The 57,671-nt window shown below is 45.8% G+C and carries 40 protein-coding genes and 1 pseudogene (2 of these 41 cut by a window edge); 11 read left to right on the top strand and 30 right to left on the bottom strand.

Annotated features, from left to right (window positions below):
* The 9 genes and pseudogenes from DXA87_RS07605 to DXA87_RS07565 form a co-directional block, all read right to left on the bottom strand.
* A protein-coding gene (locus DXA87_RS07605; protein ID WP_117503735.1) for a polysaccharide pyruvyl transferase family protein crosses the window boundary here: on the bottom strand, nucleotides 1-657 show its 5' portion. 489 nt of this gene lie to the left of the window's left edge; the window shows 657 of its 1,146 coding nt (coding positions 1-657); its start codon is at nucleotides 655-657; its stop codon lies beyond the left edge, outside the window.
* A 7-nt stretch (nucleotides 658-664) separates the two neighbouring features.
* Nucleotides 665-1,927, bottom strand: coding sequence for a hypothetical protein (locus tag DXA87_RS07600; RefSeq protein ID WP_015552299.1), 1,263 nt, complete (start codon nucleotides 1,925-1,927; stop codon nucleotides 665-667).
* A 15-nt stretch (nucleotides 1,928-1,942) separates the two neighbouring features.
* Nucleotides 1,943-2,689 (bottom strand): DUF4422 domain-containing protein, encoded by a 747-nt coding sequence (locus tag DXA87_RS07595; RefSeq protein ID WP_117503734.1) that lies wholly within the window; start codon nucleotides 2,687-2,689, stop codon nucleotides 1,943-1,945.
* The gene (locus DXA87_RS07590; protein ID WP_242998019.1) at nucleotides 2,686-3,825 is read right to left on the bottom strand and encodes a glycosyltransferase; all 1,140 of its coding nucleotides are present in this window, start codon (nucleotides 3,823-3,825) and stop codon (nucleotides 2,686-2,688) included. The genes DXA87_RS07595 and DXA87_RS07590 overlap by 4 nt, the downstream gene beginning before the upstream one ends.
* A gap of 16 nt (nucleotides 3,826-3,841) precedes the next feature.
* On the bottom strand, nucleotides 3,842-5,821 hold the full coding sequence (locus tag DXA87_RS07585; RefSeq protein WP_015552297.1) for a haloacid dehalogenase: 1,980 nt from the start codon (nucleotides 5,819-5,821) through the stop codon (nucleotides 3,842-3,844).
* A gap of 40 nt (nucleotides 5,822-5,861) precedes the next feature.
* Nucleotides 5,862-7,883: a pyruvate formate lyase family protein gene (locus tag DXA87_RS07580; RefSeq protein ID WP_158553047.1), complete on the bottom strand. Its 2,022-nt coding sequence runs from the start codon at nucleotides 7,881-7,883 to the stop codon at nucleotides 5,862-5,864.
* Between the two features lie 51 nt (nucleotides 7,884-7,934).
* A complete protein-coding gene (locus DXA87_RS07575) occupies nucleotides 7,935-8,762 on the bottom strand; it encodes a DUF4422 domain-containing protein (RefSeq protein WP_015552296.1) in 828 nt (275 codons plus the stop codon).
* Between the two features lie 31 nt (nucleotides 8,763-8,793).
* Complete coding sequence (gene glf / locus DXA87_RS07570) at nucleotides 8,794-9,906, bottom strand: UDP-galactopyranose mutase (RefSeq protein ID WP_015552295.1); 1,113 nt, start codon at nucleotides 9,904-9,906, stop codon at nucleotides 8,794-8,796.
* A gap of 702 nt (nucleotides 9,907-10,608) precedes the next feature.
* A pseudogene (locus tag DXA87_RS07565) lies at nucleotides 10,609-10,917 on the bottom strand (3-hydroxyacyl-CoA dehydrogenase NAD-binding domain-containing protein); the annotation flags it as partial.
* A gap of 718 nt (nucleotides 10,918-11,635) precedes the next feature.
* Here DXA87_RS07565 and DXA87_RS07560 point away from each other — a divergent pair.
* The 3 genes from DXA87_RS07560 to DXA87_RS07550 all read left to right on the top strand — a co-directional run bounded on the left by DXA87_RS07560 (nucleotide 11,636) and on the right by DXA87_RS07550 (nucleotide 13,802).
* Nucleotides 11,636-12,649 carry an acyltransferase family protein gene (locus tag DXA87_RS07560; protein WP_015552293.1) on the top strand — a complete coding sequence of 338 codons (1,014 nt, stop codon included), beginning with the start codon at nucleotides 11,636-11,638 and terminating at the stop codon, nucleotides 12,647-12,649.
* A gap of 136 nt (nucleotides 12,650-12,785) precedes the next feature.
* Nucleotides 12,786-13,328, top strand: a complete 543-nt coding sequence (locus tag DXA87_RS07555; protein ID WP_158553046.1) for an ATP-binding protein — start codon at nucleotides 12,786-12,788, stop codon at nucleotides 13,326-13,328.
* Between the two features lie 27 nt (nucleotides 13,329-13,355).
* Nucleotides 13,356-13,802, top strand: coding sequence for a type II toxin-antitoxin system antitoxin SocA domain-containing protein (locus DXA87_RS07550; protein WP_015552291.1), 447 nt, complete (start codon nucleotides 13,356-13,358; stop codon nucleotides 13,800-13,802).
* A 49-nt stretch (nucleotides 13,803-13,851) separates the two neighbouring features.
* Here DXA87_RS07550 and DXA87_RS07545 read toward each other — a convergent pair whose 3' ends face one another.
* Together DXA87_RS07545 and DXA87_RS07540 are read right to left on the bottom strand one after the other, a co-directional pair.
* Complete coding sequence (locus DXA87_RS07545) at nucleotides 13,852-15,054, bottom strand: hypothetical protein (RefSeq protein WP_015552290.1); 1,203 nt, start codon at nucleotides 15,052-15,054, stop codon at nucleotides 13,852-13,854.
* Between the two features lie 20 nt (nucleotides 15,055-15,074).
* Nucleotides 15,075-16,379, bottom strand: coding sequence for a hypothetical protein (locus tag DXA87_RS07540; protein ID WP_117503731.1), 1,305 nt, complete (start codon nucleotides 16,377-16,379; stop codon nucleotides 15,075-15,077).
* A 112-nt stretch (nucleotides 16,380-16,491) separates the two neighbouring features.
* On the opposite strand from DXA87_RS07540, the gene DXA87_RS07535 reads away from it, so the two are divergent.
* Nucleotides 16,492-17,913: a flippase gene (locus tag DXA87_RS07535; RefSeq protein ID WP_015552289.1), complete on the top strand. Its 1,422-nt coding sequence runs from the start codon at nucleotides 16,492-16,494 to the stop codon at nucleotides 17,911-17,913.
* 65 nt (nucleotides 17,914-17,978) lie between these two features.
* Here DXA87_RS07535 and DXA87_RS07530 read toward each other — a convergent pair whose 3' ends face one another.
* The 8 genes from DXA87_RS07530 to DXA87_RS07495 all read right to left on the bottom strand — a co-directional run bounded on the left by DXA87_RS07530 (nucleotide 17,979) and on the right by DXA87_RS07495 (nucleotide 27,751).
* On the bottom strand, nucleotides 17,979-19,367 hold the full coding sequence (locus DXA87_RS07530) for a sugar transferase (RefSeq protein ID WP_015552288.1): 1,389 nt from the start codon (nucleotides 19,365-19,367) through the stop codon (nucleotides 17,979-17,981).
* A 15-nt stretch (nucleotides 19,368-19,382) separates the two neighbouring features.
* Nucleotides 19,383-20,360 carry a glycosyltransferase family A protein gene (locus DXA87_RS07525; protein ID WP_015552287.1) on the bottom strand — a complete coding sequence of 326 codons (978 nt, stop codon included), beginning with the start codon at nucleotides 20,358-20,360 and terminating at the stop codon, nucleotides 19,383-19,385.
* Nucleotides 20,361-20,578: 218 nt separating this feature from the next.
* Nucleotides 20,579-21,286, bottom strand: a complete 708-nt coding sequence (locus DXA87_RS07520) for a glycosyltransferase (RefSeq protein WP_348982211.1) — start codon at nucleotides 21,284-21,286, stop codon at nucleotides 20,579-20,581.
* A gap of 209 nt (nucleotides 21,287-21,495) precedes the next feature.
* A complete protein-coding gene (locus DXA87_RS07515) occupies nucleotides 21,496-22,086 on the bottom strand; it encodes a hypothetical protein (RefSeq protein ID WP_015552285.1) in 591 nt (196 codons plus the stop codon).
* On the bottom strand, nucleotides 22,079-23,347 hold the full coding sequence (locus DXA87_RS07510) for an AAA family ATPase (RefSeq protein WP_015552284.1): 1,269 nt from the start codon (nucleotides 23,345-23,347) through the stop codon (nucleotides 22,079-22,081). Before DXA87_RS07510 ends, DXA87_RS07515 begins: the two co-directional genes overlap by 8 nt.
* A 192-nt stretch (nucleotides 23,348-23,539) precedes the next feature.
* Nucleotides 23,540-24,535, bottom strand: a complete 996-nt coding sequence (locus tag DXA87_RS07505; protein WP_015552282.1) for a kinase — start codon at nucleotides 24,533-24,535, stop codon at nucleotides 23,540-23,542.
* A 224-nt stretch (nucleotides 24,536-24,759) separates the two neighbouring features.
* Nucleotides 24,760-26,067: an HAD-IIIA family hydrolase gene (locus tag DXA87_RS07500; protein WP_015552281.1), complete on the bottom strand. Its 1,308-nt coding sequence runs from the start codon at nucleotides 26,065-26,067 to the stop codon at nucleotides 24,760-24,762.
* 67 nt (nucleotides 26,068-26,134) lie between these two features.
* Nucleotides 26,135-27,751, bottom strand: coding sequence for an O-antigen ligase family protein (locus DXA87_RS07495; protein ID WP_015552280.1), 1,617 nt, complete (start codon nucleotides 27,749-27,751; stop codon nucleotides 26,135-26,137).
* Nucleotides 27,752-28,025: 274 nt separating this feature from the next.
* On the opposite strand from DXA87_RS07495, the gene DXA87_RS07490 reads away from it, so the two are divergent.
* Nucleotides 28,026-29,642, top strand: coding sequence for a hypothetical protein (locus DXA87_RS07490; protein ID WP_158553045.1), 1,617 nt, complete (start codon nucleotides 28,026-28,028; stop codon nucleotides 29,640-29,642).
* Between the two features lie 226 nt (nucleotides 29,643-29,868).
* Here the strand turns inward: DXA87_RS07490 and DXA87_RS07485 are convergent, their stop codons facing one another.
* Complete coding sequence (locus DXA87_RS07485; RefSeq protein WP_158553044.1) at nucleotides 29,869-31,452, bottom strand: hypothetical protein; 1,584 nt, start codon at nucleotides 31,450-31,452, stop codon at nucleotides 29,869-29,871.
* A gap of 556 nt (nucleotides 31,453-32,008) precedes the next feature.
* Here DXA87_RS07485 and DXA87_RS07480 point away from each other — a divergent pair.
* Both DXA87_RS07480 and DXA87_RS07475 read left to right on the top strand, forming a co-directional pair.
* Entirely contained in the window at nucleotides 32,009-33,862 is a 1,854-nt protein-coding gene (locus tag DXA87_RS07480) for a sugar phosphate nucleotidyltransferase (protein ID WP_015552279.1), read from the top strand.
* A gap of 333 nt (nucleotides 33,863-34,195) precedes the next feature.
* Nucleotides 34,196-36,427, top strand: a complete 2,232-nt coding sequence (locus DXA87_RS07475; protein WP_117503726.1) for a GH25 family lysozyme — start codon at nucleotides 34,196-34,198, stop codon at nucleotides 36,425-36,427.
* Between the two features lie 109 nt (nucleotides 36,428-36,536).
* Here DXA87_RS07475 and DXA87_RS07470 read toward each other — a convergent pair whose 3' ends face one another.
* The 9 genes from DXA87_RS07470 to DXA87_RS07430 form a co-directional block, all read right to left on the bottom strand.
* Nucleotides 36,537-38,654 carry a glutamine synthetase III gene (locus DXA87_RS07470; RefSeq protein WP_117503725.1) on the bottom strand — a complete coding sequence of 706 codons (2,118 nt, stop codon included), beginning with the start codon at nucleotides 38,652-38,654 and terminating at the stop codon, nucleotides 36,537-36,539.
* Between the two features lie 212 nt (nucleotides 38,655-38,866).
* Nucleotides 38,867-39,733, bottom strand: a complete 867-nt coding sequence (gene fba / locus DXA87_RS07465) for a class II fructose-1,6-bisphosphate aldolase (protein WP_015552276.1) — start codon at nucleotides 39,731-39,733, stop codon at nucleotides 38,867-38,869.
* 143 nt (nucleotides 39,734-39,876) lie between these two features.
* Nucleotides 39,877-41,364 (bottom strand): threonine synthase, encoded by a 1,488-nt coding sequence (thrC, locus tag DXA87_RS07460; protein ID WP_117503724.1) that lies wholly within the window; start codon nucleotides 41,362-41,364, stop codon nucleotides 39,877-39,879.
* 505 nt (nucleotides 41,365-41,869) lie between these two features.
* Nucleotides 41,870-43,843: a TRAP transporter permease gene (locus DXA87_RS07455; RefSeq protein ID WP_117503723.1), complete on the bottom strand. Its 1,974-nt coding sequence runs from the start codon at nucleotides 43,841-43,843 to the stop codon at nucleotides 41,870-41,872.
* A 92-nt stretch (nucleotides 43,844-43,935) separates the two neighbouring features.
* The gene (locus tag DXA87_RS07450; protein WP_158553043.1) at nucleotides 43,936-44,397 is read right to left on the bottom strand and encodes a DUF1850 domain-containing protein; all 462 of its coding nucleotides are present in this window, start codon (nucleotides 44,395-44,397) and stop codon (nucleotides 43,936-43,938) included.
* Between the two features lie 35 nt (nucleotides 44,398-44,432).
* Nucleotides 44,433-45,482, bottom strand: coding sequence for a TAXI family TRAP transporter solute-binding subunit (locus tag DXA87_RS07445; RefSeq protein WP_117503722.1), 1,050 nt, complete (start codon nucleotides 45,480-45,482; stop codon nucleotides 44,433-44,435).
* A 219-nt stretch (nucleotides 45,483-45,701) separates the two neighbouring features.
* On the bottom strand, nucleotides 45,702-46,799 hold the full coding sequence (locus tag DXA87_RS07440; protein ID WP_117470540.1) for an NAD(P)H-dependent oxidoreductase: 1,098 nt from the start codon (nucleotides 46,797-46,799) through the stop codon (nucleotides 45,702-45,704).
* Between the two features lie 193 nt (nucleotides 46,800-46,992).
* Nucleotides 46,993-48,255 carry a lactate dehydrogenase gene (locus DXA87_RS07435; protein ID WP_117503721.1) on the bottom strand — a complete coding sequence of 421 codons (1,263 nt, stop codon included), beginning with the start codon at nucleotides 48,253-48,255 and terminating at the stop codon, nucleotides 46,993-46,995.
* 152 nt (nucleotides 48,256-48,407) lie between these two features.
* Nucleotides 48,408-53,261, bottom strand: a complete 4,854-nt coding sequence (locus DXA87_RS07430) for a cytidyltransferase-related domain protein (protein ID WP_117503720.1) — start codon at nucleotides 53,259-53,261, stop codon at nucleotides 48,408-48,410.
* Nucleotides 53,262-53,645: 384 nt separating this feature from the next.
* Between DXA87_RS07430 and DXA87_RS07425 the strand changes: the two genes are divergently transcribed.
* Entirely contained in the window at nucleotides 53,646-54,038 is a 393-nt protein-coding gene (locus tag DXA87_RS07425) for a transcriptional repressor (protein WP_117470537.1), read from the top strand.
* A gap of 111 nt (nucleotides 54,039-54,149) precedes the next feature.
* A complete protein-coding gene (locus DXA87_RS07420; RefSeq protein ID WP_117470536.1) occupies nucleotides 54,150-54,692 on the top strand; it encodes an NADH peroxidase in 543 nt (180 codons plus the stop codon).
* Between the two features lie 369 nt (nucleotides 54,693-55,061).
* Here the strand turns inward: DXA87_RS07420 and DXA87_RS07415 are convergent, their stop codons facing one another.
* A complete protein-coding gene (locus tag DXA87_RS07415) occupies nucleotides 55,062-55,949 on the bottom strand; it encodes a LysR family transcriptional regulator (protein ID WP_158553042.1) in 888 nt (295 codons plus the stop codon).
* A 149-nt stretch (nucleotides 55,950-56,098) separates the two neighbouring features.
* Between DXA87_RS07415 and DXA87_RS07410 the strand changes: the two genes are divergently transcribed.
* Both DXA87_RS07410 and DXA87_RS07405 read left to right on the top strand, forming a co-directional pair.
* A complete protein-coding gene (locus tag DXA87_RS07410) occupies nucleotides 56,099-56,827 on the top strand; it encodes a creatininase family protein (RefSeq protein WP_015552267.1) in 729 nt (242 codons plus the stop codon).
* A gap of 45 nt (nucleotides 56,828-56,872) precedes the next feature.
* A protein-coding gene (locus tag DXA87_RS07405) for a sodium/glutamate symporter (RefSeq protein WP_117483812.1) crosses the window boundary here: on the top strand, nucleotides 56,873-57,671 show its 5' portion. The gene runs 548 nt beyond the window's last position; only the first 799 of its 1,347 coding nucleotides appear in the window; the start codon lies at nucleotides 56,873-56,875; its stop codon lies beyond the right edge, outside the window.

The following is a 57,671-nucleotide window of genomic DNA, read 5'->3' as shown; positions in this document are numbered from 1 at the left end:
GTCCAACAAATCAATCCAATCTTTTCTGGATAGAAGAAACGTAGGATCCGGAACATTGATCGATCCCAATTTGTATTTTTCATTTATTCTTTTATTGCTACTTGCCTCTCTGAACGAAAGATGGTCAAACTGAGAAATGTAGCCGATAATTGAATCAAGCTCCACATCAGACATGTTACTTATCGAAGATGCATAAGAAACCTTCTTGCCGTTAAAGTCAGACAATAAATACGGCTTCATATAATCGATTGCTTGCCCTTCCAGTTCATTTGAATGAAAATTCCAAATCTGATCGCTTCCGCTAACAATACAGGGGTATTCAGCAAATACCTGCATCGCTGCTTCCGGAACTTCAAACTCCTTTGTAAGGCTCAATCTTGACTCGATAAATTGTTCATATGCCTTTGCTCTCTGAAGCCTTTTTCCCCTTACCGGCATCATAATGAGATCCTTAATAAATGTCTTGGAACCAAACGCCGTCCTGTAAAGTTTTTGGTAGTACTGCTTCTGCCTTTTCATTCTATAATTAATAATATCAGCTTCATACCCCAAACGCTTGATTGCTTCTTGCGTAGCTAAAGCCTGTAAAACAGAGCCAAAGTTATAGGCAGAATGATATGTTATAACTCCAACTTTAGTTCTATATCCATTTTCCATAATAGCCTCACATCATTTTAACTCTGATTTTCTTTCCCACAGCCTTACGTTCTTTAACTTCTACAAGCTGTTCCTTCGCAATACTCGAATCCATTGTAATTATCCACGACATCGTCATACATACAGTACATAATATTCTTGACTGAACTACTGTTACAACAAGAAGTGCCATGTAAAGAAATAGGAATCCCAAAACATTCCGATACTTAGGTTGTGAGATATATTTCTTAACTGCAATCACAACCGGGACGATATACCATAGCCCCCACAATAGTCCACCATATGCTAATATTCCACCAAGACCTGTACTCAATCCAGCATCAGTTCTCTTGTAAAGCCTAAAAGGATTAATGCCTTTTAAATTATTATAACCTATCCCGTTAATCGGATCGCTAGTAAAGCATTTTAATGATGCTAAAATATCATCTGTACGAACGGAAGCAGAGTAAACATTGCTAACAAATTTATCTTGGATCACATACGCCCCAAAATAAACTAAAACAGCAATAATCGCAGGTAGGCAAAAGAACTTCAAAAATTTGTTATTCTTTATTCTTTCGTAAAACCTCAAATACATCATTACTGCAATTAGCAAAAGACCAGTCGTTGAAAGAGATGAAGCAATCGAGATAATAATAGACGCAGCCACAATTTTCCGAATACCTTTGACTCTAAGAAATAGCTCATAGTAAAGAGCCAAACATCCAACAAATGTAAGCATTGGGCCTTCTACAAACAACGCTGTATTCCTTACACCGGAATAGCCAAGCGCATACACTTCCTGTCCTTCACAATACAAATGATAATAGTCTTTATACGTATTAGTTCCCCATCCTACCTCATCCGCAGAATAAATAGCCGTTGGACTAATTAGATGGAGATTAGATGCAAACACAAAAAACATCAAACTGAGTAGACATATGACTGCTATGATATTTGTATACTTCTCCCAAAAATCAAGTACAACATCTGTTTTGTCAAAATACACGACTGTGAACACAAAAGGAAGCACGCAAGAGAACATAAACTCATAGCTAAAAAAGCCTCGTACAATAAGCAGCAGCATGCATAATAAATATGCCGCACATAAAACAGAGGCATTTTTTTTGAGTTTTATTTTTCTACGCAACAAAAGCAACAGTACAAAATTTACATTCGTCAAAATATAAAAAATCCGGTTCGGATACACCATGCACATAAGGGAATAGCAATTAAAAATAATCAATAGCGCAAGTGTATATGTAAGCAAAGATATAAGAATCTTTTTCATCGCGTCTCATCCTAACTATGAAAAATATCTGTGTTTCATCCGACGAAGCAGTAACACAATTTTTTCCTTTGTCGGCATTTCAACATTAACGATAGCCACATGCCTTATTTTTTTGTTATTCTTTATCAACCAAACATTCAGAAGCCGTTCACTTAAAAAGCCGTATAGTCTCTTCTGATATGAGTTTAGCTTGCTTAAGTCCACTGTCTTCTCCAATTCAAATAAAACGGAAAAAAGCCACTCACAGTACGCATCAAAAATCTCCGCCCTGCAAAACATCATATTGAACAGTACCGATTTGTTCTGTGCAAAATACTGATCGAACGCCGTTATATATTCCGGATGCATATTTGCTACAATTCTTCTAAGCTCGTCAAAAATTTCCGGGGTACAGCACTCCACAAGAAGTTCTTCTTTTGCGTTTTGCTTAAAGTATTCGATATAAGGAAGAACTATATCAGCCCCCTTTAAGAAACCAAGCATTTCATCATATGTGTAAACATTCGTCATTTTGCTGCTCAGATTACTTTTTCCAAAATAACGTCTGTAATGAACAAGTCCCTTATACTCGTCAGTTGTATTCTTCCAAATCCAATATAAACCTGTAAGCTCACAGAAATTTTGGTTTTTTATTGATATATTATCTCCGGTATTATCTTGCAGATAACCAAGGCGTTCCTTCCCCTCTGCTCCTACTTGTAATGGCACATAGTTTTCCAGTCGAGGAACATCAAATTCTTTATGTGCTGCAATATAAATCATTTTTTCACTCCCAAATACAAACTCATGAAACTCTGCACAGTATCCTCAATAGAATATTTCTCTTCTCGAAGTCTTTTATACGCTTCTGTTCTGTCCCTACGCATACTTCCATAATGGTTTACGTCATCAACCCAACTACTAATATCGGCATCCTCGATTCCTAGGAAGGTTACATCATCTAGCAGCTTTGCCTGTGAGGTAATTTTATCAGAGAATATAACCGGAAGTCCTGATGCTTGCGCCTCTACACCTACGATTGGCAGCCCTTCAAAATGCGAGGGAAGAACAAATACATCCATCGCCATGAATAGCTTTTCAACTTCATTTGAAGTACCGTAGAAAACGAGAATATCATTCAAATTCATTTCTTCCGCTACGGCCTTAATTCTATCTTTCTCCGGTCCTTCTCCAACCAATAGAATCTTAGAATGCATTTGCTTTTCTTTTAGAGCCTTCGCTATCTTGAGAATGTACTCATGATTTTTTTGATAGGCAAATCTACCCACATGACCTATCAATACCTCATCTGTTATCCCCAGCTGTTCCCTGACGTTCTGACGGATATTATCCTTGAAACGGAATTTTTCTAGATCAATTCCGTTTTGGATAATCATAACTTTTTCTTTGGGAATTCCAGGATACATCCATACTGCTGCCACATCAGAACAGGCTACAAAGTCCGTAGCCACATTCTTTAAAAGCATTCTGCATAATCGATGTACCACTACCTTAAAAGTTCTGTGATTTCCATCAACCCCAGCTGCATGTGAGTGAACAACAACACGTTTCACGCCGACTCTTTTTGCAGCCAACGCAGAAACAAGCAATTTATTTGCCACATCAGCATGAATATGGACAAAATCATATTTATTTTCTTCCAGGAGCTTTTTTAGATTTTTATAACAGACAATCTGTTTTTTCCACTTGCTTCCCTCATAGCCTAAATAATAGATTTTACTTCCAAGTGCTTCAAAATGCTCCACATTCTTTTGATTTACGAATTTCTCAATTGCACCTATATCAATCTGTATTTCTTTGCTCGAATGTTCGATTACGTTCTTCACGAGCGAATAAACACCGCCTGTGTGAAGATCATCAACATTTACTTCTAATACTTTTATATGCTTTCCTACCACTTTTCCTACCCCCCCCTTACTCCTTATGTCTGTAAATCCAACAAAATATTTTATAATACGGTAGCTTTAGCTTTATCAGCCTCTTCAAAAACGCCACCTTCCATGTAGAGTTTGAAAAGTCATATAGAAAAAATTTAGGATTCATTATGTATTTCCACAATGGCTTAGGGTCAGCCGCATTTACTACACCAACGCCCAAATGAAACGGATAATTTCCTATTTTTTTGAGCTCGCGTCTATTGGCTTTTTCACAAAGCACCTCTACCCCAAGCAACATGTTTGAACATGTTGCATTCACAAACTCTGAAACGGCAGCTTTGCCAAAATCAGTAGTAAAACGCAACGCTCCGTTTTGAATATCATTAAAAAACTTTCTGTGTTCCTCATCATCCTGACATTCATATGGAGCGAACAAAACCTCGCCGTTGCCACTATAACCCGTAACAGACCCGTGTGGTGCAGAGAAAAAAATCTCAATCAATGCTGTCATTGATGCCAGAAAGCATCTTTTCTCGATATCGTTCTCGCCATTGAGATAAAAGCCCTCGGCCTGACTTCCCGCATCAACAACCGCATCCTCACGGACACCTAAGTAATATCCCTTCCAGTTATATTCCGGGAAGACTTCTTGTAAACAGAACTGCATGGTACAACGCCAGCCAATATCTACGACAACGACATCTTTAGTACAGTTCAATTCATTGATATAATTCTTAATGCCTTCGTAATTCTGATTCGCCTTGTCAATCACATCTGGAAGAATACGATTATAAAACTCTACAAAATATTGGTTTTCTGTCAGTCGATCTCTATAAATAACCGTACTAAGCTTTAAACCAGATGCCACTGCTTCGCTTTCATAGTCTTCAGGATTTAGGTTCAGTTTTGTCAGGAATCCATGCACAGTCATTTGAGCCTGCTCGGACTTTAACATTCTGGCTACTGTTTCTAGTGAGGCATCCTTATGCAATGCTGCTAAAATCAAACTTTTTCTTGATCCAAGAAAATATTTATATCTATCCTCTGCTCCATAAAGTGCTTCATACGCTTTCTTCACAACATAACAGTCCCTTGCAAAGAAAAGAACCGTTACGTTCTGTGGAATCCCGGCATGTAACCATTTCACGAAGAAATAAAGCAGCGGGCCATAAATCTCATAGCCCAGTTTTACATCGTTATATTCTACCTTTTCACCATTTCCAGTAACATCTATAACACTGATACGATTATTTATGAAAGAACTGATCACATTTTTGTCTAAATCGGTTCTTTCACTCTTATGGAGATACTCTGTATTTCTATAATGGGTTGCAATATTTACAGTCGCAATGCCAGCACTTTTTGCGGAAAGGTAATCACCTTTTTTATTGTCTCCTATATGCACCCATCTTTTTATGCCGATATTTTCTTTTTCAGCAACAACCTTAAATAATGCTCCCTTCTGTCTTTTCTGAACTCCATATTCAGCTGAAACGCAAATCGCATCATACCCGACTATTCCGTTATTTCTCAGCAGCTCTTCCACAAACGAAGCAGGCCAGTACATATCAGAGATTATCAATATTCTCTTCCCAGTTTCTTTGCAATAATCGAATACAGCCATCATCAGCTGATTAGCTGTGCATACTGCTGTTTCGACTTCTTTTTCTATTGAGCACAGGTCTGCTGCAATCAGTTCGTTTACTACAGCCTCGCCAACAGTTTTATTGTTTAAACACGCATATATATCGTCAATAGTGACTTCCTTTGAAACATTCTTCTCTCTGGCTTCAGATTCAGCTTTCTTGCGAAACTCTTTAAAACCATCTATCTTTTTGTCATGAGTCGAATTGTACTTTCTTTCCACAAGATCAAATACATCACTCTCTGATTCAACATCTCGTTTAAGCAAGGTGTCAAATACGTCAAATGATACCACATCGTATGGCTGAATCATTTTTATAATATTGTCAGCTGATCTCTGCGGATAGCCGTTCAAAATTTTCTTCAAATCCATCTAATGTGCTCCTATCGGTTCCTTTATATAATGGTTTCTGTTACGCCACTTTTTCCGCAGCTAAAGCTCTCTCAATCAACAAATCTTTATAGCTCTCTGGTAATTCGTTAAAGTACGCAGAAAATCCCCATACTCTAACAATTAGCCCTTTATACTTCTCCGGATGAGCCTTGGCATCAATAAGCGTTTTGCTGTCAATCAAGTTCATCTGCATCTGGAAGAAGCCGGATGCTATTGCTCCCTTCATGAACAGGACAAATTTACCAGTGTTTTCATCAATCAGCGATTCTGTCATAAAGAAGTCGATGACATTGCCGTTAAAACGCTGATCACCGTATTCAAGTTTCCCAGCAAATCCTACGATTTCCGTGTATCCAGCGTCAGTGCAGGAAATATGCGTATTGTATGGTTTCCCACTCTTTCTGCCTGAAAAGTCAGCCGACATCCTCTTGCTCAAGATGTTATAGCCAGGAGAACTCAACCCAAACTTCACTGTACCGCCCAGAGCGTTATGATAGCTCTTTGCTATAGAAGCAATAGAGGATGTGATACGGTTGACCAGCACTTCCACTTCAGCATTATCATGCCCGTAGGACTTTTTAAGAGATGTCACCTCTATAAACATTTCCGGGGCACTATCAAAATTCTCCACTCTCGCCTTATTCATCTCGGCAAGTGAGTATTTCTTATCCTTGAATACCAGTTTTTTGATATTGAACAGACTATCCACCACATTGGAAAGCGCAACTGTCGTAATGCCATAGTTGTTGTATTTGGCAGCGCCTTCGGATACATCTTTTCTCTTTTCAGCGCAGCCATCCATAAAAATGGAAACAAGCGGGTCTTTCGCCCACTTCATTTCATCTACGCTCTGTAGGAACTCTTTAAAACACTTCCCGTTTTCTTTGATATAAGATTCTACCAGCTCTTCAATACTTCTATACTCTACTCCATTGTTAAGAACTGCATCTAGCGCCTTAAAATAGTCGAATACCATAATGTTATTCTGGTCAAGCGACTTACCTACGATATATGGTTCCCAACAAGCTGAAACGCAATACGAGTAGGCGTCCTCATTCGGCATTCCAAATCCTTTAAGAGCAGGAATAACAACCTCATCATTTGAAAACAGTGGGCTTCCAGTCTTTGCTGTAAGACATGACACGGCGAGTTTCAGGAGGCTGTCCGGCATATTCTTTCCAACACGCAGGAATGTCTTCGGATCCGGCTTCTTTAGATTCGCCTGCTCTTTCAGGAATATCTCCGTAAGACCATTGCAAAAATATTTACCGTTGGGCTGATTGCCACCAAGAATAATAATCTGCCCAATATCCCCTTCAAGGGCATCGCTCTTATATTCAGGATACTTGCTCAGATTGCTAAGGAAGTCCGCAATATAAGCAGATGCAGATTCATATGTTAGCAAACCGTCTTTCACATCAGCATCGTATAAATCAGCGAGGATATAGTCCAAACGTCCAAGTCCATTCAAGCGATGCCTCGTCTGCCACATAATCTGATTAAAAAAGAGAATCCGCTGCAATGCCTCATCAAAATGCAGTGCTGGTCTTGAGAGCGTATTCTTAAAATACTCAATCTGTCTTTCCTTATATGTGTTGTCTGATGCCTTTAATGTAGTAAGGATACGAACACGAAGAGTCTCAATACCATCAGCTACAGCTTTCGCTTCCTGCCCATATTCATCTTTTCCAATGTTTCTACTTGCCAGATCATTAAAAGCTCCATGAACAACTTTGTCATAATCCAACGTGAAGTTGCTCAGGATGTTTCCCGGAACGGCGATGGTTTTGCTTTCATCAAGGAAATATACAAAATGGCTGTCTTTATCTAAAGTGACATTCGCATTCTCAAGTAATGCCCTTGTGTCATTCCCTACAGTTCGCTTACCACTCGCCTTGACAGCCTTAATGCTCGAATATGCCTTAGCCACATGCCGCAGCATATCAGCTTTGCCTTTTTCATCAAATTGATGCTTCTTTATGAAAGGAACTACATAGTTCACTTGCCACATATCATTTTTTATTTTAGTCTTTAAGCTCACTGTGTTTCGCCCCTCCATATAACTCTTTTACCGGCAATGGCTTTCCTTCTATCAAAACCCATGCTCATATCTTTTGCCCAAGAACTTAGCTTTCAGGAATGCAGTCCCTTTGTTCCACCAATTAATCGGCTCCATGTGTATATGCTGGATTTCCTTTATCTTCAGCCCTTGCTCTCCAACTTCTTTGTCAAGCCAGACATTAAGCAGGATTTCTCCAACTCTACCCGGATACCGAGCTTGGAATGCGGAGTAGTTGCTCGTATCTACTCTTTTATCCAGTTCAAACAGCACATCGAAAAGGAATGAGCAATACTTATCAACGAGATCCGCTCTCATCAGAAACATATTGAACATGTAACCGCTTTTCCTTTTAAGGATCTTGTCATAACTATCAAAATACTGCGGATATCGTTCGCCGATAATCTCCCGTGTCTTTTCCAAGTGTTCTATGTAATGAGTATGAGCATAATGCGATTCAAGTGTTTCAATCACATAATGGCGTTTCTCTGGCACGATAACATCGTACTGTTTGCACAGAATCTGTGCTTCTTTGCTGTTCAATACCGATTTCCACTTGCTCTCTTCGTCGTTTTCAGCTTTTTTCTTTCTGAAACAAAAATGCCGACGATAATGTGCCAAACCGAGATAATCAGCCTGCAGATTCTTCCACATCCAGTACATTCCGGTAAGCTCACAGAAGTATGGATTGAGATTAGAGATATTATCTCCTGTGCTATCCCCCTGATAGCCTATCGAATCCTTGCCCTCAGCTCCAACATGAAGCGGAACGTATATATCATCCTGTGGCATACGATATTTCTTGTGTGCAGCAATGATGATTTTGATGTCTAACGGTTTGCTTTGTTTATTTTGGCTCATATCGCCTACCCCTTTTAATCCGTATTAGGCTTTAAGCCAATTCCTTCTCACACATTGCCAGCGCCGATGCCACCACAGCATCCATGTCATAATATTTGTACTCGCCCAGTCGGCCACCGAAGATCACATCAGTCTCCTGGTCAGCCAGCTTCTTATACTGGGTATAGAGCGCCCCGTTCTTTGCATCATTGACCGGATAATACGGCTCGTCACCCGGCTTCCACTCGGAACTGTACTCACGAGATATGATAGTCTTCGGCAGGTCATTTCCATTCTCATCCTTGCCGAATTCAAACCACTTGTGCTCAATGATTCGTGTCCACGGCGTCTCACGATCTGTGTAGTTCACAGCTGCGTTACCCTGGAAGTTCGGCTTATCAAGGATTTCGTTTTCAAAACGAACGGAGCGATACTCCAGATAACCGAGAGAATAATTGAAATAAGCGTCAATCGGTCCGGTATAGATGACCTTCGCAGCCAGTGCGTCCAACTCATCTTTGTGTTCCAGATAGTCCACACCAAGCCGCACTTCGATACCGTCCAGCATGTGTTCTACCATCTTAGTGTAGCCACCAATCGGAATGCCCTGGTACAAAGCATTGAAGTAGTTGTTATCGAAGGTCAACCTTACCGGAAGTCTCTTAATGATAAAGGCAGGCAGATCCTTGCAGTCACGTCCCCACTGCTTTTCTGTGTAGCCCTTGACGAGCTTTTCATAGATGTCACGACCAACAAGACTGATAGCCTGTTCCTCAAGGTTCTGTGGCTCTCCCGTTATTTCTTTGCGCTGCTCGTCAATCTTGGCCTGAGCCTCTTCTGGTGTCACAACGCCCCACATTTTATTGAACGTATACATATTAAAAGGCATGGAGTATAGTTCGCCCTTATGGTTTGCTACTGGAGAGTTTGTGAAACGGTTGAAAACAGTGAACTGCTGCAGGTAATCCCAGACTTCCATATTATTGGTGTGAAAAATATGCGCGCCATACTTATGGAAATTGATGCCTTCAACCTTTTCTGTATAGATATTGCCAGCAATGTTCGGCCTCTTGTCGATAACAAGGACTGATTTACCGTGTGCTTTAGCCTGCTGCGCAAACGTGGCTCCGTATAATCCAGAACCAACCACCAAATAATCGTACATAATCTTTACACCTCAATATTTCTATTGTTTTTTACTGCCTCAGCGTTTATCGCTTTGTTCTTCTATAAATCCTCTCTGTGGATATCTTCCACAGCTTCTCTTTTCCAATTCATTGCCGATGACAGGTCTGTGCTAAACAATCCGTGCCTATTTCCAAACGGTTATGCAGCCGTTTCTCCAAAGCATCCACCGACCGGAAAACGTATAATTTCGCATAGACTTGTCTATCCGCTGCTATCATCAATGATGCTTCAATAACCATCGCGACAGTCACAACGGTGTACTACAACCATCCATAGTCTGTGTAAAACCGTTCAATAACCGTTCAGTGCCTCATTTTTATCATCGTGACAGCTTCATAGGTCTATGTGATATTATCAGTGCTTAAAATCAACAAAACTCCGTATTTAAGCCATTTTCTGATAGTATCATCTGCCCCGATATGATAACCATACTCGTCTGGCGTGCTCAGTATGATAAGAACAGCATAAAGGGTTTATGATAAACTTTCAGTGTCTAACGGTTTTCTGATAAGAACACAAAGACGGGTCTACGGGAAATTATACGTTCCAATAGCTCTGCATGATAGCAATACGACAAGGTGTCTATGCGAACTTTCACGTTAATGGACGAGTGTCTATTTTCCTATACCCCCTACGGGGTATGTCCTTTCGCCATGATAGAAACCGTAATCATGCCCTACGAATCAGGCACTGAAAATTTTGCGTAGACATTTGTAGGTGCAGCAATCACCACAAAATCCGCAGTTGAATATGCGGTCTTTGCGTCCAGCGTAGCGGTTAAATCCAGCTTGCGGATACCCGAAACATCATCAGCTAAATACTTCTCGATATATTCATCCTGAATAGGCGGCTTGTGGTTATTGAGCATCTCCACCTTGGATTCAATAATATCGACCGCGGTGACTTTATGATGCTGTGCGAGCAGAGTTGCAATCGACAAGCCCACATAGCCCGTTCCTGCAACAGCAATGTTGTACTTCTTTTCCATGCCATATCATCCGATACCTTTTATCAATTACTTTTATTTCACTGACTGTCTATTTCTCCTTTGTACCTCCTTATTCAATTTCTGCTCTACCAGCTTTCGCTGATTTGGGTTAAGTGTAGAGCGCAACCAGAAGCCATTTCCCACGCTTCATTGTCTTGTTACGCTCGCCTACCCTCACAGAACTGAAGTTGAGAGAAGAAGGTCAAGCCTCGCAAACCCGCATGAAATCAGGGGATTTTCTGGTTGACCATATTATTTCACAGTCCCCGCCATAGGCACCAAGACTTTTTGCACCTACCAGATAAACATGCTGTACGTTTTTCTTTGAATTCATTTTCTAGTTATCCTCGATAAATCCTAATAATAAAAAAACCCGCATTCAGATTTCCCTCTCTCAATGCAGGCCACTCATCCCATCTTTATCATCGTTTTCGGATATCTCAACCTCAAATAATTGTTATTATTTGGACTAAAAAAAGTAACATCCTACTGCTTCGTATATAATACCATTTTCCCAGCCAAACTTCAACCCCTAAAATGAAATTTACATATTTTCTCATTCTTCGCCTCCGTGCTCCTTGTACACCTCTCAAGCTAACAAAATATCCTCTATCCCCCGTCGTCATGCGTCATGCAGAACTTCTCCTTTTCTATAGTCTTTACTGCAAAAGTATAGTATAATCAACATTAATACTATTACATAGGAGCAATATCACCCATGAACAACTTGCATCCCACTTCCAATCGTGAACCCTGGATCGACTTTGCCAAGGGGATCACTCTTCTGCTCGTTATCATCGGGCACACAGTATCCGGTGTTTTGAGCGGGGCAATATATTCTTTCCACATGCCCCTGTTCTTTATCCTCAGTGGAATCACAGCAAAGCTATCTTCATCAGCACAGCAGTTTTCAGATAAGACACAGCGTAGTTTCAGGCACCTTATGTTTCCATTTTTTCTGATCTATACGATTCAGACGGTTGTTTATTTATTACGTCATTTTTCAAACATTCAGCAGGATGCCTCATTCCTTCCTGCTTACTTGAAAGAACGCATCTTGGCTGGAATATTTTCAAGTGGCGTTACTATTTCTGTATTTGGCACAGAGGTTTTATATGTCGGTGTTATCTGGTTCTTTCCTGCACTTTTTATTGGAAAGACGCTCTTTGACTATATGCATTTAAAGTTGACCGCAAAGCAGTTCCCTCTTATTTGCCTTTTATGTTCTATCGCAGGAGTGGTGATTGGGCAGTATCAGTGCCTTCCTCTTTCCTTTGATGTTGTGCTGGCGATCATGCCGTTATTTTATATTGGTCAGCATTTTAATGTTTTTAACGTCAAGAAATCTCCCAGCAAAAAATTTTTCTTATATGCTTTGATATGGGGTATCTTTTTAATCATAACCTATGTACTCGGTCACCATTGCCTTGAGCTCGCAAGCAGACGTTATCCGGCATATCCACTCTGCTTTATAACAGCCCTTTCCGGAACACTTATGCTATCTGAGTTCAGTGTTCTCTGCTGCCAATATAATTTTTTATCACGCCCGATTCAGTACATTGGGAAAAACTCCCTGTATCTGCTTTGTATACACACGCTTGAATGGGATTATTTAACAAAATTATGGAATATCAGTTCCAATATGTATATCTGCACCATTATCCGAATCCTGCTCGACTTGTCCCTATTTCTCTTATTTATGATTCTACGTTCAAAATGTTTTAAACGCTGACAGAAAATGACACTCCTTAGTAGTTTATCTACTCATGGAGTGTCATTTTTCCATTTTCTCACTCTATATGGAATTATCCAAAACAATATACGCAATAAGTTCGTATATGACACTACGCATGGACGCATATGATTTTATGTATAATGAGGCACTTCTCGCAACAACGGAAAAAAGTGGTCATAATATTTATCATATTTTTGATAAAGTCAAACATTGCTTGAAAGACAAAGCCGACGAGCGTTCCGTTACCATTCATATTAAGTCCAACGGAGAATGTGGTGAATTAAAAGCCTATGATTGTCTGGACTTATTGCCATTCATATTGCTCGATAATGCTATCAAATATTCCGACCGGAAAACGCATATACAAGTGGACATCAAAGATACTCCTGCATCCTGTATATTTTTAGTTTCATCAATTAGTCCGCGTCTGGCGGACGGTGAATGCGAAAGGATCTTTGATCGGGGATTTCGCGGTGAAAATGCCAGGAAGGTTACAGACGAAGGATTAGGCATTGGTTTATACACTGCCAAGAAGATATGTGACCTGCATAACAGCAGTATCGAGGCGTACGAAAAGCCGATTCCCAACTCTTATCCTGGAAATCGTAAGGATTTTGACAAGAATAAATGTCTTTTTGTCATGGACATTCAGTTAAATAAAGAGTATAATATATAAGTCAAATTATATCTAAGGAGAGAATTCATGTCATCTGTAAAGACCATCTCAGAATTGATGTTGAGTTTTGGTTCTATGTCAAATAAAAAAATACAGAAAATATGTTACTACGCCTACTCCTGGTATTTAACGCTGTACGGAGAGCAGCTGGCACCTTTCCAGTTTGAGGCCTGGGTTCACGGACCGGTGTCCAGAGAGCTATATCATTACTACAAGTCATACGGCTGGAGTGATATTCCTCAGTATCACGGTCTCGTGATGGTTGATAATGAGATGGCTGCCTTTGCCCGTAAAATTTGGACGCTTTACGGTTCCTACTCAGCGGATGAACTTGAGCAGATGAGCCACAAAGAATATCCCTGGCAGGCAGCCCGTGGTACATGTCGTTATTATGAATCATCTGATACGTTGTTAGATGATGATGATATTATAGCTTATTTTTCTAAAAATAAAGATTTTTTCATCTCCGCATAAAAGTAGGGGTACTCATTCCAGAAACTATTTCTCGATGAGTACCCTGTTTTTACTTTATTCTGTTTTTTCCTAAACCTGATGCCCGCATAATCACTCCTGCGGCAATTGCCAGTACAAATGGATTATACGCGACATCCATCAAGTGATGTGCAATCATGCTGTTTACTGCAATTGCTGCAATTGCATATTGAAAATACAGGTCTTTTCTGTTCTTCGTGCAACTGTAAATAAACAAAATCATCACACTCAAAAACAAGATCAATCCCCAGGTCAATAAAATATTTACATATGAACAATCCAAGAAGAAATAATCTTCAATCCACTCCACAGTACCGCCATTTCCATTCATCGGTATCTTTTGTCCAAACAGCTTGAGTCCATACTCCTCAAATGCTTGTTTTCCAAGTCTAAACCTTGCAAGCAATGTGCTGTCCATTTTCGCCCAAAGCGGATTTCCATCGCTATATAGATACGTAAATAGTATAGAGACAAATGCAAGCAATGGCATCACCATTCCTCCAAGTCGTTCCCACAGTCTCTCCCAGATCCGTTTTATTCTCCTGCTGCACTTCGAATCATAGGAAATAAAATTTCCCAATCCAAAAAGCGATGTTGTCATCAAAATACTTCCTGCGTCGATCCTCGCGTTGCAAAAGTGATATACCGCCCATGTAGTAATCAGCCCAAAAAGATAATGAACTCCTCGCAAGTTCTTTCCTTTCAGATAAAAAAACGTAAGCATCCAGAAAAATACATGCGCACCGCAGTCCGTCGGATAGATGATTCCAAAGGAATTTCGGATTCCTCTCGTCGAAGTCTCATACTGCAGATTCGGGATCACTCCCAGCATAGAGGCCGCGAATGCAAGAAACACAATAGCTCCAACGATCAGAAGATATACCTTCAGAATCTTTTCAAACGGTACCTGGTCGCTTCCTGCAATCAGCACAAACCAGATCAGCGGATACACATAGTGGTTCCTGTACAGCCCCACAACACAGTAAAGCCCTGTGACCACCAGGATCAGCACCTTTTTCATCGAATATTTCCCGTACAGAAATATTTTTATTGCGATACAGATCAGTGAGATCAGCATGCAGAGGGCCTGGACCATCTTTGTCATCGGAAACATCGTGGTGACCCATACCGTCGTCGCAAGGTACATCGCATACCCGATAAGGAACAGATCATCCCCACACTGCGGATCAGCAATTTTCTCCTGAACCCGCCGTTTCAACTGTTTTTCTTTCATTCCAGCTAACTCCATTCCCGCTATTCAACTACAACACAACCGAGAACCGCCGTCTTAAATCGCTCGCAAAGACGAGTCTGCTGCTCCAGTTGGCGGTAAGTTGTCTTTCCGACTTCCGCGATAAAGACGCAGTTACCGCAGGCGATCATCTTCTTTAACTCTTCTGCACTCTCAGAAATATTGCTTCCGGTTTCCACCGCAATTCCAGACGCTTTCAGGCTCTCCTCATAATCCTTTGCGACTTTCTTTGATATCTCGTCGTCTGACATTACATAGAAGAAGACCTTGTCCGCATTTTTCGCCTTTGCAAGAACCTCAACATCCATCTTGCTGCGCTCCAGATCCGGCTTATACTGGTTGGGAGCGCTGTATGTTCCCAGAAGGCTGAGATCCGATTCTTTAATATCGTTCGCTGTCCGAAGTGTATCTCCGAGAATGTATTTAAGCGCTACGATTACAAACGCGATTACTGCTCCGAACAGAATTCCAAGAAGAATATATGCCACCATGAGGACCTTTGTGTTCGTGTCCGCCGCCTTTAAGTTGTCCGGCTCGTTCTTCTCAATATAGGTCTTTTTACTATTCTGGAAACCTATCAGCTTGTTATTCAGGTCTGCACGGTTTGTCGTATAGTTTTTTAAATTGTTGCGGTTGTTATTCTGGTTATTTACGACTCCTGTATCTGTTTTTACATATTCCGAAATCTTCAGTTCCTCAAGCGAAAAGTCCCCCTGAAGGTTCTTTACCTTCGGCACATAATTCATGACACGCTCTTTGATGATCGACATGATCCGCTTTGCCTGGTCCATATCACTGTGGACTACTGTTACGATCAGGTTATTACTGCTCTGGTAACAACTTACGATATCACGCCAATACTTCACCTTAAGATCCTCATCCGTGTCAGAAAGCTCTTCCTTCAATCCACCATCATTAATATAGGTAATAAAAGAATTCAAAATATTTCCCACATTATTGCTGGTCTTAAGTCCATACTGCACCGATACCGTCTGGATATTATTCGGGTCGATCTGCATGTAAATCGAGTTATCGATATATTCCTGCAGGCTCTCGATCTGCTTATCCGCCTCCGCGATCGCATTCTGCGTATCTTCGATCGCCGAATCATACTCCGCGATCTTCGCGTTATATTCCTCGATCTCCTGCTTCTGCTCTTCCGTCTCCGTCACGGCCTTTCCGCCCTGGACGATTCCGAGCATTCCGAACAGGACTGCGCAGATCACGATAAAGCTTCCTACCGCCACTTTCTTTTTTATCAGGTCTTCTAATACGTTACGAACATACAGTGTCTTTAAATTTCGCACGCTGCTGCCTCCTTGTCTTTATTACTTTCCCGATTATAACACATCTTTAATTCCATGGACACCCCCATTCAACTATGTTATACTGGTTGATATCGAAAAGGAGGAACCTATTATGGCTGTGCAGGCATCGCTTGGAAAAAACTTTATTATGAATATCCTGCTGGCTGCATCCTCGCTGATCTTTCCTCTGATCACCTATCCGTATGTGTCCCGGATCCTGCTTCCGGATGGCACCGGACGCGTTGCCTTTGCCGTGTCTGTGGTGTCTTATTTTACGATGACGGCGTCTCTGGGAATTCCCACCTACGGGATCCGCGCCTGCGCCGGTGTCCGCGATGATAAAAAAGGACTTTCGCAGACAGTTCAGGAGATCTTCCTGATCAATGCGGCGATGACCCTGCTTGTCTGCCTGGTTTTCGCCTTATGTCTCGCCTTTGTTCCAAAATTTCAGGATGACCGGGTGCTTTTCCTTGTCTGCGGGATCTCACTCCTCTTTAACCTGGTCGGAATGGAATGGCTCTATAAGGCGTTGGAACAGTACCAGTATATTACGTTCCGCTCGATCGCCTTTAAGGCACTCTCCGTTGTCTTGATGTTCGCGATGATCCGTTCCCAGGAAGATTATCTCCAGTACGGATTTCTCACGATCTTCGCCAGTGTCGGATCGAATATTTTTAACTTCTTCCATGCAAGACGCTATATTACCTTTGTCCCCCAGCGCCCGTACCATTTAAAGCGGCATTTAAGACCGATCCTGATCCTGTTTGCGCTCACCGTTACAACGACGATCTACACAAACCTTGATACGGTGATGCTGGGATTTCTTAAAGATTCGGAGACTGTTGGCTACTATAATGCTGCTGTGAAGATAAAGGAACTGCTCGCTACGATCGTCGCCGGTCTCGGAAGTGTACTTCTTCCGCGGATCTCCTACTATATTAAAAACAGACAGTTTGAAAAGTTCCGGGAGCTGATCCGAAGGTCCTTTGCCTTTGTCACTGTATTCGCGATCCCGCTTTGCGTGTATTTTATTGTCATGTCCGACTACAGTATCGACCTGTTCTACGGCCCCGCCTATGAAAACTCGGTACTGCCAATGCGACTCATTCTCCCGACGCTGATCTGTATCGGTCTGACAAACACGATCGGAATCCAGATTCTCGTCCCGACAGACCGTGAAAAGCTCGTCGTATACTCGACCTGTGCCGGGGCTGTGACCGACCTGATCCTGAATGCTGTCCTGATTCCTGTGCTCGGAGCTTCCGGTGCCGCTCTTGGAACTCTGGCGGCGGAGATCGTTGTTCTGCTTGTCCAGCTGTGGTTTATCCGCGGTGAGATCCGTTCTTTCTGCACTTTAATGCAGTTAAAGAAGATCCTGCTTGCTCTGGTTCCAGCTACTGTGATCCTGCTGTTCCTGCACACCGCATTGCATCTTCATACATTTTTCATGCTCTGCGTCACAGCGGCTGTATTTTTCCCCGTTTATCTGGTTGTCCTGCTTCTTCTTCGGTACAAAATAAAACTTCGCGGGTAATACCATTCTGCCGCCCCCATTTAGGGACGTCGGAGACGATATCGCCCGCGAAGTCTTTATCTTCTCTATTTTTCTTTCAACGCCGGATCCTCAAATCCACCTTCCTCAAATCCTTCCGTTGATTCCTTCATAAAGAGAACCTTCGGTGTCATCAGGATCAGCTTCAGATCCATCCAGATCGAGTAGTTCCGGATATAGGTGAGATCCAGTTTCAGCTTATCATAGCTGGTCGTACAGTATTTTCCGTAGATCTGCGCGTATCCCGTGAGCCCTGCTTTTACCTTCAGGCGGTATTCAAACTCCGGAATGTTCTTCGTGATGATCGTGGCAAGCTCCGGGCGTTCCGGGCGCGGGCCTACGAGACTCATGTCACCTTTTAATATGTTTAAAAGCTGCGGAAGCTCATCAAGTCTTGTCGCGCGGAGGAAATGTCCCACCGGGAGAATTCTCGGGTCTTTATCCCCGGCCTTTACCGGGCCGCTCTTCTTCTCCGCATCGACTACCATCGTGCGGAACTTATAGATTGGGAATTCCTTGCCGTTTAGCGTGAGACGCGTCTGTGTATAAAATACCGGACCGCGGTCCGTACACTTAATCAATAACGCAATGATCAGGAAAAATGGGCTTGTGATAAGCAGCATAAGACCTGAAACCAGAACATCCTCAATCCGTTTTAATACCTGCTGATCCCACGGAAGACCTTCGATATTCCGGGATAAATACAGCGGGGAGTCGAAAATATTGAGTTCCACTGACGTACGAAGCAAAATATCGCTAATTTTCGGAACTGTGTAGCTCCGGATATTTCCGGCATAGCAGCGTTTCATCAGCTCATTTCTCTTCTCCGATGGGATATCCCCGATGATCACTCCATCATACTCCCCAGCCTGTCCGATGATTGTTCCGATTCCCTCATCAATGGAGATCGTCTTCGCGATCTCATACTTGTCCTCTCGGGAGTCGATTCGTCCCATCAGGTGGAACATGGACTTGTCCCCATATACTAGGAGCAGCTGTTTTCTCGGGAACAGGAACGCGTACACCTTCTTATACGCCAGCGCCCACACCATAACCACGAGAAAATCAACTACTGTCAGGATCATCAGCGCCGTCGGGTTATGCATCTTTTTATCAAACAGAACGACCTGCACATAGGAGAACGCATTGACGCCTATGATCGAGATCATATGGGAATAAACCAGGTTCCAGTATTTATAGATACCGATCTTCAATCCGCCATACGTCCTGTGGAGTAACAGCAGCAATGCCAGATACTCGCCGATGATCAGCCAGTTACCTCTCCGCCAGAATGCGATGGTCATGTTTCTATTGTAGTAATTCATCCAGACATAATAGTACAGGATCACTTCCAGCAGTACAATCACTACCGAGCCAAGGAATTTTACGACCCGTTTATATTGTTCGAATTGTCTGCCATTTTTCTTGCTTTGCATGTAACTTTATCCTTCCTATTTCCGCGCGTATCTCACGGCCATGGAGACAAGTCCATATGTGAGATATCCTGTACTACGCAGTACCTGTACCGCTGGATTTTTCATTTGAGAATATACCTCTGGGAATTTTTCCCTGATCTCTTTTTCCATCGCCACCATCCTGGTTTTATGGCTCTGTGGAAAACTGAGATAGATCTTATACTGGCTGACCGCCAGTCTCGCCGCCATATCGCGGATCATTTCCGCAGCGGCGCATGTCTTATGTTTGTCGTAAAAATCCATAATCCGCTTCAGTACCCGCTCATGCTGGCTGCAGCGCTTCATCATATTTTCGATGCTCATGCTCTGTGTGCTCATACCGATCCGGTACTGATACACAAAATCCGGGATTGCAGAGACCGTCTGGATATATGGGAGCGGGAAGATCACATATTCCGCATCCACATAAAAGCACTTTTCATCCAGCCTCTCCGGCTGATTTCTCAATACAGATGTCTTATATGTGATCGCATGCATTTTAGCAAAGATGTGGTCTTTTACTTCACTAAACGGGATATCTTTTCCATACTCGATTCCCGGGCAGATCTCACTGACTTCTTCTTTTCTGTTTTTCGTTTTATCGTCGACCCAGTGATAATTAGAGAGGACCATATCTGCATCCGTTTTCTGCAGATGCGCGAGGAAATTCTCAAATGCTTTCTGATCGACCCAGTCATCCCCATCAACCACTTTGAAGTACTTTCCTGACGCTTCCTCGATTCCGCGGTTCACCGTGGATCCATGTCCACCGTTTTTCTTATCGATGATCCGGTAGATTTCCGGATATTTTTCGACGAATTTTTCCGCGATCTCTCTGGAATTATCCGGGGTCTCATCATTGACGACCAGCACCTCCAGAGCTTCTTCTGCGCCCGGAACAAGAAAAGATTTCAGGCATTCCTCTATATAATTTGCCACATTATACATGGGTACTGTTATCGTTAAAAGTTTCATATCAAATCCTCTTATTGTAACCTCTCAATAATAGCTTTACAGGCCTACGCAGTTGATACACCAGCCACAGGAAATCAACTAACGGACAGTTAACAGGTCAAAAACTGTTCGGTTGATACGCCAGTCACAGGAAAGCAACACTAATATGTTCCTCCGGCAGTAATCAAACCAGTACGCTTCCTGCTGCTGTGCAATCTGAGTCTCAATTGGCTTGACTCTCACTTATGTTTCCTCAACTTCTTATCATACAGATATTTCCGCACTCCGTTGGGCATCAGGCTCACAAGCACACGAGCCACTGTCATCGGAAGAAATTCCCCAAATGTGATCACCTGATACCGATACATCTTCATCCGGAACTCAACAATATATTTTGCATACTGGATTCCTCCCCGGCGCTGATGCATTCCATTCACGCGCATGTATAACAACGTATCCGAAAGATTTGCAAGCACCGCCTGATCCCGATACATCCGCACCCACAGATCATAATCCTCAAAATACGGACACGGCTGATATCCGCCGGAGAGCTCCACACTTGATTTCTTGAACATCACGCATGGGTGATTGATCGGATTTCTCTGTTTGATATACCTGAAAATCTCCTCCGGCGTCTGCGGAACAGTTTTATAGGAGGTAACTACCTTTTCCGCCGCCTGTACATCCAATGCGTCTCCCTGAAACTCCGCAATCGTCCCACTCAGCACATCCACGTCCGGGTGCCTTTCCAGATATTTCAGCTGCTTTTCACACCGATCCGGCGCCGCAAGGTCGTCTGTATCCATCCGGGCGATCCACTCGCAGGTACAGTGGCGGAGACCTTCGTTAAGAGCCTTTCCGAGTCCCTGATTCTCCGTGAGACGGACGACCCGAAATACTGTTCCCGGCATGTCCCGCTTTCCATCCGGCATCACACGATCATTCATATCTGTTCGTGTGCTCCGTGGAGTATCTTTTGAACAACTGTCTTCATATTCCAATATCACCGCGTCTAACGCTGCCGTCAAGGGTCCATCGCATACCAATACAATTTCTGTCGGCAGAACTGTCTGATAAAAAATACTGCTTAACGCTGCCCGGAAGTATTCCGGATTTTCTTTCTGATATACAGACATCAAAACTGAATACTCTTTTTTCACGATACTGTTCCACCCGCAAATTTTTCTTCTATGTACTTATCAAATTCAGCTTTTGTGTAGGTATGCACTTCACGAAAATATAAATGCTCGTACCGTTCTAAATCAAATCGGATAAGTTCCTCATTTCCCTTACTCAAAAAATATTTGCCAATTGCAGTTCGTGACGGAGAATCCAGCACTGCCTGTTTCTTAAGCTGATTAGGCTGTGGATTCCTTTCTTCATTATATACCACGATAAAATCCAAGTGTTCTCTTGTATAAGATATTGTTCTCTTCATAAGATCACACAGCATCAGTAGACTATCACGAGCTTTATCTTTTACATTTCGCTTATCAACTTTTCCGTTTTTAAACTCAACAAACGCTAAGTCTTCGTCCATTTGAAGCAACGCATCTACTGATGCCGCACATATCTCCGAAAGTGCTAGGTCATTTGTATACTTCGTTTTGATTCCATCAAAATTTATCACTTCCAGCTGAGATTCTGTCATAAATTTGACATTTTTAGGATCACTATTATCTTTTGAACATTCTTTTAATGTAGATTTATAATCACTAAATACATCATATAGATTATGATCACTCATAGTGATACCTCTCATTTTCCAATTCCTGTAACGGTCTTGCAAGCTTACTGTAAATTTTTTCAACGCAGTCCGTTACATCTTTTATCTGAGACACCTTATCTACATTTTCAGTAAGATAATATTTACACTTTTCAGAAACCTGATATTTGGCAGAATATACTTCAATCGCATTAAGGAAATATGGACTGTGAGTGTTCAATAATATATGAAGCCCAAATTCCCTATGCAGGAGCACAATTAGTTCTGCAAATAGTAGTTGCCATTCCGGATGCAAATGAATTTCTGGTTCATCCAAAATGATTGTACCATTGGCTTCAATATAGTTGTTTGTCAACAGACTTTTTAAAATTGCAAATGTTTTTAAACCAGTCGACATATTTTTTACATCCAAGCGATACTCTCCCACCCGATACCCAACGGAGGTTCGCTTATCCCTTACAACATCGCCTTCACAAACTTTTGAAATTTTTTCGTAAATCTGATCAAATTTCTCGTTTGTTACAATCTCATCGACTACATTCAGATTTCTTGATGCGACTTTCAAGCAAGTCTTCAAATGTGTCCTATGGTCTGGATAACGCGGTACCCCAATCCACATGCGACCAGATCCCCCTGAAAGTTCATCTAGCACAAACGGATCATCAATATAGATTGCCTCGGTTCCTAGTCTGATGGGCTTTATTACATCCATCACTCTATCTTTCGATATAACCACCTCTGTGCTCTCATTGCGGATTCCGAGCTGAATAGAGCTTTCATCTTCACAAAAAACATTTCCTATTTGACCACAAAATTCTACGTCGAGATTCTTTTGCAGAATGCTTTTTAGTATCTCATCATCGGGTATTAGCAGAATCTTTATTATCCGATCTGCAGTGGCCTCAATTGCATCTTTTGAAATAGCTTCGGGAATTCTGTTATCATACGCTGCAATAGCATCAAAAATCTCTTTTTTTAACTCGTCTCCTGTTTCCTTTTTCTCATTAAAAGTAATTACTTCTTTCGCCAACTCACTCGGATTAATATAAAAATACTCATCGAGTAGTGATTCTCTGAGCATCGACTGAAGTTGATTATATATACTCCCCTCTCTCTCCGATGCAAGTTTTTTGTCTATATTGTAAAAACTGTTAAACACAGAAAACAGTGCTTTTCCAACCGTACTTTTTCCCGTATCATTCTCACCCGCAATGACCGTGATACCATTAATTTCTACCGTGGCATTCTGCACTTTTCCAATGTTTTTCAATACCAGCTTCATATATTCCTCCTGATTTGAAATCTGCTACATTTCCTACACTGTACGACCTGTAACCAATTTTGCCGGCACTGTGCGTTCCAGATAAGCAAATCCTGCTGCCTCCACAATATCACACAGAATTTTCATTTCAGAAAACTCCTACATATTTGCAGTAGCTGAAATCATGCCTCATACCAATTAATTATATGCCCCCTACCGCTTTTCATACGTTTCCGGCGTATAATGGATCACTCTCGTACCGCTGTTCTCAAACTCAAAGGGAACATATAAGAGTTCTTCCATCGCCTTGTGAACTGCTTCCTGCTTATCCGGCTCCACATAGAAGAGCAGGAATCCGCCGCCGCCAGCACCGAGAAGCTTTCCGCCAAGCGCGCCTGCTACCATTCCCTTTGCGTAGAGACCATCAATGGAATCTGTGGAAATTCTATTTGAAATTCCACGTTTCAGCTTCCATGTATAATCAAGAAGTCTTCCGAATTCATTGAGGTCTGTCTTGGATGTGAGAACCTTCTCCGCGTCATCCACCAGAGACAACATCTCAAGAAGCTGCTTCTGCTTATCTACCAGTGCTTTTTCCGTTGTCTGCTGGATATCGGAAGAAAATCTGGAAAATCCGGTAAAAAACAGCATCAGGTTCTGGTTTAACTGCTGCTTCCTCTCCGGGGAGATAATAACCGGATTTACCTCATATCCGTCGGCATTGAAGTTGATACGGTTCAATCCACCGAACGCCGCCGCGATCTGATCTTGAACGCCGCCGCTCTCGTTGCAGAGAACTCGCTCCAGATAGATCGCGTCATCTGCAAGCTTTCTCTTATCCGCGTATTTTCCCTTCAACGCATAGAACGCGTTTAACATTCCAACCGCGAAGGAACTGCTCGTTCCAAGTCCGGATCTTGCCGGAAGGTCTGCCTCGTAGGTAAGGCGGATCTCCTGCATATCCAGGTATTTCATCGCTTCGCGGATCGCCGGATGATTGATATCGTTGACATCCGTCACGCGCTCGATCTTTGAGTAGGAAAGCTCTGTGGAATAATCGAAAAAGCGCGGTAAATGGCGCACATTTACATAGCAGTATTTATCAAATGTTGTTGAGATTACGGCTCCGCCGTGTTCCTTATAAAAGTCCGGAAAGTCAGTTCCGCCTCCGAAGAAGGACATTCTAAAAGGGGTCTGTGTGATAATCATAATTAACTCCTAATTACTTGATAAGTTATGCATCTATGGAACCATCTGTCATTTCCTGGCACATAAATGTTTAACCATTTACGTTTAGATGATCCTGTATTAATGCTTTAATTCTTCGCAACAGTTCAATATCATGATACTTACTGGTTTATAAACCAGTCTTGTCTTTATCGTTTCAGTAAACCAGTCTGGTATTCTCAGTTCTCAAATGAGTTTTACCATCCTCAATCCATCTGCAAAATTTTCTCTACAGCATCCAGAAGGTCCCTGCAGACAAGATCCGGCTTCACATCATATTTCTTATCGTTTCCGGCCTCACCTGTCAGTACCAGCGCCGTACGCATTCCTGCGTTGATCCCGGTCTGGATATCCATCGTCGTATCGCCGATCATCCAGGATCCCGCGAGATCAATATTATACCGCTCCACCGCCTTCTGGATCATACCAGTCTTCGGCTTTCTGCACTCGCACGGGATCTTATAAGCCGGATTCTCCTCCGGATATCCCTTATCCGGGTGATGCGGGCAGTAGAATACATCATCCAGGAACACTCCCTCTTTTCCAAGAAGTGTTTCCATTTTTTTATGGATATTCTCTACATCTTCGATCTCACAGAGTCCCCGTGCAACCACCGGCTGGTTTGTGATAACGATTCCAAGTCTTCCGGACTGGTTGATCTTCCGGATCGCGTCGACTGCGCAGTCTTCCAGTGTAAAGTCTTCTTCTTTGTACACCAGACCTTTATACTGGTTGATCGTGCCGTCCCGGTCCATAAAGATACAACGCTGCTTATTTCTAAGGCATTTTCCCGCAATTACACCGCGCTCAATATCCGCCAGCGTCTGGTTTACGCGGTCCACAGTGCCGACATCCTTTACGTACTCTGGAGAACAATACCCGTAGATCGGCTCTCCGGCCTCTAACATGCCCTTAATCACATCATTCTCAAGGTTCCGTTTCACCGGCTCCGGCACATAGTCACAGATCTTCTTTTCAAATACAAAAATACCTGCGTTTACGCAGTTCTTATACCAATAATCCCGCACATTATGCTTGGAATCAAACGCCGTGATCTTGTCATCTTTGTCGAGCACAAGAAGATCCGAATCAAACGGATGCCCATTCGGATGTACAAACAGCGTCGCCACCGCACCTTTTTCTTCATGGAAGCGGATCATCCGCTGAAAATCGATATCAAAGAACAGATCTCCGGACATCATGACAAACCGATCCCCGTGGATCATATCCTTTAAATAATAGAAAGATCCCGCTGTTCCAAGCGGCTCTGTCTCCTCAAAATACCGGATCGAAACACCAAATTTTTCTCCATCACCAAAGTATTCCTTGATCTTATCGCCAAGATGTCCGATCACCATGATAATATCTGTAATTTCGTTCTCCTTCAGCCGCTCCACCTGCCATAAAAGCAGCGGCTTTCCGGCAACCGGAACCATCGGCTTCGGAATCTCGTCCTTTGTAAGTGCTGCCAGTCTCGTTCCCTTTCCACCGGCCATGATGACTGCCTGCATCATAATATTTCCTCCCATGGGGCAGAAATCTGCCTGCCCCATTATTGTCTCATATGTTTTATTTACTTACTCAGTCTTTCTTTTCTTCACTGACCGCCGTCTTCCTGCATCCAACACCCATAGCAAGCAGCTGCAGAATAATCGGCATAGCGATCGGCAGATTGATATTAACAGTCGCCTGGATCATGTATGCTAAAACAGCCAGCATAACCGCCGCAACGACCGGCTGCTCTTTCATTCGCTTTGCCATAGCCACAACAGAAGACATCATAAATACAATATAAGATGCCATACCGGCGAATCCAATGGTAACTAAATAATGCAAATACTCGTTATGAGCGCTGTCAAAGATAACCATCTTTCCATTCTGCATGTCCGCCGGGAAATAGTACTGCATGAGAAGCGCAAAAGTATCTGCGCCGTATCCGAATACCTTCTGAATCGGAGTCAGTTTCTTCGTAAAGATCTCGACTGCCCGCTTCCATACATAACCACGCTGTGTTCCCCAGTTATCATCAAAAACGACATAGGAACTGATCGCACCGTATTTGTCCGCATGTCCCGCTGCGTTTGCGTCATAGAGTACAAAAACAACCCCAAGGCACACAACAGCAATAACGCCAAGCCAGATATAAACCGCGATCTTATTCATCTCATCAGAGCTTGTGCGGTTCATCAGCGCCTGCGGCTTTCTGCTCCTAGCAACAAGTGCTGCACTCGCGATCCAGAGAAGTGCCGCAAGAACCGGAAGGAATTTCTGCTTTGCAATCAGACCAAACGCACTGTCGATTCCAAGTACAGAAGACGCATATGCCTGGTTGATCCCATTGATGCAAAGGATCACCGTAACAAATGTGGCTGCGGAGATCACATATCTGCGGAGTCCTGTCTTCGTCCTGAATAACCATAACGGAGCCAGGCCAAAGATCGCCGCTAAGGACAGGTACGCGTTATCACTGGTACCCATGATCAGTGCAAAGCTTGATAATACCATATTTCCGAAGTACCAGAGCATTCTCTTCTGGTTCTTCTCCTGTGTGAACAGAACCATCGAAACAGCTAAGAGTGCCGCCACATAAATCGTATAAGTATTGATGTTGCCAAATGTGGATGTGTAGATTGCTTTCTGTTCATCCATCATGTTTACCTTAAATCCCAGAATATCCATCTGGAAATAATCCGTGATTCCAAATACGCATACAAAGATACCGACTGCAAGGAATGCATCCAGATACCATTGTTTTAATTTAAAGAATCTGGTTACAAGAAAGTAGGAAGCCATGTAAACGGTCATAAGAAACACGCCATTATAACGTCCGGATGTCCCCCAGAACGCTTCCCATTTCCAATCTTTGCAGAATATCCAAGAGAGCACATTGCAGATCCAGAATACCAGCATTGCCCAGTCGCACACATTCATGCTCTTTCTCCATGTCTGGAAATTAAACTTTGAGAACCACTCGATCATCTTCCCGCTCGCCAGGCCATATCCGCCCATGATCACGAGTGCTGCGATTGCAGCTGCACTATAAAACTGATATTTTGTCTCCAGAATATCAAAATAGAAATCGTGGAACACCAGCGGAAGCACGCAGAGAACGATCAGCGTAAATGCCCCCATGATCAAAGCAACATTATCCTGATAGCTGCTTTTCGTCTCCTCTTTCTTCTTTATTCTGTTTGCCATGAATTTACTTCCTTTCGTCACCTCATAAAAAATCTATTATATTATAACATCCTTCGACTTTTATAGCAACTTGCCCCGGTGGGAATTTACTTCCTTTTTGTGAAATTATTCTTAATTTTATCTTCCCGTTCCTCTCTCCCATCTCCTCCCCCGTCTGATTTTCCCCACTCCCGCAACTTGTGATAATTTTACTTATCGGAAGTATAATGGCTTCGTAATGCAATTAGGAATTTCAAAAAGCGTTTCAAAAAAACAAAAGGAGAGTGCATTAATTATGAGAAAGCAGACTAAAATTGCTGCAGTAGTATCCGCAGCAGCTCTGTTAGCATTAGGCGCTTCCATGACATCTTTCGCAGCTTCCAAGGGAACCTGGATGATGGTTGATGGCGAGTGGCAGTGCTACGACAAAAACGGTGACGCATACGAGAACGTATTCTGCTCCAGCAATGGTAAAGAGTACTATGTAGGTGAGGATGGACAGCTCGTTCGTTCTGCATGGGTTGAGTACGACGGAAACTACTACTTCGTAAACAGCGCTGGTGCTAAGATCACAAACGACTGGAGATTAACAACTCCGTACGATGACGAGAGCGCTGATGAGGAGTGGTACTACTTCAAATCCAATGGTAAGAGAGCTGAAGGCGAAAAGGTTACTTACAAAGGAAAAACATACTACTTCGATACAGACGGAAAGATGCTCACAGGTTGGGTAACAACAACAAGTGATAAGAAAGAAAACGTTAACGAAGCAACAGACTTCGAAGATGGTCATACATTCTACTGTGACGAGACAGGTGCTCGTGTGGAGGGTGCATGGATTAAGGATACAGCTCCGGGCGTATCTGATGACGATGCCGATGAGGATGAGTACTGGTACTATTTAAAGAAGGCAACTGGTAAGCCGGCAACAGGCAAACAGTCCAACATCAATGGTCAGATTTACCTCTTCAACAAATATGGCCAGATGCAGTATGGTTGGGTAGCAGAGGCAACTGATTCTGACGTTAAGTTCCTTCGTCTTGACGAGGATGACAACGAGATCGCTATGGAAGAAGCAACAGGCAAAGTTTACTACTGCGGCGACGAGGATGACGGACACGCTAAAAAGAATAAGTGGACAAAGACATGGCTTCCGGACAACACATCTGAAGAGGATGATGACAAAGAGTGGTTCTGGTTCGATAAGGACGGTGTACTCTTCAGAAGCGGCGAAAACAAAGGTTCTGCAACAGCATCTGACGCTTGGAAGTACAAACTTGATGAGGGTACTCTTAAGAAAGACGCTAATGAATCTACAGGTGTTATCTCCAAGAAGAAAGTTAACTCCAAGGATTACTGGTTCACAAAAGATGGCGTAATGCTTTCTAAGTTCTACTTAATCAACGATGCTATGTACTACTTCGGTGGATCCGATGACGGTTCCATGAAGACTGGTTCTCAGTCCATTAAGGACAATACTGGTGATACTTATAAGTTCTACTTCTATACAAAAGATCAGGCTGCATCCTACAAGACTCCGGATGGTAATCACGGTCTTAGCAAGGGCGCTGGTGTAGTTGGTAACCAGGGCAACAAGCTTTACTGGTATGGTCTCCAGATTCAGGCTGATGATTACAAGTATCAGGTAGCTACAATTAAGATTAATGGTACTGATTACAGCTTCATCGTTAACTCCAATGGTACAATCCAGCACTCAGCAAATACAGAGTATAAGGAAGACGGCGATGTATTAGTTAAGACTGGCGCTTATACTCAGAAAGACAAAGATGGTAAGGACGTTGTTATTCCGACAACATTCGTAAAAGATGGTCAGGCTAAATACGCTATCGAAGATACAAAGACTATCAAGAAAGATGTTATCGATGTAAATCTTGGAAACTTCTTCCAGTAATCTATTCAATAATATCTTGAATTAGAAATTCTAATTGCAAAACGATTTCAGGCAGGGATTATTTCCCTGCCTGATTTTGCTATATGAATGCTGATTACACAATTCAGGCGAAGATTTTTCTCCATCTGTTTACGTTTATACAAAAATTATGCAAAAAATGGGCAGGAATCACTTCCTGCCCATCATGTTTGCAATTAGAATTTCTAATTTTAATTAATCACTTGGATTACTTACCCTGAACGAAACCGCTCATATCAATGTCATTAACATTCTTAGATACAGTATCCCAGTTGTTAGCTTCATTGCTGATTGCATACTTGAACTGACCGTTCTCTACAAACTTAGTTTCTGTAGATTTTCCTGCAATCTTAATACCTGTTGCGATTAATACATCGCCATCCTCTTTATACTCAGTGCTCTTGGAGTGCTGAATTGTACCATTGGAGTTAACAATGAAGCTGTAGTCTACGCCATCTTTTGTAATTGTAGCTAACTGATATTTGTAATCGTCAGCCTGGATAAGCATACCATAGTAGTAAAGCTTGTTGCTCTGGTTACCTACTACACCGGCACCCTTCTTGTATCCATAAGTATCCTTTGTATAGAAGTAGAACTTATAGGAATCACCAGTGTTGTCTTTTACTGTCTGAGAACCAGTCTTCATAGAACCGTCATCAGATCCGCCGAAGTAGTACATATTGTCACCAATCATGTAGAACTTAGCAAGCATAACACCATCCGGTCTGAACCAGTAATCCTTGGAGTTAACTTTCTTCTTTTCTACACCAGTAATGCTACCACCATCATAAACGAGGTCGCCCTCTTCGAGTTTATACTTCTGAGCCTTTACAGTAGCGTCAGAACCAGATGCTCTGTAGAGTTTACCGTTCTTGTCGAACCAGAACCACTCTTTGTCATCTTCCTCTTCTTCTGTATCACTCGGAAGCCATGTCTTTAACCATTTATTCTTCTTTGCGTGTCCATCATCCTCATCACCGCAGTAGTAAACTTCGCTGTCTGCATACTCGCTTAAGAGGATCATATCCTGCTCTTCATCTTCCTTGTCTAACTGAACAAAGTTCTTTGTGGAAGAATCAGAACGAGCTACCCAGCCATACTGCATCTGACCTTCCTCGTTGAAGAGGTAGATCTGACCATTGATGTTGGACTGCTTGCCTGTTGCCGGCTTACCGGTAGCTTTCTTTAAGTAGTACCAGTACTCGTCTGCATCTGCATCGTCATCGTCTGTGCCCGGCTCTGTGTCTTTAACCCATGCACCCTCTACACGAGCACCTGTCTCGTCACAGTAGAATGTGTGGTCTTTCTCATAACCAGTAGCTTCGTTAACGGATGTTGCGCCGTCACCAGTTGTTACCCAACCTGTGAGCATCTTTCCGTCTGTATCGAAGTAGTATGTTTTTCCCTTGTAAGTGATCTTCTCGTTCTCGGCTCTCTTACCGTTGGACTTGAAGTAGTACCACTCCTCGTCAGCTGTGTCATCATCGTACGGAGTTGTTAATCTCCAGTCGTTTGTGATCTTAGCACCGCTGCTGTTTACAAAATAGTAGGAACCATCGTAGTCAACCCACTCGGAACGAACAAGCTGTCCGTCATCTCCTACGTAGTACTCTTTACCATTGCTGGAGCAGAATACGTTTGTATATGCGTCACCGTTTTTGTCGTAGCAATACCACTCGCCATCAACCATCATCCAGGTTCCCTTGGAAGCTGCGAAAGATGTCATGGAAGCGCCTAATGCTAACAGAGCTGCTGCGGATACTACTGCAGCAATTTTAGTCTGCTTTCTCATAATTAATGCACTCTCCTTTTGTTTTTTTGAAACGCTTTTTGAAATTCCTAATTGCATTACGAAGCCATTATACTTCCGATAAGTAAAATTATCAATAGTTTTTTTACAAAAAATGAAGAATTTCTAATAAAAGGAACTATCTTACTTCGCTTCCAGAAATACTCTGTACCTCGAATACACTGGTATTATAGTATATTTTCTTAAGAATTTCCATACCTTTTTTGTTTTAATTTTCTTACGAAATTCTTACGCAGATGGCGATTTTGGCTGTTTTTGTATAGATATTAGTACAATATGCCCATTTTGCCACTTTGTGGCAGCTTTGTGGCAGGACCGTGTCATTATCGCATGTTCATTTCATTACATATTCTAATATATTTTGAACATAGTATTTCCATGTTCAAAATATTATCTTGTATTATCAGAAGTACGTGATATAATGTTCATATACATCTATTATTTTTTGTTTTTTGAACATGTTCATTTTATCAGTTTCTTCCTTATTATTAAACAGCAATAATAAGTGACGGAATCACCTTTGATTCGGAGGATTGCTATGGATCGTTTGGGATTACTCTGCAGAAATATTTATGAGAACAACAAGATGACACAGCGGGAGCTTGCGGCGGCGATGAATCTTTCTCTCGGAACCTGCAACCATCTCGTGAAGGAAGGTCTGGACCGGGAGCTTTTTACCTTTGATCCGGCGGACGGATCTTATTCCCTGTTAAAGGGCGGTGTGGAGCTTTTAAGGAATTACCGGATGGACAGCGCCGTGATCCTTGCGGCGGGATTCGGGTCAAGATTTGTTCCGCTGACGTTTGAGACACCGAAGGGACTTCTTGAGGTCTACGGCGAGCGCATGATCGAGCGCCAGATCAAACAGCTCCACGAGGCCGGTGTCACGGATATCACGATCGTTGTCGGTTATTTAAAGGAGAAGTTCGAATACCTGATTGATAAGTTCGGCGTGAAGCTCCTCTATAACCCGGAATACCACAACAAGAATACGCTTACGACACTCTACCGCGCCCGGGAGTGTTTTATCGGAAGGAACACCTATCTCCTCTCTTCCGACAACTGGATGCGCAGCAATATGTATCACACCTACGAGTGCGGTGCGTGGTACTCTTCTGTATTTATGAAGGGAGAAACTTCCGAGTGGTGCCTCGAGACGAGCAAAAAAGGTCTGCTCACCGGTGTCAAGGTTGGCGGTGAGGACTCCTGGGTCATGTACGGACCGGTGTTCTTCTCGAAGGAGTTCTCGGAAAAATTCTTCCCGATCCTCGAGGAATACTATCATACCCCCGGAACAGAGCAGATGTACTGGGAACAGGTTCTCGCGGATCTCTTAAACGGTGAGGTCGACAGCCATCTTCCGGGCAAACACCATTTCCCGGTGCCGGAAATGTACATCAATAAACAGCCGGAGAATCAGGTTTACGAATTCGAGAATCTGGAAGAGCTCCGCCTGTTCGATGAGCGCTACCGGAACCACTCCGACAATATTGCTATGGAGCTGATCTCCAGGGTACTTCAGGTTCCGGAGTCTGAAATCACAGGAATCAAGTGTCTGAAGACGGGTATGACAAATAAATCGTTCCTTTTTAAGGTCCATGATAAATCCTATATCTGCCGGATTCCGGGACCGGGGACGGAGCTTCTGATCAACCGGAAACAGGAAAAGGCGGTCTATGACGCGGTAAAGGATTACGGGATCACCGAGCATGTTGTATACATGAACGGGGAGACCGGTTATAAGATCTCCGAATATTATGAGGGGGCCCGCAACAGCGATCCGCGCAACTGGGACGATGTGGCGCGGTGCATGGCGCTTGTGGAGAAGCTTCATGATTCCAAGCTCCATGTGGACCATTCTTTTGATATCCGGGAGCGGATCACCTTCTATGAGGCATTGTGCCGCGGATATGAGAAGAAGCTTTTTGAGGATTATCCGGAAGTAAAGTCCCATATGATGACACTGCTGGACCGCCTCGACCGTCTGAACCGTCCGAAGGTTCTGTCCCATATCGACAGTGTCTGCGATAATTTTCTGTTCCTGCCGAATGGGGATCTCCGCCTGATCGACTGGGAATATTCCGGTATGTGCGATCCGCTGATCGACGTGAGTATGTGCGCGATCTATTCTTATTATAATGATCTTGAGGTCGAGAAGCTGATTACAACATACCTGCACAGGGAACCGACAGCCGAGGAGCGGTTCGTCTACTACGCGTATATCGCACTCGGCGGATTCTTGTGGTGTTTGTGGGCGGTGTATAAGAGCAGTGTTGGCGAGGAGTTTGGCGATTATACGATCGTGATGTACCGGTATGCGAAGCGGTTTTATAAGAAGATCATCACCGCACCGGAATTTCTTGGAATCGGAGACGGCGGGACACTGAGATAACCATACTGGCGGTCTGCAGCTTTCCTGGTGCGACATTCGTAAGAACGCAGGTCAGGGAACTGGTCCGGAAAAGCCGAATAATCGCCGCATTTTCAATCGAATTTTCGCAAGACGTATCTGTAATTTTATGCTATACTGAAAATACGCAGATAACGTCCATAGAGTCCCGGGATGGAGCTGTGACAGGAATACAGTTATCCCGGGATCTTTTTTATAGCTGATCGACGGTTTCGGAAGTACAGCGCTGCCTGGTACCGGCAGTTACATCCGGCATCAGGTCTGTCAGCTTGCAAGATAAGAATTTTTATATACAACTTTTAAAGGGGGATTTCCATGAGACAAAAGAAACGGGCGGCGGCGCTTCTTTTAAGTGCCGTCATGGCTTTTTCCGCAGTGTCACCGGCGCTCCCGGCCTTGGCGGCCGTCTGGCAGAAGAACGCGTCCGGCTCCTATATCGGAAGCGACGGTTCCGTGCTTACCGGTATCCTGTCCCGGGGCGTCGATGTTTCCCAGTGGCAGCAGAATATCAACTGGTCCGCGGTCGCCGCTGATGATATCCAGTTTGCGATGATCGGTACCCGGTATAACAATGCGGTGGATCCGTATTTTGATGCGAATGTGCGCGGGGCAGCGGCGGCGGGCCTCCGCGTCGGTGTTTACCTTTATTCTTACGCAACGACTACGGCGATGGCGGAGTCCGACGCGGATTTTGTTCTGAATCTCATCAAGGATTATCCGATCTCCTATCCGGTGGTCCTCGATGTGGAAGCGCAGGAAATGAACGGGCTGACGCCGTCCCAGATCGCGGATATCATAAACGCGTTCTGTAAGAAGGTTGAGACGGCTGGATATTATCCGATGGTGTATACCAACGACTACTGGATCAGCAATAAGATCGATATGACGAAGGTCCACTATGATGTCTGGATTGCCCGTTATGACTCGAAGCCGACTTATCAGGGTGCTGCCCTCTGGCAGGCATCAAATCAGGGTACTGTAAACGGCATCACCGGAAATGTGGATATCAACTTTACCTTTAAGGATCTGAGCAGCAAGCTTCCGGCGAACCGGTGGCGGCTGATCGGGGATAAATGGTATTATTATAAGAATTATGTAAAGCAGACGGGCTGGATCAATGACGGGCAGAGCTGGTATTATCTGAACGCGGACGGAACCCAGTTTAAGGGCTGGCTGCTTCTCGACAACCAGTATTACTACCTTCTCCCTGCTACCGGACAGATGAAGACCGGATGGTTGAAGGCGGAGGACGCGTGGTATTACTTAAACTCCGACGGTACGATGGCGAAGGACTGGATTCAGGTTGATGGAACGTATTATTACCTGTTAAACGGTGCGATGGTGACCGGATGGCTGCGGATCGGAAACGATTATTACTATATGCGTGGCAACGGCTCTATGGTGACCGGATGGCGGAAGATGGACGGGAAGTATTACTACTTTAACAGCGACGGTAAGCTTGTCCGCGGATGGGCGGATATTGATGGAAAGCGGTATTTCCTCCAGCAGGATGGAACGATGCTGACGGGTTGGCAGACGATCGACGGCCTGCTGTACTACTTTGACGCAAGCGGCGCGATGGCGGCTGGCTGGACGAAGCTTGACGGTTACTGGTATTACTTCAATAATGAAGGAAAGCTGATGACCGGATGGATGCAGCTTGACGGAAAGTTCTACTATCTCCACACCGACGGGCGGATGGTCATCGGATGGCAGAGTGACGGAACGAATAAGTATTATATGGACACCGTATCCGGTGTGATGGCGGTGGGCTGGAAGCAGATCGATAAGAGCTGGTATTATTTCAATCAGGCCGGACATATGATCACGGGCTGGCTGAATGACGGCGGAAGGTATTATTATCTGAATCCGGCGGATGGCAAGATGATCGTGAACGGGTCATTTGTTGTGAATAATGTGAATTATACGTTTAACCAGAGCGGTGTGTGCCTGAGTGAGACGTCCGCGATCGACGGCGGCTCGGCGGGAAGTGTTTATACGCCGGGAACGGCCGGGACTGTGGCGAACGGAAATTATATAGGTACTCCGGCGGCGGGGAATGCGCAGAGTGGGATTACTACGGGTAATAGCGGAAGCGGAAATGCTGCGGCTGGATCCGCGCCGGGTGGTTCGACGACCACTGCGACCGGAGCCACGACTGCCGGATCTTCCCAGACGAATACGGGTATGTCGGCTGGTAATTACCAGACAGGCGGTCCGGGAACTTCAAACAGTACATCTACTTCCACTTCCAACAGTGGAACAAGCACCTCCGGCAGTTATCAGACCAGCGGACCTGGATACTCCAACAGCAGCTCAGGTTCCGGAAGCTCCAGTTCTGGCTCTGCATCAACTACAGTGCCGGGCGGCAATGCAGCAGGCAGCAATAACAATTATTATACAGACACCGGCAACGTGGCCGGACCGGGAAGCGCTAATGCGTACTATAACTATGGTTCCGGTTCTTCCAGTACGACTGTGCCGGGAAGACCAAGTTCTTCTTCGTCGTCGAATTTGTCCGAATATCAGACTAGTGGACCGAAGTAAGACTGTAATATCAGACTCTGTGTCAGTAAAAAACACGCCGCCCCGCAGGATCTTCTCCCGCAGGGCGGCGTTTTTATTGTCATACTATGTATTCTTATTTAGAGGTCTCTTACACCTCAAAGATCATATCCCCATAGCTCGGAATCGGCCAGTATTCTTTGTCTACGATCATTTCAAGCTGGTCTGCCGGGTCACGCAGAGCCTGCATCGCCGGGATGATCTCGTCGTAGCAGAAGTGGGCGCGCCTTTCCATGCTGTCGATGTGCTGATACTCTTCTACCAGGTCTTCAAGCTTCGCGCGGGCAACCTTCATGTCGGAGAGAAGATCTGAAACTTCGATGAGAAGCTCTGTCTGGACACTGTTGTCAGCTTCCGGGCATGCAGCCTTCACAGCGCTTAAGGACTGAGCGAGAACGGTTGTGTAGCGGACAACAGCCGGGATCAGCTGCTTTCCTGCGATATTGATCATCGCCTTCGCCTCGATATTTACGGATTTCGCGTAGGACTCATACTCGATCTCCGCTCTTGCCACCAGCTCTTCCTTCGTGTATACACCAAAGTCACCGAACAGCTTGAACGCTTTCTCGGTAACGAGGGACGGGATCGCGTCTACCATGCACTTTAAGTTCGGAAGTCCGCGGCGCTCTGCCTCTTCTACCCACGCCTCGCTGTAACCGTTGCCGTTGAAGATGATGCGGCGGTGATCAGCGAGAAGCTTCTTGATCATATCATGGACAGCGAGATCAAAATCTTCTGCCTTTTCAAGCTCGTCAGCCGCCTCTTTGAACGCTTCAGCGACGATGGTATTTAATACAACGTTTGCGGAGGAAACAGAGTCGGAGGAGCCGACCATACGGAACTCGAACTTATTTCCGGTGAACGCGAACGGTGATGTACGGTTTCTGTCGGTTGCGTCCTTATCAAAGTCCGGAAGAGTGGTAACACCGGTCTTTAAGGTACCGCCGGTCTTGGAGTGGGTCGCGGAGCCTGTGGAGATCAGCTGGTCGATCACGTCCTCAAGCTGCTCGCCGACGAAGATGGAGATGACCGCAGGCGGTGCCTCCTGAGCGCCAAGGCGGAAGTCATTTCCCGGAACAGCCGCGGACTGACGGAGCAGATCCGCATGGCGGTCAACTGCTTTCATAATGCAGGCAAGAACCAGAAGGAACTGGATATTCTCATGCGGTGTTACACCCGGATCCAGCATGTTGATACCGGTGTCAGAAGCCAGGGACCAGTTGTTATGTTTACCGGAACCGTTGACGCCCTGGAACGGTTTCTCATGGAGCAGGCACGCCATACCGTGACGGTTTGCGACCTTTTTCATTGTCTCCATAACGATCTGGTTGTGGTCAACGGCAAGGTTTGCCTTTGTGTAGATCGTTGCCAGCTCGTGCTGTGCCGGAGCGACCTCGTTGTGCTGGGTCTTTGCGGTAACGCCCAGCTTCCAGAGCTCTTCATTTAACTCTTTCATATAGGAACCGATCCGCTCGCGGATAACACCGTAATAGTGGTCATCCATCTCCTGTCCCTTCGGCGGCATCGCGCCGAATAAGGTACGTCCGGTGTAGATCAGGTCTTTTCTCTTTAAATATTTGTCGCGATCGATCAGGAAGTACTCCTGCTCCGGTCCTACGGACGGGGTAACACGCTTTACTTCTGTGTGTCCGAAAAGGTGGAAGATTCTTGTCGCCTCTTTGTCGATGGCCTGCATGGAGCGGAGAAGCGGGGTCTTTTTATCGAGGGCTTCGCCTCTGTAGGAACAGAAGGCGGTTGGGATACAGAGTGTTACGCCGGTTGCATCTTTCTTTAAGAATGCCGCGGAAGTGCAGTCCCAAGCGGTATATCCGCGGGCCTCGAAGGTCGCGCGCAGGCCGCCGGACGGGAAAGAAGAACCGTCGGTCTCACCCTTGATCAGCTCTTTTCCGGAGAGATCCATCAGAACTTTTCCCTGAGAATCAAAATTTCCGATAAAGGAATCATGTTTCTCAGCGGTCACACCGGTAAGGGGCTGGAACCAGTGGGTATAGTGGGTCGCGCCGTTGTCGACTGCCCAGTCTTTCATCGCATGGGCAACCACGTCCGCGATCGTCGGATCCAGCTCGCTGCCATCCTCGATGGTCTGCTTTAATTTCTTGTAGACGCTTTTCGGAAGGCGTTCCTTCATCACGGAGTCATTAAAGACGTTCTCTCCGAAGATTGCCTCCACATTGATAGTTTCGCTCATAGTTTTCCTCCTCAATTCTGTATAAGCTGCCCGTTATGGCATGGGGTGAAATCGTACTTTAAAAAGTATGAGAATTACCTGTAAATATTCAGCCTGTTCCAATCATGGTCTGCCAGGGTATTTCGGCTGAATTTCAATTTTAGCTTGAAAAAATGTTCTCCCTGATACTAGGGAGAACATTTTTAACTGCATGATAATGCAAGCTAAACGGCTTAGTCAGCTTTGCCGACAGAACCGAATAACTCCATTTTTGTCTTTACGGTCGCCTTGATCGCTTCTGCACCCGGCGCAAGGAGTTTTCTCGGGTCGAATCCCTTTCCTTCAAGGTCTTTTCCTGCTTCGATGTACTTTCTTGTAGCGTCTGCGAACGCGAGCTGGCACTCGGTGTTAACATTGATCTTTGCTACGCCGAGGGAGATCGCTTTCTTGATCATGTCTTCCGGAATACCGGTACCGCCGTGGAGAACGAGCGGCATATCGCCTACAGCCTCTTTGACAGCTGCAAGTGTCTCAAAGCTTAAGCCCTTCCAGTTTGCCGGATATTTTCCATGGATATTTCCAATACCTGCTGCTAACATATCAACTCCGAGGTCAGCGATCATCTTGCACTCGTTCGGGTCTGCACACTCGCCCATACCGATCACGCCGTCTTCCTCGCCGCCGATCGCTCCAACCTCTGCCTCGAGGGACATTCCCTTTTCACGGCAGATACGGATCAGTTCTTTTGTCTTCTCAACGTTCTCTTCGATCGGGTAGTGAGAACCGTCGAACATGATGGAGGAGAATCCAGCATCGATGCACTTTAAGCATCCCTCGTAGGTACCATGGTCTAAGTGAAGAGCTACCGGAACAGTGATCTTCATCTCTTCCAGCATACCGTTTACCATACCTACTACGGTCTTAAAGCCTGTCATGTATTTTCCTGCGCCCTCTGAAACACCCAGGATAACCGGGGATCTCAGTTCCTCTGCTGTCTGCAGGATCGCTTTTGTCCACTCAAGGTTGTTGATGTTGAAATGTCCTACTGCGTACTTGCCGTCTCTTGCTTTCTCAAGCATTTCTTTCGCTGTTACTAACATATAGGCCTCCATTTGAATCGTTATTTTGACAGAACAGCCTGTCCCGCCGGATCTGCCGTCTGTTTCCATTTATATGCGGAGCAGACGCCATCTATTCCCAACAGGTACTGTTGTCATGATAATTTTATTATAACCGATTTACCCTACTTTGAAAAGGTTTGTTTCACAGTTTCTTCCATTTCCTCCGGCTTGCACTGGCGGTTGTGGAGGATCTTCGCGTCGCGGATCTCCTCGATCGCCTGCGGGATCTTCACACCGGAAATGCGCTCCATCTCGTCGATCAGGGCGAACTCATCGGCATCTTCCTTCTTTCCGAAAACTGCCTCCATAACACTTCTGGAGAACTTGTACGGGCTTGCTGTGGATGCGATCACAGTCTTTGTGGTATCGCCGGTCTTCGCCTTATACTGCTCGTAAACGGCTGCTGCGACGCCTGTGTGTGTGTCAATCAGGTATCCGGTATCATCGAATACTTTCCGGATCTCCTTCGCATTCTCTTCCATATCTGCGTAGCCTGCGGCAAAGTCCTTCATGAATTCCTTCATGTCCTCAGTGATCTCGTATTTTCCGTTTGTGGAGAGCTGCTCCATCATCGCCTTTGTCTTTGCGGCATCTCTTCCGCAGCTTAAGTAGAGCAGGCGCTCTAAGTTGCTGGAGACGAGGATGTCCATGGACGGGGATGTGGTCAGGATGAACTCACGGTTCTTATCGTATGTGCCTGTCCGGAAGAAGTCATACAGGACCTTATTGTCATTGGACGCGCAGATCAGCTTGCCGAACGGAACACCCATCTGTTTTGCGAAGTACGCTGCCAGGATGTTTCCGAAGTTTCCGGTCGGAACTACGACGTTGACCTTCTCATTTTTTTCGATCTCACCGTTTGCGAGAAGCTTCGCGTAGGCGTATACATAGTAAACGACCTGTGGAACAAGGCGGCCGATGTTTATGGAATTTGCAGAGGAAAGCTGGAATCCCATAGCATCCAGTTCTTTCGCGAATTCTTTATCGCCAAAGATCTTCTTTACACCTGTCTGGGCATCATCAAAGTTTCCTTCGATTCCGACTACAGATGTGTTTGCGCCCTTCTGGGTCAGCATCTGAAGCTCCTGGACGCGGCTTACTCCGTTCTTCGGATAGAAGACGATGATTCTTGTTCCCGGAACGTCAGCGAATCCGGCCATAGCTGCCTTTCCGGTATCTCCGGATGTAGCGGTCAGGATCACGATTTCGTTCTTCGCATGGTTCTTCTTTGCAGCCGTTGTCATAAGGTACGGCAGAATGGAGAGTGCCATATCCTTGAAAGCGATCGTCTTTCCGTGGAACAGCTCCAGGAAATACATGCCGTCCGCCTTTGCGAGCGGTGCAATCTCCTCTGTGTCGAATTTCTCATCGTATGCATGGGAAATACAGTATTTCAGTTCTTCTTCCGTGTAATCGGTCAGGAACTGTTTCATAACTGCGTATGCCGTCTCCTGATATGTCATTCCGGCAAGCTCGTCCATCGTCACGTCCAACGTCGGGATGCGCTCCGGAACGTAGAGACCGCCGTCATCTGCAAGTCCTTTTAACACTGCCTGGGATGCTGTCACGCCAGTCTCCCCGCCGCGGGTACTTCCATATAATAATTCCATCGTTTTTCCTTCCTCTCTTTACGCAGATACAGTGGTAAACTTTACGGAAAGTGTAGCATACTTTAATGTCGCTTGCAAGATAAAATCAATGAAAACAGGGATCTCCTCATACACAAATATTCCTCGCAAAAGTCTATTTTTTATCTCTGTTTTATACTGGAGTAACTATCAATTTTCTCCTGCCTATGATATACTCGTCTCGTTACCCACTCCAATCTGGTGACAGAAAGGAGGTGTAAATTTGGATTATGTTTTTTCTTTTATAGTTGCTGTCATGGCTGGTGTGGTGTGTCACTACATCATCAAATGGTTAGACAGTAAACTGGATCGGTAACTAACCTGTAGATGCTCAACTACATAAAACGAGAAGAAACCCCTCAGAGATGCCGCTCTGAGGGGTTTCATTTTGTGTAAATTTGAACTATGTTCTATTTCTTTCTTAGCCATTATATCATATGCAAATTTCCTTTGCAATATACTCCGATATAACTTTCATCCATTTCTTCTATGCCACAGCCGCTTTCTTCTTTTTCATGATCTGCAGCGCCGCTGAAATTCCGACAAGAACGATACCGACAATGTCTGTCACGGTTCCCGGAATGATCAGGCAGAGACCTCCGACGATGGATAAGAGTCTCTCGATCACATTCAGGTTCGCGAACATATAGCCTTCAAGACCGGCTGCAACGCCGAACAGACCGATCAGGGATGTTACGATGATCGTTACAACACCGAGAACGCCTGTATCGATAAATAACATTGCCGGGTTAAACGCGAAGATATACGGTACGATGAACGCTGCGATCGCAAGACGGGATGCATTTAACGCGGTCTTCATCGGGTTGGATTTCGCGATCGCGGATCCTGCGTAAGCTGCAAGAGCAACCGGCGGTGTGATATCTGCTACGATACCGAAGTAGAATACGAACATGTTGGCAGCGATCTTGTTGATTCCCATACCATTTACAAGGATCGGAGCACATGTGGTAGCCATAATGATGTAGTTTGCAGTTGTCGGAACGCCCATACCAAGAACGATACAGGTAAGCATGGTAAGGAATAATGCTACGATCACGCGGTCACCGGCAACGCCGACGATTGCGGAGATCAGGAGCTGTCCAAGACCGGTCATTGTTACGACACCGGCGATGATTCCGGCAACGCCGCAGGCAACAGCTACGGAAAGTGTATTCTTACCGCCTGCCTCCAACGCGTTGATGAATCTTGTCGGGTTCATTCTTGTTTCTTTATTCGGCATGCTGACAAGGATTGCAAGGGCGGTAGCGATGATCGCTGCACGGGACATCGTGTAGCCCATCATAACCATTGCAACAAGGGCAACTAACGGAATAAGAAGATAACCCTGACGGACAAATAACGGTCCGAATTTCGGAAGCTCATCCTTCGGGATACCCTTTAAGCCAAGTCTCTTTGCCTCAAGGTGTACAGTAATGAAGATACCTGTGAAGTAGAGGAGTGCCGGGAAGATCGCTCTCATCGCGATCTCGCCGTACTGAACGCCTACCATCTCAGCCATTAAGAATGCGGCGGCGCCCATGATCGGCGGCATGATCTGTCCACCGGTGGAGGAAGCTGCCTCAACGGCACCTGCGAATTCACCCTGATAACCGGTCTTCTTCATTAACGGGATCGTTACGGAACCGGTCGTTACTGTATTACCAACGGAGCTTCCGGATACCATACCGCAGAGAGCAGAGGAGATAACCGCTACCTTTGCCGGTCCGCCTGTGGAAGCGCCTGCCAGAGAGTTTGCCAGCTGGATAAAGAATTCAGAAATACCGGTCGCCTCAAGGAAAGCGCCGAACAGGATAAACAGTGCGATATACGTGGAGCAGACACCAATCGGAGTACCGATAACACCACTCGTCGTATAGAACAGGTTGTAAACGATGGACTTTAAGACTACCGCGAAGGCTCTGCCCTGTCCAAGTCCGTTATAAAACGCGTAACCCACAAAGAATGTCGCCACACAGAGGATCGGAATACCTACAACGCGGCGGCATGTTTCTGCTAAGATCAGGATACCGATCACGCCAACGATAACCTCTGTCTGGCTGATTCGTGTCGCGTGGCCGATAATTGTTTTAAAGTTAAATACGAAATAGAAGTAAGCACCGGCTCCGAGTACCATAAGGATAATATCGTAGATCGGAACGGAATTCTTTTTTGAGCTTCCCTTTTTCATCGGATATACCAGGAATGAAAGGATAATTACAAAACCGACAAACAGGGAACGTCTTACACGCTCATCCCAGTTTGCAAACAGGTTCATATAGAGCATTAAAACTGAAAACGCTGCCAGAAGGAAACGAATGACCTGCTTCGGGGTGCCTTCCCAGATTCGGGTATTCGATTCACGGTCGTACTTTTTCATGATGGCTTCGACGTCTTCGGCGGTACCGGTCTCCACATCAGCCATCGGAGATGTGTTGACTTTCATGTTGTCTTTCTCTGCCATACCAATCCCTCCTTTATATTTCGTTTCCGGCGCTGCCCCTGTATACCCCCTATACAAACAGGCGCCGGATATGTCCGAAACTCTTTTAACGCTTAGAATCCTTTATGTTCACAGGAGAACTCTACTTTGCTGTTTCGTCCGCAGAGATCCCTCAAACTGATTTCTTTTCCGTGAAGTGTGAGTGTGTGGTCCGAGACCGTACCCACAATATATGAGAGATACGGCATTTCCTTGTCAAACCCGGAAACAACCATCTCCCCGTTTTCATCATACGTAAGCGTCTGCCCATCCTCGATCTCTGTCTGCACGCCCGCACCGAAATTATTGTAGATCGTGCGGATCACGTAGATCTTGTGGTCGCGGATCTCGTAAACGTCCGTCAACGGATACTTATTTACCGAGTGGATGAACGTTACAGAAAACTCATCCCCCTCTTTTACCCGGAAGCGGGCATATTCTGCGTTTGTGTCTCCGTTCCTCAGGACCAGATAGTCTCCGCTTCGTAAGGTATAGGCAAGAGTGGCAGCAATAATTGCCGTGATTATTGCTGCCACTGTAAAGAATCTTACTTTCCTGTTTTTCAAGGTAATTACTTGATTGCTCCTACTTCCTTGAAGTACTTCTCAGCACCCGGATGGAACGGAACAGAAATACCGGAAACCGCATATTCGAGATCAAGCTCTTCGCCCTTTGCATGTGTGGAAGCGATCTCATCTTTATTATCGAAAATAGCCTTTGTGAGGTTATAAACTGTTTCTTCGGAAAGCTTCGGGGATGCGATCAGAGTAGCTTTGATAGCAACTGTCTGAACATCATCGTCAACGCCCTTATAGGAGCCGCCCGGGATTGCGTATGTTGTGTAGAACGGATGTGCATCCGCAAGCTTCTTCGCATGCTCGTCATCGATCTCAAGAAGGTTGATCGCGTTTGTTGTAGCGAGCTCTACGATCGCTGTTGTCGGTGCGCCTGCTGTACAGAAGAAAGCATCGATCTTGCCGTCTTTTAACGCATCTGCGGAATCACCGAATCCGAGGTTGTTGACCTGGATATCATCGAAGGAGATGTCATAAGCCTCGAGGATCTGACGTGCGTTGAACTCAACACCAGAGCCTGCGTCACCAACGGATACTCTCTTGCCCTTTAAGTCAGCGACAGATTTGATATCGCCGGAGGATACGATCTGGCAAACCTCAGCGTAGAGGGCTGCAACTGTTGTGAAATCTTTTGCTGCGCCTTCTTCTGCGAAGAGGTCAGTTCCGTTGTAAGCATAATCCATAACGTCGTTCTGTACGATCGCGAGGTCTGCTTCACCGTCGTTTACAAGGTAGATATTTGCTTTGGAAGCACCAGTAGACTGAACGTTAATGTTCACTCCGATGTCTTTGCTGTTTAATACATTCGCGATTACACCACCGAATGCGTAATATGTACCGGTGGTTCCGCCAGTACCCATTGTTAACTTCTGGGCATCACCACTCGGGGCTGCTGCTGCGGCTGCTGTTGTTTCAGCTGCTGCCGCGGTAGTGTCGGCTGCTGCTGCGGCTGTGGTCTCTGCCGGTTTGCTGCCGCCGGAACAAGCGGTCAGTACCATTGCACAGGATAATGCGAGTGCCATTGCTGCGGAAAATCTCTTTCTCATATCTTTCTACCTCCTTTTTCTGTTCCTTTGCACAATGTTTCAGCAAAGGAAGCTTACGAACATATTATACATCTCTATTGTTACTTTTGCAACAAATATTAGTAATTTTTGTAAACGTCTGAAATCTTTCAGCTATTCGTTGCTTTTCTCATAATTGCAGTTGTTCACTTCCGTGATGTAAAGTTTTGACGCACAATTGCTTGAAATTCAAAAATTGTATCAGCTATTTTGTGTCTCTTTTATCAGTATATGCGTCATTTTTTCGCTAAATTCCTTGATCCTGTCTTCGATACCCGGAAGCTTCATGGCAGCACCGGCGTTGTTGGCTGTCTCCATCATGCAGAAATTGCCCGGGAGGTAGAAGGTCTTGTTCATATTGAGGGCTGTTACGAGCTGCCCAGCGAGAAGGTCACTGCCGGAATAGCCGGATACGATAATTCCGAACAGGGCTTTGTCGTAGAACCGTGTGGTCCGGAACAGGGCTGTCAGGCGGTTGATAAACGCCGTCATATTCGCGGACAGGGCATCGTTGTAGTTTGGACAGAGGAGCAGGATCGCGTCAGCCCACTTGACCGCCGGGTAGATATTTTCCACCATGGCTCCGCCGTAGAAGCATTTTCCCTGCTCACCAAAGTGCAGGCACATCTGGTATGGACATCCCGAACAGTCCACGAGAGTGCCGTTTCGCAGGTTGATCTCCTGAATCCTGATCCGTTCATCCAGGCACTCCTTTACTTTCTGCCAAATCGCCAGGGTATTGGAGGTCCTGTGGTTTGAGGCGTGAAGGACCAGAAGGTGCGATTCTTCTTTCGGCTGCCATGTTTCTTCCAGAATTTGATGTGCCAGGATCGCAGCGCTCTTTTTATAAGCGCCGAACCGATCGGTGTTCATATTGGCAGCCTGGATCAGGTAGTTATCGAGGGAGGCGGTTCCTTCCACCAGCGGGCGGCCGACAAAGGCACATCCGGCGCGGTTTGCCGCCACCGCAAGCTCTCTTGCCGTCGCTTTCGTGTAGAATTCGCTCTCCGCGTCGATGATCATCCCAGCAGTCGCCCCCGCGAGGACCTGGTCACCGCCCCGCAGCCAGGCGAGAACTTCGTAGTAACCGCGGTTGATGCCATTTCTCCCAAGTGGAACTGCAAACAGGAGTCTGCGTCCACGATATTTGAAGGGATCCTGCTCCAAAATTTCCATATCTTCCACGATCTCGGTATCGATCCCGTCAAGCGCCGCCCTCAAAACCTCGTCCATACGCGACCGTTCTTTCTCCGGGCCTCGTTTTTGCGGATATAGAACTAATAATCTGTCACTCTCCATGATGTATCACTCTCCCTGATAAATCTGCTTCACTCAATATACATGATCACTGATATTTTTATAACAACGGCTTTCCATCCTCAACACGGCACGTATAAAAATCCCGGCAGTTCTCCCCGACATACGGGAAACCTGCCGGGACAAATCAGATCAGCATTTTTCTATATTCTAGCCTTCGCCGCAGAAACAACCTCTACACGATCTTCGCAAGATTTTCAGCCGCGAACACGATCCTCTCATACAAAGCATCCGGCAGCGCCAGTGCCTCCGTCTCGAGGCCATGTTCTGTATAGCGGTTCTTCACGCCCATGTAAACGCCGCCGAGGAACACGGAACCGCAGTGCCACTGCTTTCTGAGCGTCATCAGGATCGAGATCGCGCCGGATGAGAACGCCGGGGCAACGAACGGTTTGTAGCCGATGGCGCGCATGTGGAGGTTTGCAGTGACGGTGAGATTTGTCAGTTCTTTTGAGAGCTCATCGTTGTAGTTTTCGATGGAATCCGCGATAACGAGATCCTGTCCGTGCGGTCCGAAGGAACGGCCTTCCGTCAAAAACTGCTTAAACCTCGGATCACGTTTTGCATAATATGCAGCTCTCGCATTCATAACACCGAGGCCGAATCCCTGTATCTGCTCCGGGAGAAGCCCCATCCAGTCGTACTCTCCTGCCTCATTCTTGTTGCTCTCAAGGAACGCGGTCTTCGCAAGCGGGTCCACCGGATCGGAGACGGCGCAGAATAAGCCCTTAAAGTTCTTTTCTCTCGCCATCTTCGCGTAATGTCCGATGATCTTTGAGTTGTTCTCGAACTGGTACATGCGGACATCCTTGACACCGGAACCGACCGGCGGGATTCCCTTTGAGGCCACGAATACGAACACATCACAGTCAAAGAGGTGATCCTGGTCCACAACGTCCACCTCCGGCATCGCGTCATAGTCCCACGGATAGGCGATCTGGTTCTCCTCAAACTCCCAGCGGGCAGTCACCTTGTCGGAGATATCACAGATTCCGATGGAGGAGATCACATCTCCGCCGAGAAGATGGAGACCTGTTAAGAGCATGCTGCCCACATCGCCGATCGCCAGAACATGGACACGCTTTTTGCCCTCTTTCGGCTTATATGCCAGGATCTCCTCAAATTTCGGGTGGGACGCGTTTACCGCGCGGAGTGTTCCGGCATCGAGCTGCGCGAGGAGATCCGCCGGGAGCTCCTTGATCTGTCTATCATCTGCGGACGTATTTAATTTGCTTGTGTTTAACCAGCTGACATCCTCTTTCTCCATGAAGAGTTCTGCCGGATGGTTTACAAGAAATGAGGCGCGACGGCTGCCAGGTCCGCCGGTAAAGAGCCAGGTGAGCTTTGTTCCTGCTGCCGGTTTCTCTGTTTTCTCATATGGCAGATCACCGTGCGCGGACGCGCAAAACATGTCTCCGATTTTATAATAGGTTACCATAATTTCATTCCCCCTGATTTCCATATTTTACTGCCATGCACCAAAGCCATTCAGGTCTGCCGACCTTACGGCTTTGATACACAGCCCACGATTATCGCAGATCTTCCTTTTAAGCCCTCAGCCTCTCGAAATTCCAGACGGCGTTCAGCATTTTATCCCTTGATCATAAACTCTTTCATCCTCCACAGCGTCTCCAGATCATTCTCCAGATATACTGACGCCGCCAGGTTCTCATCATACTCCATACAGCTTCCCTTATCCGGGCAGAGCGGCAGGATGACGGCCTCGGAGAGGCGTGAAAGGGTAAGGTTTTTCGCGTACATTTTCCGGTATTCCGCTTCAAGGACCTGGAAAAGATCCCTGGAATTCTCGATACAGCAGGCCGAGAACTCCACAAGCGCCTCCCGGCTGCAGCCGGAAAGTCTCGGCGTCGCGTAGGGCAGAATCATGTTGATGGACGGCTGAAGTCCCGCAACCTTCATCTCCTCACGGCGCACGGTATCGCCACCGATAAACGGATACAGTGTAGACTCCACGAACCACTGGCGCAGGTTCGGCATCGAGTAGATGCTCTCCACCGGCACCTTCAGGCACTGCATCAGGTCGCGGCCGTAGCCGGACAGGACGCCCACGACGACCTTCTTGATCGGGATCCCGTCTTCCCTGAGCTGCGGAACGAGCACCTGGAGCCGGTTCGCCGTGTGGACGAGGTCATCCACCAGGATCACCGGCCGATCGAAGGACTTGATGGTCTCGATCTGGCTTTTTAACGGTGAGTAGTACGGGAACGGCTCGATCGTAAAGCTGTTCAGATCCGGCTCATAGACCTTATCGGTATGCAGCGTCTTCGTCACCGTATTCGGCACAACCTTTCCACGCAGGATCTTACCGAACGGAACGCACATGTTCTTTCCGAGTCTTCTCGGCACCAGCGGCTCTCTCGGAACATCGTTGAGCGCCGTGATCCGGTCCACAAGACGATGATACATGATGCCGGATGATAAGGACAGTACAAGATTTCCCGGATACAGCTTCGTCATAGCGATCTGAAGCTTTTTGTGGTTTTTCTCCACAGCATCCAGAACCGCCGGATTGCTGGCAAACGGCTCCTTGATCGTAGTATCCAGGTTATGCAGGAACATTAACGGCTCATGCATGTCGACCATGTAGATCGTCCGCTTGTCGTTCTCGTCCGCCATATGCGGACGGATAAAGCCCTGTCTCTCCAGCACGTACACGACCTCTTTCGTCGCTGTGCCGCGCTCCGCGACAAACAATGCGAAACTGTAGTTTTTCTCCAACTCTTTCGCCAGCACTTCAACGAGAAGCTGCTGCGGGGCATCGCGGATCACCCCGCTGTCCCCGGTGCCGTCCTCTCTCGCATAGATGCCTGTGATCAGAAGGATCTCCCGGCTGCTCTTTCCGCGGACCAGGTTTGCCAGCTCCATGTCCTTTAAGACGCCGAACAGATCCTCGTTTCCGATCTCCCGGTAGCTCACAAAGCCCGCCGGGCGCTCACCTTCCACGGTATTTCTTAAGATCAGCAGGCGGTCATTCTCCACCTGGATCTTTGTCAGGATCGCCTGGGCGTCCGGATGTCCGTAGAGAACGGTGTTTCCAAGCTCGTCCAGTACCTCACGGTCCCTGCCCGCCGCGTTCTCGAAGGCGATAGCTTTCGCCCGTAAGATCGGCTTGAATTCCGGTTCCCGCAGGTACATGCCCTTGTGGTAAATGTATTCCTGGACTACCGGATCGATGAGGCTGGAAATATCGCGGTGGTTATCAATATTTTCACGGATCTTCGTGGAACTGATATCCTCCAGCTCCTGCGGAAGCTCCAACTGCACGACTTTCCCCCGGATCTGCTCATATATCTCCGTTGGATGTTCTTCACCCGGGCGGCGGAAGACGATGTGGTTGAAGGTATGAATGGAATTCTCCTCCGGCTCCTTTTTATAGGAGCTTGCGTTGTGGATCACGTCGGATCCCACAACGATATAGAGTTCTTCCGTCGGGAACATCTCCTTCAGCCTCCGCAGATCCGCCGGATTCGCGATATTTACCGGCGTGTTGTCCGGGAATAAATGGACATAAAACTCGTCCGCGATGGACATGTTTACGGTCTGGCGGCGCACCAGATGCGGCTGGGTCTTCTTCGACCAGGAAAACTCATCAATGGCAAGAAATACGGTAAATCCGAGCTCCTGGATCTTCTTTGCGATCCCCTTGTGGGATAAGGTAAACGGGTCAAAGGTTCCCGGGAAAAATGCGATCTTCTCCCGTGTCCTGGTCTCCACCGGACCTCCGAACAACTGGTAGCGAGTGATAAAACGGTCAATATGGGACAGAGTCGCGGCACGGTAGTAGAGACTCAGCTCGCCGCCCTTATTCTCATTTAACAGGAACAGGAGTTTCTTTGCGCAAAGGGAGAACATCCTGCTCTTGTCTCTCTCCGCAAGGATCTGTGAGCCGAAAATATGCTGTCCGATGACAAGCAGTGCCTCCTGGCGGACCTGCTCCCTGTAGTTTGCAAGACAGCTTAAAATCAGGCCGAGAAGCTTCATGCGGCGTTCTTCCGATACTTCCTCGGACTCATGGAAACGGACGGTATACCGCGAATAGCACTCCAAAAGGACTCCTAACGTATCGAGGGCAACGGACACGATCCGTTCATTTCCGTTCGCCAGCAGGATATGCAGACGTTCAATGATGTCATCAAGCTGTTCCGGCGGCAGCCATAAGGCAAACTCACCGAGGTATTCCGGGATGTATTTGGAGAACTCGTACTCTCCCACTTCCAGTCCCTTTAAGAGTTCCACCGCGATCTCATTTCTCTGGTCTGTTGTCAGTAAATGGGCAAGACGCAGGAGCGCGCGGCCCGCGTCATGGCGGACACCGACCTGCTCGCTGACCTTAATAAGGTTCGAAAAGTGCGCGCAGATGTGAAGCAGGTGATCCCTCTTTCCGTGATCGACCTGATCCGCAAGAAGCTTGATATTTACGGACTTCAAGATCCACGGGGTCGCGGATTTTAAGTTTTCAAGGAAGATATCGCTGACCACATCGTGTCCATAGAGAACTTCCCGCTGGGCAGTGGTGTCCAGGCGCAGGTTCGTATAGATCCGGTACTGTAAAAACAGCAGCGTGATCGTTCTCGGATTGATCCGGTGCGCCGCGTCGCAGACGATCTCGTAGCAGGCGCTTTCCGGCGGCACCGCCTGGGTCAGAACCTTTAAGACGCGGACGGCCGCGATCTGCACCTTCTCATCCGGGTCGTCCATATGGCTGATGGCAAAGCGGATCAGCTGCTCCAGACGGTCTCCTTTGCTGCAGAGGTCCAGCGGCAGGGAAAAAATGCAGTCCAGCAGGTAAAATACCGGGTCTCCCACCAGCCGGTGATGGCCGTCAAACCACTTCACGAACACGGTAAACAGCTCTTCCCGGACCTTCTCGGAGCTTCGCTCCATAGCGGATACCATGATAAATTTTAAGGAGTTCTGGATCCTGTGCTTCTGCTGGATCGTCAGGCGGTAGTCCGGACACACCAGCTGTCCAAGGTATTCCTCCCAGAGTGTCAGAGCCGTCTTGTCATCCGGGTCCGGCATGTTTTTCGGCAGCTCCTTCCGGTAACCGGCATTGAAATCTGCGAACATTTTTCCGATCAGTGCCGCCGCCTGTCTGCGGATATCGCCCTCACGGTTTAAGAGGAGCTCGTACAGGAAGCTGATGGTCTGCTCTTTCTGGCGGTGGTTCAGGTGGATCGAATATTCGTTGAACATGTTTAAGTAGGCGCGGACATTCTTCCAGTCTTTTTCGCTCCGAGCCGCCTCCAGGATGTTTCCGAACTGGCGCTCGGTGCCGAGGCGGTGCATGACATCGATGTTGTGCTCGATTCCCCAGAACACGTAGGAACGGACGATCTGTTTTCCGGACCGCAGAACGATATCCACCGTTTTTTCTGCCGGGTCCGGATTCCCTGTGAGGTCCACATCCACGCCTTTGTAGCGCATGTAACGCTCAAATTCGTAAAGGCGGGAGTAAACGACGCGGTAGCGGTTCCGTTTTGCCTCATCCACATTGTCGAGTTTTGAGAGGATGACATCAAAGGAATCTTTTAAGGTGTAGATCTTCGTGATCTCCCGGCCGTCCTCGCCGCGCATCTGTTTTACGCGGAAATCGGCGTAAATCAGAACCAGGGACTCCACAGAGATATTGTCGAGCTCCAGATCCCAGGTGGAGTGGTTCGCAGCGATGTGGCCGATTCCTTCCATGTGGTAGGCGGTGAACCACTGGTTCGTGTAGTAATAGTGAAGGTACGGGACCCGCTCGTTTGGCTTGCAGCCGAATTTTCCGAGGTCATGTCCCGCCGCCGCGCCGGATGCCAGCGCCAGATCGATGGGCACGCCTGCCTTATAAAGGCCCTGGGCCACCGCCATCGCAACGTAGTGGACGCCTGCGATGTGTCCCAGTGTCTCGAACGGGGTCGCCTCACGGTTTAAGCGCATCATTTCATATACATACTGGTCGCGGAATTCGCGGATAAAGTGGGCATACTCTCCTGCCCGCTCGAAATTCGCGTACTCTTCTTCGGTTAGAAGCTGAAAATCATCGTAGGGATCGAACGGCATGACTTTCCGTTCTTCGTCAAAGAAATACTGGAGTACGTTTAAGAAATAGAGCGCAGACGGCGCATAGGGAGCCGCGGACGCAGAGAAATCCCCATCAGGGTACAGAATGTGGGTCGAATATTTATAGGTGAAGGAGAGCCAGCCTTCTTCCGGTTCATTTGCGAGCTTTTCCATATCTTCGCGGCAGAATTCCAGGATTTCTGCGCAGGAAAAGCGTCTTGTCACCGGGAATGCTTTCCCGAATATTACTTCCCAGTGGTCTTTATTGAAGAGCTGCTGCATGCTGCGGCGGCTGAGACCGATCTTTTTTAAGAATTCTTTATCCGACAGACGGTTTCCAAGCTCTGTCACAAGGTGGCGGATATGTCTGTTATACATGGAAATACCTCCGTTTCGTGGGGTTTTGAGGACGGATCGCACAGAAATTCCGGTCCTGCTGCCGTAGGGACTCCCGTGCCAAGCCGGGAATATGAGCAGCTTTGAAGAACAGTTTTCCGGCTGCCTTCAATTATAAGAACAGTATAAACACTTCTTAAGGTGTTTTCAAGGAATTTTCTTACAGATTGTACGCAGTTAAATACATGTGTTTTGGCGCTGAGATCAGCTGTTTTCAAGGAATTTGATTTCATGTATGGTCTGAGCAGTTTTAAAAAATTTTATCACTTCATACTTGACAGTGAATATCTCCAATGGTATTATATCAGTAACAATTATTATTATTGTTGTTATTTGGTATTTAAAAATCCAGAAAGGAGGTTCACCATGAAAGCATTAAAATTCAGCCGCCAGCGCGAATCTATCCGGGAGTGCCTGAAAAACCGCAAGGATCATCCGACCGCAGACGCCGTCTATGTAACGATCAGCAAAGAATACCCGAAGATCAGCCTGGGAACTGTATACCGCAATTTAAAGCTTCTGGCGGATATGGGCGAGATCCAGCGTTTTTCCAGCGGAGACGGATCGGAGCATTTTGATTACAACACAGATCCGCATTATCACTTTGTGTGCAAGACTTGCGGAGCGATCATCGATATGCCTCTGGAACTGGTTCGTGACACTTCGGATCTTCTCACCGCTCCGTTTCCGGGACGGGTCGATTCCCACACTGTTTTCTTTTACGGCGAATGTGAGGACTGCCGGAAAAAGGAATACTAAAAAAATAAAAATTCTATTGACATTCAGAGTCAATTAGAATATAATATTAGTAACGGTTACTATTATTGATTTTAAAACACAATATTTTATAAATGAAAAGGAGAAAACGCTATGAAGAAATTTGTCTGTTCCGTATGTGGTTATGTATATGAGGGTGAGGCTGCTCCGGAGAAATGTCCGGTATGTAACGCACCGGCTTCCAAGTTCATTGAGCAGAGCGATGAAATGAGCTGGGCTTCTGAGCACGTAGTTGGTGTTGCTCAGGGCGTAAGCGAAGATATCCTTGAGGACTTAAGAGCAAACTTCAACGGTGAGTGCTCTGAGGTTGGTATGTACCTCGCTATGGCAAGAGTTGCCCACAGAGAAGGTTATCCGGAGATCGGTCTTTACTGGGAGAAGGCAGCTTACGAAGAGGCTGAGCACGCTGCTAAATTTGCAGAGCTCCTCGGCGAAGTTGTTACAGACAGCACAAAGAAGAACCTCGAGATGAGAGTTGAGGCTGAGAACGGTGCTACTGCCGGTAAGACAGACCTCGCTAAGAGAGCAAAGGCCGCTGGTCTTGACGCGATCCATGATACAGTTCACGAGATGGCAAGAGACGAGGCTAGACATGGCAAGGCATTTGCTGGTCTCTTAAAGAGATATTTTGGCTAATTTCTGAATAAAATAGTTAAAATTAAACTGGAGCGGCTTGTTTTTTCAGGCCGCTCCAGTTATAATGAAGACAGAAAGGTACTCGGATATACGTCCGATGCCCTCAGTATGTTATAGTATAAAAAGAACTAGCAAGTTACTGTGGTAGGTAGGATGCTAGTTCTTTTTGTCTCTATGGTTATCGATGTATGACAATGCTGAAAATATAACTAGTAATAATGTTAGGACTTCCATTGTATTCATACGGCTTCACCCCCTTTACAATCAGAGGGCACCAGACATCAGAAACGCATCCTCGCTTTCCGCTCCATTACAGGATAATTTTACCATATAAGTCGACGGATGTCGATTGAACTATTTGGTCACTTTCTAATCGCGTTCTTCTTGCGCATATTTCACATAATCTTCAAAGAATTCCCTCACATGTCCATTTTGGTTCTCTTTATGGCATAAGGCATAAAAACATCTGGAGATATACGGCGGAGCAAATTCTTTCATCTTAATTTTCTCATATCGCACCAGACGCACAAATGCCGGTACAAGTCCAAATCCGAGATTTGCGTTGACCATCATAAGCTTTGTATTATAAGAATTCACATGAATGATATCCCTGAATTTAAACGCTGTTCGGAAATGATCCGCAATCTGTGAAACACTTCCCTCGTACATGGTGATCATAATCTCATTCTTCAGATCTTCCGATGTTACAGCAGTTCGTTCTGCCAACGGATGTTCACGATTCAAAATAATCTTCCATGGCTTATCATAAATCAACTCCATGTCAACATTTTCCACCGGATATCCCGACAGGAACTGATCACTTGTCACAATAATATCGAGCAGTCCCTGCTCAAACCGTTTCAGCAATTCCCGATAACTATACTGCAGACAGGTAATCCGCACATCCGGATGTGCCATAACATACTGGCCAAGAAATGTATCTAAAAGCTCATCTTCATAGATTCCAACACCAATTTTCAATGATCTCGCATATCCCTGCTCCACATTCTGCACCAAACGCACCGTCGATTCATAAACATCCAGAAGTTTCTGTGCCTGAACATAGAACTCACTTCCCGCATCTGTAAGAATTACCTGATGATTGTCGCGATAAAAGAGCCGTACCCCGAGTTCTTCCTCAAGTCCACTAATCTTCCGGCTCATGGATGTCTGCGTCATGTGCTCTTTTTCAGCAGCTTTCGTAAAATTCAAACATTCCGCCAGACTGAGAAAGCATTTTACATTGTCTAAATTCAAACCATCACCTCCGTTAGACAAACTTTTTTTGCATAACACGACACTTTTCTTTCATTTCCATTTTGTACACTCTGATGCTACAATAATTTCATCGAAACCCGGCCGGTTTGCAAGTGAAAACATATGTATTTGTAAAGGAGACTGAATTTATGACAAATTATATCAGAAAAATGAGTGGAAAGCAATATATGAAGCGCCTTGCCGAGAACCCAACCGTCATCATCCCAACTGGCGCGTGTGAGATCTATGGACCGCAGCTCCCAATGGGAAGTGACCTGATCGCAGCTAAAAGAATTGCTGAACTTGTGGCTGAAAAGACCGGTGCGCTGATTGCTCCGACGATTGAAGCCGGCGAATCCTCCGCACTCGCTTCTTTCCCATGCACATTCGCAATGCCAAGAAAGATCCTGGAAGACTGGCTTGACTGGCTTGTCGGAAAACTGATCAAAGACGGGGCCAAGAATTTCGTTTTCATCACAGGTCATGCAGGAAATGTTGATACTGTAAACTACATCGGTAAGAAATATATGAATGAGCATGATATCAAGCTCGTCCAGATCGACTGGTGGAGATTTACAAATGCAAACGGAAGTGATATCTTCCAGTACAGCGGCCAGATGGCTCACGGACACGCAAGTGAGTGCGGCACATCCGTATTTATGTACCTTTTCCCGGAATTAGTAGACATGGACGAACTCTCCAGAGTAGAACCGCTTCCGGCGAGCGAATTCCCGGATTTCATTGGTTTCCAGAGATTCACTGAGAAAACACCGAACGGAACCATCGGCGATGCTACCGTCGCTACAAAAGAAAAAGGTGAAAAGATTGTCACCCGCTGTGTAGACCGAATCGTTTCCTATATGGAAAAAAAATTCTAAGCTTACCCAAAATCACACGCCTTACCTTACAAGGGGGATACTACTATGGCAGAAACCATGACTCTAACAACTGTTTTAATCGATATTTCGACTATCAGTACGCTGCTTTTTGTGGGCTTTCTGATCCGTCAGAAAATACCATTCTTTTACAAATACTATATTCCAACTTCTTTAATCGCAGGTATTTTAGGACTGCTCCTCGGTCCTCAGGTCCTCGGACAGTTCTCCCCGATCCACCTACACTTCAGCCAGTGGATTTCACAGTGGACAAATTTCCTGTTCGCATTTATCTTTACGACATCGTTCCTTGGAACTTCCACCGGAAAATTCGGACGTGATGTACTTTCTACCACCTGTGTAACTGGCGCTGTATTTATGGCACAGGTTCTCGCAGGACTTGGAATCGCTTTTCTCCTCTCCAAGTTCATGAGCAATGTTCCTTACGCAATGGGATTCCTTCCGGTATCCGGTTTCTATGGCGGACACGGTTCTGCCGGTATCATGGGCGGCTGCTTCGCTACTGAAGGCTGGGAGGACGCTACCGGTATCGCTCTGACATACGCAACCATCGGTATGTTCATGGCGGTGATCGGCGGTATGTGGATTATCAACTGGGGCGCTAAAAAAGGTTATACAAGAAAGCAAATGAGTTCCGTCAACCTCGACCAGAAAGATATCACCGGTATCGTACCGAAGGAAGAGCGCAAATCCATGGCAACTGCAATTTCCAGTTCCTCCGTTATCGATCCTCTGGCATTCCAGATGATGATTGTCGGAACAATTATTGCAATTTCCCATATTCTCCGCGAGGCGATCATTAAAGTATTCCCGTTCTGGAGCAAAA

It is taken from the genome of Desulfotomaculum sp. OF05-3 (assembly GCF_003435535.1).
Taxonomy (GTDB): Bacteria; Bacillota; Clostridia; order Lachnospirales; family Lachnospiraceae; genus Pilosibacter; species Pilosibacter fragilis.
Note: the sequence above shows the minus strand (reverse complement) of the source record. Positions and strands in the feature narration are given on the sequence as shown.

Coding starts and splice junctions, on each gene's coding strand:
- DXA87_RS07600 (WP_015552299.1), bottom strand. CDS start 1,927: ATGAAAAAGATTCTTATATCTTTGCTTACATATACACTTGCGCTATTG.
- DXA87_RS07595 (WP_117503734.1), bottom strand. CDS start 2,689: ATGATTTATATTGCAGCACATAAAGAATTTGATGTTCCTCGACTGGAA.
- DXA87_RS07585 (WP_015552297.1), bottom strand. CDS start 5,821: ATGGATTTGAAGAAAATTTTGAACGGCTATCCGCAGAGATCAGCTGAC.
- DXA87_RS07575 (WP_015552296.1), bottom strand. CDS start 8,762: ATGAGCCAAAATAAACAAAGCAAACCGTTAGACATCAAAATCATCATT.
- glf (WP_015552295.1), bottom strand. CDS start 9,906: ATGTACGATTATTTGGTGGTTGGTTCTGGATTATACGGAGCCACGTTT.
- DXA87_RS07560 (WP_015552293.1), top strand. CDS start 11,636: ATGAACAACTTGCATCCCACTTCCAATCGTGAACCCTGGATCGACTTT.
- DXA87_RS07555 (WP_158553046.1), top strand. CDS start 12,786: ATGTATAATGAGGCACTTCTCGCAACAACGGAAAAAAGTGGTCATAAT.
- DXA87_RS07550 (WP_015552291.1), top strand. CDS start 13,356: ATGTCATCTGTAAAGACCATCTCAGAATTGATGTTGAGTTTTGGTTCT.
- DXA87_RS07545 (WP_015552290.1), bottom strand. CDS start 15,054: ATGAAAGAAAAACAGTTGAAACGGCGGGTTCAGGAGAAAATTGCTGAT.
- DXA87_RS07535 (WP_015552289.1), top strand. CDS start 16,492: ATGGCTGTGCAGGCATCGCTTGGAAAAAACTTTATTATGAATATCCTG.
- DXA87_RS07530 (WP_015552288.1), bottom strand. CDS start 19,367: ATGCAAAGCAAGAAAAATGGCAGACAATTCGAACAATATAAACGGGTC.
- DXA87_RS07525 (WP_015552287.1), bottom strand. CDS start 20,360: ATGAAACTTTTAACGATAACAGTACCCATGTATAATGTGGCAAATTAT.
- DXA87_RS07520 (WP_348982211.1), bottom strand. CDS start 21,286: ATGAATGATCGTGTGATGCCGGATGGAAAGCGGGACATGCCGGGAACA.
- DXA87_RS07515 (WP_015552285.1), bottom strand. CDS start 22,086: ATGAGTGATCATAATCTATATGATGTATTTAGTGATTATAAATCTACA.
- DXA87_RS07510 (WP_015552284.1), bottom strand. CDS start 23,347: ATGAAGCTGGTATTGAAAAACATTGGAAAAGTGCAGAATGCCACGGTA.
- DXA87_RS07505 (WP_015552282.1), bottom strand. CDS start 24,535: ATGATTATCACACAGACCCCTTTTAGAATGTCCTTCTTCGGAGGCGGA.
- DXA87_RS07500 (WP_015552281.1), bottom strand. CDS start 26,067: ATGATGCAGGCAGTCATCATGGCCGGTGGAAAGGGAACGAGACTGGCA.
- DXA87_RS07495 (WP_015552280.1), bottom strand. CDS start 27,751: ATGGCAAACAGAATAAAGAAGAAAGAGGAGACGAAAAGCAGCTATCAG.
- DXA87_RS07490 (WP_158553045.1), top strand. CDS start 28,026: ATGAGAAAGCAGACTAAAATTGCTGCAGTAGTATCCGCAGCAGCTCTG.
- DXA87_RS07485 (WP_158553044.1), bottom strand. CDS start 31,452: ATGAGAAAGCAGACTAAAATTGCTGCAGTAGTATCCGCAGCAGCTCTG.
- DXA87_RS07480 (WP_015552279.1), top strand. CDS start 32,009: ATGGATCGTTTGGGATTACTCTGCAGAAATATTTATGAGAACAACAAG.
- DXA87_RS07475 (WP_117503726.1), top strand. CDS start 34,196: ATGAGACAAAAGAAACGGGCGGCGGCGCTTCTTTTAAGTGCCGTCATG.
- DXA87_RS07470 (WP_117503725.1), bottom strand. CDS start 38,654: ATGAGCGAAACTATCAATGTGGAGGCAATCTTCGGAGAGAACGTCTTT.
- fba (WP_015552276.1), bottom strand. CDS start 39,733: ATGTTAGTAACAGCGAAAGAAATGCTTGAGAAAGCAAGAGACGGCAAG.
- thrC (WP_117503724.1), bottom strand. CDS start 41,364: ATGGAATTATTATATGGAAGTACCCGCGGCGGGGAGACTGGCGTGACA.
- DXA87_RS07455 (WP_117503723.1), bottom strand. CDS start 43,843: ATGGCAGAGAAAGACAACATGAAAGTCAACACATCTCCGATGGCTGAT.
- DXA87_RS07445 (WP_117503722.1), bottom strand. CDS start 45,482: ATGAGAAAGAGATTTTCCGCAGCAATGGCACTCGCATTATCCTGTGCA.
- DXA87_RS07440 (WP_117470540.1), bottom strand. CDS start 46,799: ATGGAGAGTGACAGATTATTAGTTCTATATCCGCAAAAACGAGGCCCG.
- DXA87_RS07435 (WP_117503721.1), bottom strand. CDS start 48,255: ATGGTAACCTATTATAAAATCGGAGACATGTTTTGCGCGTCCGCGCAC.
- DXA87_RS07430 (WP_117503720.1), bottom strand. CDS start 53,261: ATGTATAACAGACATATCCGCCACCTTGTGACAGAGCTTGGAAACCGT.
- DXA87_RS07425 (WP_117470537.1), top strand. CDS start 53,646: ATGAAAGCATTAAAATTCAGCCGCCAGCGCGAATCTATCCGGGAGTGC.
- DXA87_RS07420 (WP_117470536.1), top strand. CDS start 54,150: ATGAAGAAATTTGTCTGTTCCGTATGTGGTTATGTATATGAGGGTGAG.
- DXA87_RS07410 (WP_015552267.1), top strand. CDS start 56,099: ATGACAAATTATATCAGAAAAATGAGTGGAAAGCAATATATGAAGCGC.